Annotated in this window: 45 protein-coding genes (2 of these 45 only partly in view); 26 read left to right on the top strand and 19 right to left on the bottom strand. The window is 50.4% G+C overall.

Features of this window, described 5'->3' with window-relative positions; genetic code table 11:
* Positions 1-212, bottom strand: the 5' end (the start) of a protein-coding gene (locus tag CLC93_RS10600) for a LysR family transcriptional regulator (protein WP_095505935.1). Its footprint begins 721 nt before the window's first position; the window shows 212 of its 933 coding nt (coding positions 1-212); its start codon is at positions 210-212; the stop codon falls past the left edge of the window.
* Positions 213-346: 134 nt separating this feature from the next.
* On the opposite strand from CLC93_RS10600, the gene CLC93_RS10595 reads away from it, so the two are divergent.
* The 5 genes from CLC93_RS10595 (at position 347) to arsB (ending at position 4,304) form a co-directional block, all read left to right on the top strand.
* Positions 347-535, top strand: a complete 189-nt coding sequence (locus CLC93_RS10595) for a hypothetical protein (protein ID WP_095505934.1) — start codon at positions 347-349, stop codon at positions 533-535.
* A 6-nt stretch (positions 536-541) separates the two neighbouring features.
* Positions 542-1,477: a sodium-dependent bicarbonate transport family permease gene (locus CLC93_RS10590; RefSeq protein ID WP_095505933.1), complete on the top strand. Its 936-nt coding sequence runs from the start codon at positions 542-544 to the stop codon at positions 1,475-1,477.
* A 21-nt stretch (positions 1,478-1,498) separates the two neighbouring features.
* Entirely contained in the window at positions 1,499-1,993 is a 495-nt protein-coding gene (purE, locus tag CLC93_RS10585) for a 5-(carboxyamino)imidazole ribonucleotide mutase (protein WP_095505932.1), read from the top strand.
* Positions 1,990-3,102 carry a 5-(carboxyamino)imidazole ribonucleotide synthase gene (locus CLC93_RS10580; RefSeq protein ID WP_095505931.1) on the top strand — a complete coding sequence of 371 codons (1,113 nt, stop codon included), beginning with the start codon at positions 1,990-1,992 and terminating at the stop codon, positions 3,100-3,102. The genes purE and CLC93_RS10580 overlap by 4 nt, the downstream gene beginning before the upstream one ends.
* Before the next feature lie 167 nt (positions 3,103-3,269).
* Positions 3,270-4,304, top strand: a complete 1,035-nt coding sequence (gene arsB / locus CLC93_RS10575; RefSeq protein ID WP_095505930.1) for an ACR3 family arsenite efflux transporter — start codon at positions 3,270-3,272, stop codon at positions 4,302-4,304.
* 58 nt (positions 4,305-4,362) lie between these two features.
* Here arsB and CLC93_RS10570 read toward each other — a convergent pair whose 3' ends face one another.
* A complete protein-coding gene (locus CLC93_RS10570; protein WP_095505929.1) occupies positions 4,363-5,301 on the bottom strand; it encodes an endonuclease/exonuclease/phosphatase family protein in 939 nt (312 codons plus the stop codon).
* 108 nt (positions 5,302-5,409) lie between these two features.
* Entirely contained in the window at positions 5,410-5,979 is a 570-nt protein-coding gene (locus CLC93_RS10565) for a uracil-DNA glycosylase family protein (RefSeq protein ID WP_095505928.1), read from the bottom strand.
* Between the two features lie 268 nt (positions 5,980-6,247).
* Between CLC93_RS10565 and pstS (CLC93_RS10560) the strand changes: the two genes are divergently transcribed.
* From pstS (CLC93_RS10560) to arsJ, 9 genes are all read left to right on the top strand, one after another.
* Entirely contained in the window at positions 6,248-7,297 is a 1,050-nt protein-coding gene (gene pstS / locus CLC93_RS10560; RefSeq protein ID WP_095505927.1) for a phosphate ABC transporter substrate-binding protein PstS, read from the top strand.
* A gap of 91 nt (positions 7,298-7,388) precedes the next feature.
* Positions 7,389-8,363, top strand: a complete 975-nt coding sequence (gene pstC, locus CLC93_RS10555) for a phosphate ABC transporter permease subunit PstC (protein WP_095505926.1) — start codon at positions 7,389-7,391, stop codon at positions 8,361-8,363.
* Position 8,364: 1 nt separating this feature from the next.
* Positions 8,365-9,252 carry a phosphate ABC transporter permease PstA gene (gene pstA / locus CLC93_RS10550; RefSeq protein ID WP_095505925.1) on the top strand — a complete coding sequence of 296 codons (888 nt, stop codon included), beginning with the start codon at positions 8,365-8,367 and terminating at the stop codon, positions 9,250-9,252.
* A 17-nt stretch (positions 9,253-9,269) separates the two neighbouring features.
* On the top strand, positions 9,270-10,073 hold the full coding sequence (gene pstB, locus CLC93_RS10545; protein ID WP_095505924.1) for a phosphate ABC transporter ATP-binding protein PstB: 804 nt from the start codon (positions 9,270-9,272) through the stop codon (positions 10,071-10,073).
* Positions 10,074-10,150: 77 nt separating this feature from the next.
* Entirely contained in the window at positions 10,151-11,188 is a 1,038-nt protein-coding gene (gene pstS, locus CLC93_RS10540; RefSeq protein ID WP_095505923.1) for a phosphate ABC transporter substrate-binding protein PstS, read from the top strand.
* An 84-nt stretch (positions 11,189-11,272) separates the two neighbouring features.
* Positions 11,273-12,214, top strand: coding sequence for a carbon-nitrogen hydrolase family protein (locus CLC93_RS10535; protein WP_095505922.1), 942 nt, complete (start codon positions 11,273-11,275; stop codon positions 12,212-12,214).
* Positions 12,215-12,307: 93 nt separating this feature from the next.
* Positions 12,308-12,667 (top strand): ArsR/SmtB family transcription factor, encoded by a 360-nt coding sequence (locus CLC93_RS10530; RefSeq protein WP_211286858.1) that lies wholly within the window; start codon positions 12,308-12,310, stop codon positions 12,665-12,667.
* Between the two features lie 105 nt (positions 12,668-12,772).
* Entirely contained in the window at positions 12,773-13,780 is a 1,008-nt protein-coding gene (locus tag CLC93_RS10525) for an ArsJ-associated glyceraldehyde-3-phosphate dehydrogenase (protein WP_095505921.1), read from the top strand.
* Between the two features lie 27 nt (positions 13,781-13,807).
* Positions 13,808-15,025, top strand: coding sequence for an organoarsenical effux MFS transporter ArsJ (arsJ, locus tag CLC93_RS10520; protein WP_095505920.1), 1,218 nt, complete (start codon positions 13,808-13,810; stop codon positions 15,023-15,025).
* Between the two features lie 171 nt (positions 15,026-15,196).
* Here the strand turns inward: arsJ and CLC93_RS10515 are convergent, their stop codons facing one another.
* The 4 genes from CLC93_RS10515 to CLC93_RS10500 all read right to left on the bottom strand — a co-directional run bounded on the left by CLC93_RS10515 (position 15,197) and on the right by CLC93_RS10500 (position 18,694).
* Positions 15,197-15,577, bottom strand: a complete 381-nt coding sequence (locus CLC93_RS10515; RefSeq protein ID WP_095506030.1) for a hypothetical protein — start codon at positions 15,575-15,577, stop codon at positions 15,197-15,199.
* Positions 15,578-15,841: 264 nt separating this feature from the next.
* Positions 15,842-16,993 carry an acyl-CoA dehydrogenase family protein gene (locus tag CLC93_RS10510; RefSeq protein WP_095505919.1) on the bottom strand — a complete coding sequence of 384 codons (1,152 nt, stop codon included), beginning with the start codon at positions 16,991-16,993 and terminating at the stop codon, positions 15,842-15,844.
* A 22-nt stretch (positions 16,994-17,015) separates the two neighbouring features.
* Positions 17,016-17,696 (bottom strand): transglutaminase-like domain-containing protein, encoded by a 681-nt coding sequence (locus tag CLC93_RS10505; RefSeq protein ID WP_169902970.1) that lies wholly within the window; start codon positions 17,694-17,696, stop codon positions 17,016-17,018.
* Positions 17,697-17,782: 86 nt separating this feature from the next.
* A complete protein-coding gene (locus CLC93_RS10500) occupies positions 17,783-18,694 on the bottom strand; it encodes a hydrogen peroxide-inducible genes activator (protein ID WP_095505917.1) in 912 nt (303 codons plus the stop codon).
* Positions 18,695-18,879: 185 nt separating this feature from the next.
* Between CLC93_RS10500 and ahpC the strand changes: the two genes are divergently transcribed.
* From ahpC to CLC93_RS10480, 4 genes are all read left to right on the top strand, one after another.
* Complete coding sequence (ahpC, locus tag CLC93_RS10495; RefSeq protein ID WP_095505916.1) at positions 18,880-19,443, top strand: alkyl hydroperoxide reductase subunit C; 564 nt, start codon at positions 18,880-18,882, stop codon at positions 19,441-19,443.
* A 97-nt stretch (positions 19,444-19,540) separates the two neighbouring features.
* Positions 19,541-21,082, top strand: coding sequence for an alkyl hydroperoxide reductase subunit F (ahpF, locus tag CLC93_RS10490; protein ID WP_095505915.1), 1,542 nt, complete (start codon positions 19,541-19,543; stop codon positions 21,080-21,082).
* Between the two features lie 254 nt (positions 21,083-21,336).
* Positions 21,337-22,866 (top strand): DUF3360 family protein, encoded by a 1,530-nt coding sequence (locus CLC93_RS10485; RefSeq protein ID WP_095505914.1) that lies wholly within the window; start codon positions 21,337-21,339, stop codon positions 22,864-22,866.
* Between the two features lie 245 nt (positions 22,867-23,111).
* Entirely contained in the window at positions 23,112-24,089 is a 978-nt protein-coding gene (locus CLC93_RS10480) for a glutathione S-transferase family protein (RefSeq protein ID WP_095505913.1), read from the top strand.
* On the opposite strand, the gene CLC93_RS10475 is transcribed toward CLC93_RS10480, so the two are convergent.
* Positions 24,084-24,656 (bottom strand): DUF3833 domain-containing protein, encoded by a 573-nt coding sequence (locus CLC93_RS10475; protein ID WP_095505912.1) that lies wholly within the window; start codon positions 24,654-24,656, stop codon positions 24,084-24,086. The genes CLC93_RS10480 and CLC93_RS10475 overlap by 6 nt on opposite strands.
* On the bottom strand, positions 24,653-25,150 hold the full coding sequence (locus CLC93_RS10470) for a chalcone isomerase family protein (protein ID WP_211286853.1): 498 nt from the start codon (positions 25,148-25,150) through the stop codon (positions 24,653-24,655). The genes CLC93_RS10475 and CLC93_RS10470 overlap by 4 nt, the downstream gene beginning before the upstream one ends.
* Positions 25,151-25,246: 96 nt before the next feature.
* Between CLC93_RS10470 and trhA the strand changes: the two genes are divergently transcribed.
* Entirely contained in the window at positions 25,247-25,945 is a 699-nt protein-coding gene (trhA, locus tag CLC93_RS10465; RefSeq protein ID WP_211286852.1) for a PAQR family membrane homeostasis protein TrhA, read from the top strand.
* Here the strand turns inward: trhA and CLC93_RS10460 are convergent.
* The 3 genes from CLC93_RS10460 to CLC93_RS10450 form a co-directional block, all read right to left on the bottom strand.
* Positions 25,942-31,389, bottom strand: coding sequence for a transporter substrate-binding domain-containing protein (locus tag CLC93_RS10460; RefSeq protein ID WP_169902968.1), 5,448 nt, complete (start codon positions 31,387-31,389; stop codon positions 25,942-25,944). The two genes, trhA and CLC93_RS10460, sit on opposite strands and share 4 nt — an antisense overlap.
* A 149-nt stretch (positions 31,390-31,538) precedes the next feature.
* Positions 31,539-32,756: an amidohydrolase family protein gene (locus tag CLC93_RS10455; RefSeq protein ID WP_095505910.1), complete on the bottom strand. Its 1,218-nt coding sequence runs from the start codon at positions 32,754-32,756 to the stop codon at positions 31,539-31,541.
* A gap of 10 nt (positions 32,757-32,766) precedes the next feature.
* On the bottom strand, positions 32,767-34,152 hold the full coding sequence (locus CLC93_RS10450) for an amidohydrolase (RefSeq protein ID WP_095505909.1): 1,386 nt from the start codon (positions 34,150-34,152) through the stop codon (positions 32,767-32,769).
* 273 nt (positions 34,153-34,425) lie between these two features.
* Here CLC93_RS10450 and CLC93_RS10445 point away from each other — a divergent pair, with 273 nt between their 5' ends.
* Together CLC93_RS10445 and CLC93_RS10440 are read left to right on the top strand one after the other, a co-directional pair.
* The gene (locus tag CLC93_RS10445) at positions 34,426-34,869 is read left to right on the top strand and encodes a hypothetical protein (protein WP_095505908.1); all 444 of its coding nucleotides are present in this window, start codon (positions 34,426-34,428) and stop codon (positions 34,867-34,869) included.
* A gap of 79 nt (positions 34,870-34,948) precedes the next feature.
* Positions 34,949-35,338, top strand: coding sequence for a YcgJ family protein (locus tag CLC93_RS10440; RefSeq protein ID WP_095505907.1), 390 nt, complete (start codon positions 34,949-34,951; stop codon positions 35,336-35,338).
* A gap of 268 nt (positions 35,339-35,606) precedes the next feature.
* On the opposite strand, the gene CLC93_RS10435 is transcribed toward CLC93_RS10440, so the two are convergent.
* Both CLC93_RS10435 and CLC93_RS10430 read right to left on the bottom strand, forming a co-directional pair.
* On the bottom strand, positions 35,607-38,837 hold the full coding sequence (locus CLC93_RS10435; protein WP_169902966.1) for a TonB-dependent receptor: 3,231 nt from the start codon (positions 38,835-38,837) through the stop codon (positions 35,607-35,609).
* A 216-nt stretch (positions 38,838-39,053) separates the two neighbouring features.
* Positions 39,054-42,212, bottom strand: a complete 3,159-nt coding sequence (locus tag CLC93_RS10430) for a TonB-dependent receptor (RefSeq protein ID WP_095505905.1) — start codon at positions 42,210-42,212, stop codon at positions 39,054-39,056.
* Positions 42,213-43,387: 1,175 nt separating this feature from the next.
* Between CLC93_RS10430 and CLC93_RS10425 the strand changes: the two genes are divergently transcribed.
* The 4 genes from CLC93_RS10425 to CLC93_RS10410 all read left to right on the top strand — a co-directional run bounded on the left by CLC93_RS10425 (position 43,388) and on the right by CLC93_RS10410 (position 51,275).
* On the top strand, positions 43,388-44,440 hold the full coding sequence (locus CLC93_RS10425; RefSeq protein ID WP_095505904.1) for a hypothetical protein: 1,053 nt from the start codon (positions 43,388-43,390) through the stop codon (positions 44,438-44,440).
* A gap of 34 nt (positions 44,441-44,474) precedes the next feature.
* Complete coding sequence (locus CLC93_RS10420) at positions 44,475-47,612, top strand: ExeM/NucH family extracellular endonuclease (protein ID WP_095505903.1); 3,138 nt, start codon at positions 44,475-44,477, stop codon at positions 47,610-47,612.
* Between the two features lie 68 nt (positions 47,613-47,680).
* Positions 47,681-50,242 carry an endonuclease gene (locus tag CLC93_RS10415; RefSeq protein ID WP_095505902.1) on the top strand — a complete coding sequence of 854 codons (2,562 nt, stop codon included), beginning with the start codon at positions 47,681-47,683 and terminating at the stop codon, positions 50,240-50,242.
* Between the two features lie 244 nt (positions 50,243-50,486).
* Positions 50,487-51,275 (top strand): S1/P1 nuclease, encoded by a 789-nt coding sequence (locus CLC93_RS10410; protein WP_095505901.1) that lies wholly within the window; start codon positions 50,487-50,489, stop codon positions 51,273-51,275.
* A 30-nt stretch (positions 51,276-51,305) separates the two neighbouring features.
* Here CLC93_RS10410 and nagA read toward each other — a convergent pair whose 3' ends face one another.
* From nagA to nagK, 3 genes are read right to left on the bottom strand one after another with little or no spacing between them, the layout of a single operon-like run.
* Positions 51,306-52,430 carry an N-acetylglucosamine-6-phosphate deacetylase gene (gene nagA / locus CLC93_RS10405; protein WP_095505900.1) on the bottom strand — a complete coding sequence of 375 codons (1,125 nt, stop codon included), beginning with the start codon at positions 52,428-52,430 and terminating at the stop codon, positions 51,306-51,308.
* Positions 52,427-53,422: a glucosamine-6-phosphate deaminase NagB-II gene (gene nagB-II / locus CLC93_RS10400; protein WP_095505899.1), complete on the bottom strand. Its 996-nt coding sequence runs from the start codon at positions 53,420-53,422 to the stop codon at positions 52,427-52,429. The genes nagA and nagB-II overlap by 4 nt, the downstream gene beginning before the upstream one ends.
* Positions 53,419-54,336, bottom strand: a complete 918-nt coding sequence (gene nagK / locus CLC93_RS10395) for an N-acetylglucosamine kinase (protein ID WP_095505898.1) — start codon at positions 54,334-54,336, stop codon at positions 53,419-53,421. The genes nagB-II and nagK overlap by 4 nt, the downstream gene beginning before the upstream one ends.
* Before the next feature lie 238 nt (positions 54,337-54,574).
* On the opposite strand from nagK, the gene CLC93_RS10390 reads away from it, so the two are divergent.
* A complete protein-coding gene (locus tag CLC93_RS10390; protein ID WP_095505897.1) occupies positions 54,575-55,597 on the top strand; it encodes a DUF2860 family protein in 1,023 nt (340 codons plus the stop codon).
* A 20-nt stretch (positions 55,598-55,617) separates the two neighbouring features.
* Here CLC93_RS10390 and CLC93_RS10385 read toward each other — a convergent pair whose 3' ends face one another.
* A complete protein-coding gene (locus CLC93_RS10385) occupies positions 55,618-56,358 on the bottom strand; it encodes a SapC family protein (protein WP_095505896.1) in 741 nt (246 codons plus the stop codon).
* A gap of 113 nt (positions 56,359-56,471) precedes the next feature.
* Positions 56,472-57,671, bottom strand: the 3' portion of a protein-coding gene (locus tag CLC93_RS10380; protein ID WP_095505895.1) for a TonB-dependent receptor. 1,479 nt of this gene lie beyond the right edge of the window; the window shows 1,200 of its 2,679 coding nt (coding positions 1,480-2,679); its start codon lies beyond the right edge, outside the window — the gene reads right to left on this strand; it ends in the stop codon at positions 56,472-56,474.

The raw sequence follows: 57,671 nt of genomic DNA, 5'->3' as shown, positions 1-57,671 counted from the left end.
TCTAGCCCTGCTTGAGTGAAAACCAACTTGCGCCCAATCGAGTCGTACAGGGGAACTCCCACCACATCGGCCAGTTTTTTCAATTGCATAGAAACGCTTGGCTGAGTCAGGTGCAAACTCTTTGACGCCGCCGTAATCGAGCCACTTTGGTAGACAGCCACTAGAATTTCCAGTTGGCGCAGGGTGCCTATGCGCGCGTGAAGTTGTCTCATCGATTTACAACCCATAAGTATTTATCTATACAAAATATAAGAATTATCGATTTTTATCTATACAAAAAAGCACACATAATGCGCTGCATTGGCTTAGGAGCTGTACCGTCAAACAAATCACAAAAGGAGTAGTTATGAACCGCGCACTTGTTTTTGAGTTGTCATCCATGAGTTTACTGGCCATGGCGGGAGTTTTATTGGTGGCAAACCAACTTCCAGGTTGGGGGCTAATCACCAGTGCCGGTATTCTCGCCTTAGTGTCGATATCGCTACGAGCGCACAAAGCTAAGAGCCAAACCGTCGCAGCAACTGTACAGGGATAAGTCGCAATGCAATTGGATATCGTTGCCGCATTTTTCTTACTTGGCGCCTTGGCTCAATTACTTAAGGCGCCGGTAAAACTGCCCGAAGGGCTGTACAAAAGCCTCACCCTATTTTTGCTTATCGCCATTGGCCTAAAAGGCGGCGTGGCGCTAGCCGAATACGGCAACCCAACTTTGGTATGGCAGAGCGTGCTGGTCATTCTATTCGGGGCGTTACTGCCATTCATCGCCTACCCGCTATTACGTCACGTGGGCGGCTTGTCCAAGCTAGACTCGGCGTCCATATCCGCCCACTACGGCTCGGTCAGCATTGCCACCTTCGCGGTGGCCTTGGCCGTTCTCGAAGCGCAAAACATTGCCTACGAGCCCTACTTCCCGCTGTTCGTGGCGCTGTTGGAAGTGCCCGCAATCGCGGTAGGCTTGTGGCTTGCCCGTGACAAAGGGCAAGCACTCGATGTCAAAAAGACCTTGCACGAAATATTTTTAAACCAAGGCGTGTTATTGCTGTGTGGTGCCCTGCTAATCGGTTGGTGGGCCGGTGCTCAAACCGAAAAAGTGATGCCTTTCTTTGGCAACCTATTCCACGGCGTGTTGGCACTCTTCTTACTAGAGATGGGACGTATTTCCACCGCTCGCTTGAACTTGCTCAAAGACTACGGCTCGTTTATCGCAAGCTTTGGTGTAGTGATGCCGCTAATTGGCGCCGCACTTGCCACTGGCTTTGCCCAAATCCTAGGCCTCTCGATTGGTGGCACCATTTTGATGGCCACCTTAGGTGCTAGCGCCTCGTACATCGCAGTGCCTGCCGCCATGTCGGTAGCGCTGCCAAAAGCCAATCACGGTCTGTCGATAACCTCGTCGCTAACCGTGACCTTCCCCTTCAACGTGCTAGTCGGCATACCGCTGTACTGCGCACTGATACCCCATTTGTTTAATCACTAATTTGCAGTAAGGAATTGAATCATGAGCGATAACGCAACCACCGCCAAAGTTAGCATCATCATGGGTTCTCAGTCGGACTGGCCAACCATGCAACAAGCCACCAAGATGCTCGATGACTTAGGTGTTGAGTACGAAACTCAAGTGGTATCTGCCCATCGAACTCCGGCTCGATTAGTACAGTTTTGCCAACAAGCGCACCAGCGAGGCATTCAAATCATCATCGCCGGCGCTGGCGGTTCAGCTCACCTTGCAGGCATGGCCGCAGCCATGACGCACCTGCCGGTAGTGGCAGTACCTGTGGCCAGTAAGCACTTTCAAGGCATGGACAGCTTAATGTCTATGGTGCAAATGCCACGAGGTGTGGCGGTGGCTTGTCAGGCGGTCGGTGAAGCGGGTGCATACAACGCCGGGCTTATCTCTGCGCAAATGCTGGCGCTAAGCGACAGTAAACTTCGCGACCGCCTGCAAACCTGGCGTCACGCGCAAACCTTTAACACCCCTTTGGAGGTTGAATGATGCATATCGCAATCATGGGCTGCGGCCAACTGGCACGCATGATGGCCTTAGCCGGTTGGCGCTTAGGACACAGATTTACCTTCATCGCCGATCCCGATGAATCCACTCAATGCATCGATGGTCTGGGAAATGTGGTGCGATTGCAGCCCGGACTCAAAGGTGGCGCCTTGTTCGAAGCGCTCGGCGAGCCACAGGTGATCACGGTTGAGCGCGAGCACGTAGATGTGTCTCTCCTTAAATCCTTGCAAGACTACTGTCAGGTATCGCCCTCGCCAAAAGCGATTGCGACCTGCCAAGACCGAGGCTCAGAGAAGCGTTTTCTGGCCAAAAACAAAATTCCGACTTCGCCTTTCTATTTGGCCTACGACGCCGCTGAAATGAGTGAGGCGGTGCAGCGACTTGGCTATCCCTGTGTAATTAAAACCTGTCAGCAAGGCTATGATGGCAAGGGCCAATGGGTTCTGAAAGGCGACACCGACTTAGGCCTGTTCTTGCAGCATCAGCGCTTTGACCAGCGCTATCTGGTAGAAGCCTTTATTCCGTTCGAGCAAGAGGTGTCTATTATCGCGGCGCGCACGGGGATCGGCCAAACCGCCTTTTACCCGCTGACCGAGAACCAGCATCAGCAAGGCATTCTAGTCGCCTCGGTGGCGCCAGCTTTGTTGCCTGATGCCTTGACCGAGCAGGCGCAAACCATCGCCAATCGCATTCTCGAAGAGCTGGATTATATCGGCGTGCTAACCATAGAGTTCTTTGTCACTTCAGAAGGCTTGATGGTGAATGAGCTTGCGCCACGGGTGCACAACAGCGGTCATTGGACTCAGTCGGCCGGAATTTGCTCTCAGTTCGAGAACCATCTGCGTTGTATTGGTTTGCAAGCTCTGGGTAACACAGAACCAGCCTCACACGCGGCTATGGTCAACTTGCTCGGCCGCCAGGCCAGTGAGCAGCTGTTGAACGTGGGCAATGTTGAGCTTCATCAGTACAACAAGACTCCAAAGCCCAACCGCAAACTCGGACACATCAACCTTTGGAGTGTGGATCGTCAACAATTGTTGGCGCAAGTAGCTGATATTCGAGAAAACGTTTATGGCGGCATCGAGCCTTGAGCACCGAGCGTAAGTAACTCGAACCCAATTTTAGGTAAAACAAACAGGGCGCAAGCAAAAAGCTTGCGCCCTTTCTCATTTTGCTTATAAGCCAATAAGCCATGGTTTACATATATGATATTGCGAATATAATGGCAAGCGTATATATAAGTTAATGGAGTAATCACATGGGTCTGTTTGAACGATATCTGTCAGTCTGGGTTGGCGCTGCCATCCTAGTGGGCATCATTTTAGGGAACCTGACCCCATCGGCTTTCGCCGCTATCGCAGATTTTGAGTGGGCCCATGTCAATTTTGTGGTTGCCGCACTCATTTGGGTGATGATTTTCCCCATGATGGTTCAAGTAGACTTTTCGGCAATCAAGGATGTGGGTAGAAAGCCTAAGGGCATAGCCTTGACGCTGGTAATCAACTGGCTGATAAAACCTTTTTCAATGGCTGCACTTGGGTGGCTGTTCTTCAAGGTGATATTCGCCCCTATCGTCGACCCGCAAACCGCGAATGAATACATTGCTGGGATGATCTTATTGGGTGTCGCCCCGTGCACCGCCATGGTGTTTGTTTGGAGCCAGCTCACCAAAGGCGATGCCAACTACACCTTAGTGCAAGTCTCGGTCAATGACATCATTATGGTAGTAGCATTCGCGCCGATTACCGCACTGTTACTAGGTATGAGCGATATAACGGTGCCGTGGGAGACCCTGCTATTAAGCGTGGGCTTGTATGTGGTACTGCCGCTCATCGCCGGTGCCCTCACTCGCTCGGCCTTGCTAAAAAGCGCCAATCCCAATCGCTTGCAAAGTTTTATCGTTAGCACCAAACCCTGGTCTGTCATGGGCTTACTCGGTACTGTGGTTTTGCTGTTTGGCTTTCAAGCGCAAACCATATTGGCTCAGCCGCTGGCAATTGTGCTGATTGCGATACCCCTACTTATTCAGACCTATGGTATTTTTGCCTTGAGTTATGGCGCTGCCAAAGCGCTCCGTCTCCCCCACAACGTCGCCGCTCCAGCCAGCATGATAGGAACATCTAACTTCTTTGAGTTGGCCGTAGCGGTAGCAATATCATTATTTGGACTGCACTCGGGTGCCGCTCTGGCGACCGTGGTAGGTGTCTTGGTGGAAGTGCCTGTGATGCTCTCCTTGGTAGCTTTGGCCAATCGCACACGACACTGGTTTCCCGCGCCAGCGCCTTCGCACTGATTCAACAAGTAGCGCATATAATAACGGCGCCCTGAGGCGCCGCTATTATATGAAACCGTTACCAGCGAATATCGACACTCACCGGGCAGTGGTCGCTTAACATATCTTCTTGTTTTAGATGACCTTGAGCATAACCAAAGCCATGACTGTAGGAAGAGCCCTCAACCACCTGCTCAAGCAAACCGCTGTTGCCTAACACATGATCGATTGGGTGCGGATATTTCGGATGGCAGCCAAGAATGTCGCCGCTTAAATTTGCCAGGCGTTGGCCATTGATGCTCACCGAGCTCAACTGACTCCACAACTGGTTGCCATCGCGGCCTAGGTTGTGGTTGAAGTCGCCCAAAATCACAAACGGCGTGCCTTGGTCTAGGCGTGATTGCATCCAACGCTCCAACACAGGCACTTGCTGTGCCAAAGTCACACAGGCTGGTTTATCGTCTGCGCGATAGTCTTTTACAAAACAGCCGCTTTTCATGTGAACCGACATCAGGTCAATTTGCTGTTGGCCATTGCGCACTGTTAGCACTACGCCGTGACGCAAACCCGGATTACCTATACCCAATTCAGACAGATTGTCATCGGCTTGATAGCTGTAATCCAATCCCTTGCGAACCGCGAAGCCCACTTTCTGTTGGGTCGACATTTGCCCCTCAGCACCACGACATTCGTAGCTTTCGGTATCGGCGCGCTCGGACATTAATACATCCCACTTATCAGCTGGGAACACCCGCGCAACCGCCGCCGCGTTTTCCACCTCTTGCAGCGCCACCACATCGGCATTCAAGCCAGCGGCAAACTCACGCAATTTGGCATAATCACTCTCTTGACGCGGCAAACAGCCCTTGCCGTCAAACTCGGCCAGATGCTCGATATTCCAAGTCACCAAACGCAGGGCGTCGGGGCTTTTGACTGGCGGGTTGGCACTGGGCGCACAGGCGCTCAGCAAACTGGTGGCGGCCATCATGGCCAATAGTGATACGCGCGACGGGGACATACTTACCTCGTATGACAAGTCCTTAATAAAGTGGCGCTTAGTATACCCGTGAATCTTGTGACTTTAATGTCAAATCGTTGCAATAGATTAAATTTGCGACAGTGGGCACTAGCCCAATGCTTGTGCCACTCGTTGCTTTAGCAAAGGCAGAAATTCGGACTGATACCAAGGATTGCGCTTGAGCCAAATGTTATTTCGCGGTGAAGGATGCAACAAAGGAATGGTTGACCTTGGATTAGCCTGCCAATCCTGAATGGCTTGTGTAATGCTGGCATTGGACTGACGCCAATAGGCTTTATGGGCATGACGGCCCAACAACAAGGTCAACTGAATTTCTGGCATTTGCGCGAGTAATTTGGCGTGCCACAGCGGTGCGCACTCAGGTCTTGGCGGCTTATCACCGCGCTCGGCGCTGCCCGGAAAACAAAATCCCATTGGCATTAAGCTAATCAATGACGGGTCGTAAAACACTTGCTCGCTCACCCCGAGCCACTCGCGCAGCCGCACGCCGCTTGGGTCATCAAAGGGGCGACCACGTTGATGCGCCTTAAGCCCAGGGGCTTGGCCAATGATTAATATGCGGCTGCTAACACCCACCTGAAGTATGGGTTTTGGCGGCAAAGGCAAATGGGCTTTGCAGGCGGTACAGGCTGTCACCGCTGTGATTAAGTCTTGCATAGCAACCAACCCCCCCCTCTTTTACAGAGTGTTTTAACACAAACATCATCAAGCTGACATCTTCGCCAAGGAACAATTTGAACAGCTTTTAAGCAAGCATAATAAGCGATGATTTTTTAATCAGTCGCTCGATTAGTTTTGCAAAAATTACACTCTGTAATAAAAGTGAAATCTTCCCTGCCTACTATGCCCCTGTCTTCAATGACAACCTAATTAACAAATCATCAAAGCTGACGTTGAACAAAGCCAACCAGCTCGGAGAAAAAAGATGAAACCTATCGGCATACTGTTAGGGGCCGCACTAAGCGCCGCATTGCTAATCACTCCAGCACAAGCCAGTGCTGAGACTCGCTTGCAAGGTTCGGGCGCAAGCTTCCCGTTCCCTATCTATTCCAAATGGTTCCGCGATTACAGCCGCGCCACTGACGGCGTGCGTGTTGACTACCAATCAAAAGGTAGTGGCGCAGGTATCAGCGACTTTACTAACCAAGTAGTAGACTTCGCTGGCTCTGACGCTGCAATGAACGACAAAGAACTGGCCAACGTAAAAGACGGCGCAGTCATTCTTCCAGTTACCGCTGGTCAAGTTGTACTGACTTACAACCTGCCAGGTGTTAGCGAGCTAAAACTGCCACGTGACGTTTACCCGCTGATCTTCACCGGTGAAATCACTAAGTGGAACGACGAGCGCATCGCTGCGGCTAACCCAGGTGTTAAGCTGCCAAACCGTGACATCACTGTTGTGGTTCGCGCAGACTCTTCTGGTACTACCTACGTATTCACTGGCCACTTGGCCAAAGTAAACGGTGCTTTCGCTGACTCTGTAGGTCAAGGTAAAGCTCCTCAGTGGCCACGTTCTTCGCGCTTTGTTAAGTCGCCAAAGAACGACGGTATCACTGCCACTGTTAAGCAAACTCCTGGTGCCATCGGCTACATCGAGTACGGCTACGCCAAGCTGACCAAGATGCCTACCATCAAGTTGGAAAATGCCAAAGGCAACTTCATTGCCCCTGGTGCAGAATCTGGTGCCCAAGCGCTGGCCACTGCTGACTTCCCAGAAGGCAACTTGCCAAACTCTGACATCAAGGACCTGCGTGCTTGGGTATACGACCCAACCGGTGCTGATGCCTACCCAATCGCTTCTTTCACCTGGGTTATCTTCCCTCAAACTCAAGATGCGGCCAAAGCAAAAGCGGCTCGCGACTTGGTTGAGTACATGATTACCGACGGTCAAAAGAGTGCTGATGCCATGGGTTACATCCCACTACCGAAAAACGTAGTAGAAATGGTTCGCGCCGAAGCGCAAAAAATTCGCTAATCCAAGCATTGATAGAAGCGCGAATTAAAACCAAGGCGATGCAGGCTAAAGCCTGCATCGCATTTTGTCGCATGTAACCAGTTAGAAATTTATGGCAAAGAATCCGTTTAAGAAATTCGCTGATACCAGCGGAATATCAAAACCGCCATCAAAGCAGGAAAAGCGCTTTGATACTGCGGTCCGCCGTGTGGCCTTAACAGCAGCATCCCTTGTGATTGGCCTGCTGATTTTCATTCTTCTCGAAGTGTTCGCCGAGGCACTTCCCTCAATCCAGCGCCACGGCTTTAGCTTTTTCACCGGCACCACCTGGGATAGCGTTAAAGGTGAGTTCGGCGTACTTCCTGAGATTTGGGGTACTCTTTACAGCTCTTTCTTAGCCCTGCTAATTGGTGGCGTGATTGGTATTACGATTGCCATTTTCTTAACTCAGGACTTCATCGGCAGAAAGCTTGCGGGTGTGTTTCGCACTATCGTTGAGCTGCTCGCGGCCATTCCCTCGGTGGTATACGGCCTTTGGGGTATCTATGTATTGATCCCCGCCATTCGCCCGACTGCTAATTGGTTGCACGAGCACTTTAGCTTTATTCCTTTATTCGGCACCGATTTGGCTGGTCCAGGCTTGGCACCAGCGGCATTGGTATTGGCGATTATGATTTTGCCAACGGTTGCAGCCCTTTCGATTGATGCCTTTAAACGCGTGCCTTACAAGGTAAAAGAAGCCGCTTACGGCATGGGCACCACCCGTTGGGAAGCGATTCTTAAAGTGATGACTCCAACCGCCTCATCCGGTTTGTTGGCAGCTTTGGTGCTGGCATTTGGTCGCGCGCTTGGTGAAACCATGGCACTGGCGATGTTGATCGGTAACTCCAACCAAATCAGCATCTCGCTGTTCTCACCAGCTAACACGCTAGCCTCTTTGCTGGCCTCAAGCTTCCCTGAAGCCGGTCAGGTTGAGGTACAAGCACTCTTGTACGCAGCACTGGTGCTGTTGCTTATCACCTTTATCGTCAACGTTATCGGTCAGACCATTCAGACCCTAGCGATGCGCAAGTTTGAGGGCAAATAAGATGAAACAAGAATCTTTGCGCAAACAGGCTCGTCGCATTGGCCCTCAAATTGAGCGCCAGTGGTTTGAAGCTCGCTCGCTCAAGAGCACTATCCTGACGGGTATCACCTGGCTTGTCGCCATCGGTGGCGCCATTCCACTATTTTCGATTATCTACATGCTGGTCACTCAAGGTGGCGAGCGTTTGGACTTTGAAGCGCTTGTAGAGCTGCCACCAGCCGGTTTTGACATGGGTGGCGGTTTTGGTAACGCGATTGTCGGTACTCTTGTGATGGTGGCGATTGCCGCGGCGATCAGTGTGCCCTTTGGTATTTTGGCCGCCATTTATCTGGCGATTATTGGTCCTTACACCAAGATTGCCAAAACCTCGCGCTTTGTCGCCAAAACCCTCACCGGTTTCCCATCGATTCTGGCCGGTCTATTTACCTATATCGTGATGGTGAAGTCCTTTGGTTACTCAGCACTAGCTGGCGGTATCGCGCTGGCGGTACTCATGTTGCCAACCGTATTGCTAGCGGCCGAAGAAGCCATGAAGCAAGTACCGGTGCGCATGACCGATGCCGCTTACGGCATGGGCTGTACCCGCGCTCAGGTGATCACTAAGGTGGTGCTACCTACTGGCTTGCCAGGCATCATGACCGGTGTGATGCTGGCCGTTGCCGGTGCCGCTGGTGAATCTGCACCTCTGCTATTTACCGCTCTGTTTAGCAACTACTACATGGAAGAGCTCATGGAGCCAACTGCTTCGCTGTCTATCTTGATTTACAACTTCTCAGCGATGCCGTTTGACAACCAAATCCAATTGGCCTGGGCGGCCTCACTGGTTCTGGTTCTAATTATTTTAGTTTTCAATATTTTGGCGCGCCTAATTGGGCGCAGCAAACACTAGTTCGGAGTTACCTAACAATGAGTCAAACCCCTAAATACGAAGCACAAGGTGACGTGGTAATTGATTGCCGTCTGGACAAAGTGTTTTACGGCGCCTACCAAGCGGTGCGCGACAGCCATGTACCGATTGAGAAAGGTAAAATCACTGGCTTTATTGGCCCATCGGGCTGCGGTAAGAGTACCGTGCTGCGAAGCTTAAACCGTATGAACGACCTGGTTGACGGTTTTCGCATTGAAGGCAAGGTGCTATACCACGGCAAAAACATCTACGGTAAGAAAATTGACCCTGTATTGGTGCGTCGCTACATCTCTATGGTGTTCCAGCACCCCAATCCATTTGCCATGAGCATTTATGACAACGTGGCCTTCGGTCTGCGTCTAAATCGCTATAAGGGCGACATGGACAAGCAGGTGCAAAAATCACTGGAGCGCGCCGCATTGTGGAGCGAAGTTAAAGACAAGCTGCACAAAAGTGGCTTATCGCTATCCGGCGGTCAGCAGCAGCGTTTGTGTATCGCTCGTGCGATTGCCACCGAGCCTGATGTGTTGCTGATGGACGAGCCTTGTTCAGCGCTTGACCCTATCGCTACCCGACGCATTGAAGAGCTGATGCTTGAGCTTAAAGACCGCTACACGGTTGCCATGGTGACTCACAACATGCAGCAAGCGATCCGTATCGCCGATACCACCGCCTTCTTTGGTGTGGATGTCAGTCAAGGCGAGCGCGTGGGTCATCTCGTAGAGATGGGTGCAACCCAACAAATCTTTGAAGATCCTCGCAACGAGCTGACCAAACAGTACGTCGGCGGTGAGTTCTCTTAATCCTGTTCATTCTCTAAATCGAATGCCTGCCCTGCTTTTCATTAGCAGCGCAGGCTTTTTCTAACGAGATATGTAGTATGCGAACCAAAATTGTCCTTGTGATTATGCTAGCCCTGCTAGTTGTTTTTGGCTGTGGCCAGTCGAATCGAGATTCCAAATTAGTCGGAGCCGGCTCAACCCTGCCCAACCCGATTATCCAAGCCTGGGTCAAAGAGTTTAATCAAAGCCATCCGGACGTTAGCATCAAGTACGTCAGTATTGGCAGTGGCGAAGGCATTCGCCGTTTTCTCGCTGGCGAAGTGGATTTTGCCGGTAGCACCGCTGCCCTGCGCGACGATGAGATTGCCAGTGTTGAGCGCGGCGCCAAGCTCATCCCCATTAGCGCGGGCTTGATTGTGCTGGCATACAATCACGCCGACTTGCCCGATGGGCTTAAGATCCCGCGCAGTGTTTACCCTGAAGTCTTCCTCGGCCAAGCGGTGCGATGGAACGACCCAAGAATCGCTGCAGTGAATCCCGATGTGTCTCTGCCCGATGCTCCCATTCAGCCTGTGGTTCGTCGCGGTAAAAGTGGCACCACCTATGCCTTTACTAATCATCTGAATAGCATGTCGAGCGACTGGCAGGACAGCGGGCTAGGTGTGGCGCGTTTGATTGACTGGCCCAATGCAATGGCGGTGCATCAAAATCCAGGCTCAGCGCAGCGGGTTCGCATCAGCGATGGTGCACTGGGGTACATGGAGTATTCGGTGGCTCGTCGTGCGGGCCTTAAGCTCGCGCAACTGGAGAATCAGGCGGGTAACTTTATCGAGCCCACCAAAGCGGCTGGCGTCATCGCTTTGCAGGAATCTGTGGTGCCCGAGCAGGGGCCGCTGCGGATTTTCATTCCCGATCCGGTTGGCGAGCAAGCATATCCTATCGTGGCCTACTCCTGGTTAATCACCTATCGACAGTATGACTCGAAGGTAAAACTCGCAGCTATAAAAGACTTCATTTCTTGGGGTTTGGGCGAAGGTCAGGCGCAAGCCGAACACATGGGCTTTTTGCCAATGCCAAAAGCGGTGGCCGAGCAGTCGCTAAAACGCGCCGAGTCAGTGTTTGGTCAGATTGAATAAAGCCAGATACTTGCGCTAGGGCTAACATCACTTACCTCGCTACCTATACTTACTTAGTCACAATATCAGGAAGGAGTTCTGATCATGTCCGAGGTAAGTATTGCCATAGTGCAACACCCCCCAAAATTGTTGGACCGCGAGCAAACCCTAGCGCAAGCGGTTCAACACATTCAGCAGGCAGCCGAGCAAGGCGCCAAATTTGTCTTATTTCCCGAAGCTTATATTGCTGGTTACCCATCGTGGATCTGGCGCTTACGTCCCGGTGGTGACTGGGGCGTCAATGAGCGCATACACCAGCGACTGCTAGCCTCAGCAGTCGACTTGAGTGCTGGTCATCTCGCACCACTGTGTGAGGCGGCTAAAGCTACCCAACTATGGGTTCAAGTGGGATTTAACGAGCTAGATTCCAGTGCTAGTCGCGCCAGTTTATACAACTCGTTTGCCGTAATTGACGATAACGGCGAGCTGGTTAACGTCCACCGCAAACTCATGCCAACCAATCCAGAGCGCATGGTCTGGGGTATGGGCGATGCCAGTGGACTGCAGACGCTCGACACGCCAGCAGGCCGATTAGGCGGTCTAATATGCTGGGAAAACTACATGCCACTGGCGCGCTTTGCGCTTTATGCCCAAGGCGTTCAGCTTTACACAGCGCCCACTTATGATTCTGGTGATGGCTGGATTGGCAGTATGCAGCACATAGCACGGGAAGGTCGCTGTTATGTGGCCTGCGCCGGCGTTGCCCTGCGTCATCAGGACATCCCACAAGAGTTTGAAGAAATGGCCGCCCTATTCTCAGCGGATGAAGAATGGATCAACCCGGGAGACTCGGTGATCGTAGCGCCTGGAGGTGAAATCATCGCCGGTCCGATGCGAAACGAAGTCGGCATTTTGACCGCGACAATTGACCCGAAAGTGGCCATACAGTCTAAGCGGGCTTTGGATGTGGCCGGGCATTACGCTCGACCCGATGTGTTGTCGTTGAATTTGCATCAGGAAGTACAAAGCTCATTGAAGCGATCGTGAACTCAGTCTCAAAGACAGTCACAAAAGCTTCATATTGGGTAATTGACATATACGGAAAAGCGCATAAGATTGAAGCCAGATGAGAACACCTCAATGGAGATGCTGGTGAACCCTTTAGCGTTTTTTAAAAGTTTGGCGGATGAAACCCGCCTGAAGGCCCTGCTTTTGATCGAGCGTGAGGGTGAGTTATGCGTATGCGAGCTTACCCAAGCGCTGGATATTTCTCAGCCGAAAATCAGCCGTCACTTGGCTCAGTTACGCCAAGCGGAAGTGGTTACGACCTTGCGTCAAGGACAGTGGATCTACTACCGCATTAACCCTGAACTGCCCTCTTGGTGCTTGAGTACTCTCGGTGCCACTCTGGCGGAAAATCCTGATTATATCTCAGCCAATATTGCGCTGCTTGAAGCCATGGGCGATCGCCCACAGCGCGTTGCACAGTGTTGTAACTAGAAGTGTTGTAACTAAGTGCGTTGTAACCAATAGCATCGTAACTAAGTTCGTAGTAAACAAAGCTCGTAGTAAACAAAGCTCGTAGCAAAAAATACAGGTAATCCTATGACCATCAAAGTTGGAATCAATGGTTTTGGCCGCATGGGCCGTTTGTCTCTTCGCGCCGCATTCGATTGGGACGAGTTAGAGTTTGTCCAAATCAACGACCCTGCCGGTGATGCCGAAACCCTTGCCCACCTACTAACCTTTGACTCGGTGCACGGCACTTGGCACCACGAGGCAACCGCCGAAAACGATGCCATTGTCGTTAACGGTAAAACCATTCCCTGCACTCAAAATACCAAAATCGAAGACACCGACTGGAGTGGCTGTGATGTGGTAATCGAAGCCTCAGGCAAATTCAAAAAGCCAGACGTACTGCAAGCTTACCTAGACCAAGGGGTGAAGCGCGTAGTAGTGACCGCACCGGTAAAAACCGAAGGCGTGCTGGATATGGTTAAAGGGGTGAACGATCACCTATTTGATGCAGACAAGCACCCAATTGTGTCGGCAGCGTCCTGCACCACCAACTGTTTAGCGCCTGTAGTTAAAGTAATTCACGAAGCTATTGGTATTGTGCACGGCTCGATGACCACGATTCATTCAATCACCAATACTCAATCGATTTTGGATCAGCCACACAAAGACTTGCGCCGCGCCCGTGCTGGCAGCATGAGCTTGATTCCAACCACCACAGGCTCAGCAACTCAGATCACCCACATCTTCCCAGAGCTTAAAGGCAAGCTAAACGGTCACGCGGTGCGTGTGCCACTGGCTAACGCCTCGATCACCGACTGTGTATTCGAGCTTAAGCGCGATACCACTGAAGAAGAGGTGAATGCCCTATTCAAACAGGCCGCCGAAGGCGAGCTCAAAGGCATTTTGGGTTACGAAGAACGTCCTTTGGTGTCTCTGGATTACAAAACCGACCCGCGCTCTAGCATTATCGATGCCCTGTCGACCATGGTGATTAACGGCCGACAATTGAAGATTTACGCTTGGTATGACAACGAGTGGGGTTACGCTAACCGCACCGTTGAAATCGCCCGTATGGTTGGCCAAGCCGACCTGTAAGCGTCAACCGATATTGAGAGTAAAATCATGCTGGCTAAGCTATCCCCTGCCGTTCGCCAATACCTAATTGTCACAGGTAACTACTGGGCCTTTACTCTGACCGACGGCGCGCTGCGGATGTTGGTGGTACTGCACTTTCACGGTTTGGGCTATAGCCCGCTAGAAATTGCCATGCTGTTCTTGTTCTACGAGATTTTCGGCGTGGTCACTAACCTAGTTGGCGGTTGGCTTGGTGCCCGCATTGGTCTCAATCGCACCATGAACATAGGCTTGGGGCTGCAAATTGCCGCCCTAGCCATGTTGATGGTGCCCGCGGAGTACCTCACCATACTCTGGGTGATGGCGGCGCAAGCCATCTCTGGCATAGCCAAAGATCTCAACAAAATGAGTGCCAAGAGCTCGATTAAGTTGTTAGTACCACAAGGTGCCGATGACAAGCTTTACTCTTGGGTAGCCCTGCTCACCGGCTCTAAGAATGCGCTTAAGGGGGCTGGCTTTTTCTTAGGCGGCTTGTTACTGGCGACTTTGGGTTTCCAAGGCGCAGTACTCGCTATGGCCAGCGCCTTACTGCTGGTGTGGATCATGAGCTTGCTGACGCTCAAGCAAGAGCTCGGCAAGACCAAGTACAAGCCTAAGTTCAGCCAGATGTTTTCCAAAAGCTCGGCGATCAACTACCTATCGGCAGCACGCATGTTCCTATTTGGTGCCCGTGATGTCTGGTTTGTGATTGCCCTGCCGGTATTTTTGGCAAGCGAGTTTGGCTGGAACCACAGCTATGTGGGCGGCTTTTTGGCCTTGTGGGTGATTGGCTATGGGATCGTTCAAGCCAGCGCACCTAAGTTCACCGGCCGTCAGGCAGCGGAAAACGGTGCTGCCGCGGCGAGCCTGTGGGCGGTATTGTTGGCGATAAGCCCTGTGGCAATTGCGGTTGGCTTGGTGCAATTTGGCGCGTCGGTAGCACTGGTTACCATAGGCTTACTGATTTTCGGTGTGCTGTTTGCGGTTAACTCATCCCTGCACAGTTTTTTGATTGTGCAGTACGCCGACCAAGAAGGCGTGTCCATGGACGTGGGCTTTTACTACATGGCTAACGCTATGGGCCGCTTAATTGGCACCGTCCTATCAGGTTACGTCTACCAGCAACTTGGCCTAACGGCCTGCTTGTGGGTATCGGCCATATTTATCGCGATTGCGGCAGCTTTGTCTTTGAAGCTGCCTAAGCAGCACAAGGTGACCGCGAGCTAACGGCCCTTCCGCTCGTCATTCTCGCGAAAGCGGGAATCTAGCTAACTGCTAACAGCAGCAAACGGCCAATAGCGGTCATCTGACTCCTCCACTAATGGGCGTAAAATACTTGGCTAAAATTAGCCACGAAGGAGCACAAGCTAAGCGTTTTGCGTCCTTTTGAATAACTTGTTAGTTGCCTTTAGCAAACAGGCAATAGTCTCTATTACCGTAAAACACCCAACTCAAGTTTTGGGGTACTAAATAGAAGCAGAGTATGTCCGTAGACCGCTGAAAGTTGTTAAAGCTAGTCCAGTTTAAGTTGAACTCTGAATTGAGCCTTTTAGTTGAACCTGTAGCTTTATAAACTCGCTCAAACGTCTCAAAAGCAAATACATTTACATCGCTTTGGCATTTCCCAATAACTGAAAAGACTTCATGAAACTGTTCTTTCGAGAGCCAGTGCCCACTTTCAGTATTTGGAAATTGTGATACTTTCCAGTTTGGCGATAAAAGAATTAACTCATTTTCATTATCGGTATCTAGTACAGACTTCAGCTCGTCAAATTGCACCAAAGCCTCCTTGGCGACCAACAGCCTATTTATGCGGAATTATCAATAATACTCTTTGAAAGTTTATCTAAACAAGCCTTGGACAAACAGAGATTTCTCAAAACGGTCCCCATCATGCAAACGGCAACTTGGGGCCAACTGAAGCCCGAAGCAACTAGCCGGATTCCCACTCAAGCTGGGAATGACGAGACGACGAATAAAAACAGGACCCGCAGGTCCTGTTTTTACTATCCAATCAGCCATGTTCTGGCTAACCCAACATTCTTAGTCGCGAACAAGCGAACGGCCAACGATCTCTTTCATAATCTCGCTAGTACCGCCATAAATACGCTGTACGCGAGCGTCCACGTAAAAGCGAGCAATCGGGTACTCTTTCATGTAGCCATAGCCACCAAACAGCTGCAGCGCATCATCAATCACCTTGCACTCCATTTCGGTACAAGACAGCTTAGCGATACTCGCCTGCTCAGTGCTTAACGCCTTGTCGAACAAACGGTCTTTGTACTCTTCGATCAACACACGGTGAATTTCAATTTGAGTGGCCATTTCCGCCAACTTGTGGCGAATGGTTTGCAAGTTGCTTAGAGGTGCACCAAAGGCTTGGCGCTCTTTAACGTAATCAACCGCTAGTGCCATGGCACCTTCGGCGTGGGCTACCGCACCACAGGCCAGTGCTAGGCGTTCCCGTGGCAACTCTTTCATCAGGCCAATAAAGCCGTAGTTCAGTTGACCCAGCAATTGGTCTTTGCCCAGTTCGACATTGTCAAAGAATAGCTCAGAGGTATCGCCCGCGGCCTGGCCAATCTTGTCTAGGTTAGTACCGCGTTGGAAGCCGGCTTGATCGCCCTCGACCAAGAAAAGTGAGGTGCCTTTGGCTGGCTTGGCTTGAAGATCGGTGCGCGCGGCCACAATGTACAAAGAGGCATTTTGACCATTGGTGATAAAGGTTTTGGAACCGTTCATCAACCAACCGGACTCGTTGGCAATTGCAGTGGTTTTCATGCCCTGTAGATCCGAGCCACAGCTTGGCTCTGTCATACAAATCGCACCAATGCACTCACCGCTCACCATGGCCGGTAGATACTTCTGCTTTTGCTCTTCGGTACCAAAGTTCAACAGGTAGTGCGCAACGATATCCGCATGCACCGTCACGTTAGTCGCCAGAGCGTAATAGCCCGCTTTGGCCAATTCTTCACCCACCAGCATGTTGAAGTGCACTGGCACACCATAGCCGCCGTACTCTTCAGGAATGTCACAACACAACAAGCCTTCTGCGCCCATTTTCAACCAGAATTCTTTGGGGATCAGCTTGTCCTTCTCCCATTGCTCGTAGTGGGGAGCAATTTCGTTGTCCATGAATCGCACTAGGGTGTCGCGAAACAGGTCTAACTCTTGTTGCAATTCGTTGTCCTTCATGGGTGAATCCTATTTAGTTTTGTTATTGTTTGGCTTGCGGGCTAAAGCTGGTGTCTGAGCCCGCGGTTAAGCGGCTGATATCCATCATTAGCTTGGGGTAGTGTTTTTCAAAGTTCTCGAAAATAAACTCAGTGGGCACATCATCAAAACAACCATGGTCAACCAGGTATTCCATGTGCTGACTGCCATCTTGAGTATAGGCCTGAAACAGGCTGTCATTAACGCCATCAAAGACCAGCGGCTCGATACCGAAGCGCTGACAAAGCGTCGCGTCAAACACCGGCGTGGCTTTGACCCAGCGCTCGTTCAAATACAGGCTGACGTAGCCGTGCATGGTAAAGACATCGCTGCCCAGCAGTTCAATCAGGCGCGGAGAGCTTAAGTGGTTTTTCACATCGGCCAGTCCCAAACGGGCCGGCACGCCGATCGCACGACACATGGCAACCATCAAGGCAGACTTGGGAATACAATAGCCCTCACCCGCTTGCAAACAATAGCTGGCTTTGAAACTTTGCGGCGCTTGCGCCACCGAATAGGGGTTATAAGGATAGTCGTCGCGCACCAGGCGATAGATGGCCAGCACTTGCTCAAGCTTTCCACCATTGGGAAGACCAGCGAGCAGCTCCTGAATGGCGGGGTGCTGATAATCGAAGTACTCAGTGGCTTGGGTTAACGCTTGCTGCTGTGGTAACGACAAGGGCATAGCGGGCATCTGTTAAACACTTGTTTGAAAAACTGTGAACTCCACTATGCCGTTAACGTTAACGTTAATCAACAATAAATCTACTTTCAAGCAACACAGCTGACTCCTTGATTCAGTTGCCCGGTAAAGAGTTTGATGAGTCGTTGAATGTTATCCACACCGGCGTAATTAAGGCGGCAGATAAACGCCAGCTTTCGGTGTGGACCTGGCTCATCGAGCGGGATTGCCGACAAGCCAGGCGCTTGGCGTTGCAGCGCGGGCAGCGACATCTCGGGAATGAGAGTGACTCCAAAATCACCAGCCACCAGCTCTACTAGCGTCGCCAAACTGGTGGCGGCTAGCGAGTGCTGCGGTGCTTGCTCGACCAGATGACACGCAGCAAGGGCATGGTCTTTTAGGCAGTGGCCGTCTTGTAACAATAACAAGGTGTGCTCAGACAGCTGTTTACTCGACACTTGCGCCTGGTTCGCCAAAGGATGCGATGCATGGCTTAGCACCACAAAGTTCTCTTCCCAAAACTCAAAGCAGTGCAAGCCTTGCGTGTCGTATGGCAAGGCCAATACGGCACAGTCTAATAGCCCATCGCGCACTCGCTCTAGTAAGGTAGCGCTCTGCCCTTCCTCAAGTGTGAGCTGTAGTTGAGGGTATTGGGATTGCAGTTCAGCCAGCACTCGCGGCAGTAAATAAGGACCAATGGTCGGAATGACTCCCAGGCTCATAGGCATGGCTAATGGGTCTTTGTGTGCCTTAGCCGTCAGCATCAAGTCATCCACCTGCAAGCGAATGGTTTGCGCTTGCTCGAGTAGACGCTCGCCGATGGGTGTTACCAGCACTTGCTTGTTATCCCGCTCAAACAACTGACAGCCCAATTGGTTTTCCAACTCGGCCACCCCAGTACTCAAGGCCGACTGGGATACGTGGCAGACCTCAGCGGCCTTTTTAAAGTGGCGAGTCTTGGCCACGGCCAAGGCGTAGTTCAATTGCTTCAAGGTGATCACTGGGCGTCTCTCCCTAGGAGTGAATGTACATTCTGTTTTTTAGATTGCTTCGATAAATACTATTAATTTTTTTAAATCAATGCCAGCGCTTAATATTGACTCATCGCTAAGGCTCTAGCGCAAAGCAAAGAGCCGAAAGCAAACGTTAAACCACTTTAATAACAGAACCTGTAAGGAAAATTACCATGGCTATGATTGGCAAAAGCATCCCAGAATTCAGCGCGCAAGCTTTCCACAACGGTGACTTTAAAACCATCACCAGCGAAGACGTAAAAGGCAAGTGGTCCATCTTCTTGTTCTACCCTGCCGACTTCACTTTTGTTTGCCCTACTGAGCTGGAAGACATGGCCAGCCACTACGAAGAGCTACAAAAGCTAGGTGTCGAAGTTTACTCAGTGTCAACCGACACTCACTTTGTTCACAAAGCATGGCACGACACCAGCCCAGCCATTGGCAAAATCAACTACCCAATGATCGGCGACCCAACAGGCAACATCACTCGCGGCTTTGACGTGATGATTGAAGAAGAGCACCTAGCACTGCGCGGCACCTTCTTAGCCGACCCTGAGGGCATCATTAAAGTAGCAGAGATCCACGAGTTAGGTATCGGTCGCTCAGCCAAAGACATGGTTCGCAAAGTCAAAGCTGCCCAATACGTTGCTAACAACGACGGTGAAGTTTGCCCAGCAGCTTGGGAAGAAGGCGAAGAGACACTGACTCCAAGCCTGGACCTAGTTGGCAAAATCTAAGCTAACGCCCCTGCAGGAATAAGGCGGCCTAGCCGCCTTTTTTCTCGAACTTTTTTGACATTGTATGCCCCAGATTGCACGCACTAAGGAATTGATTATGCTATCCAATGCAATACTTGAGTCGCTTCGCGGCTACACCGCTAACCTCGCCTCACCAGTAGACTTGGTGCTGCAATCCGGGCAGCACCCCAAGCGCGAAGAACTGCAGGCTTACCTGCGCGATGTCGCCAGCACCAGCGACAAGCTAAGCGTGCGAGAAGCCGACATTAATCTGCAAAGCCCAATCAGCTTTGCCCTGTACCAAGACAATGAGCCTAGCGGCATTGTGTTCTCGGGTATTCCCGGTGGTCACGAGTTTAGCTCGCTAGTGCTAGCTATCCTGCAAGCTGGCGGTCACCCGATTAAGCTGGACGAAGGCCTTAAAGCTCTGGTGACTAGTATTGACCAGCCCTTGGTGTTTCAGACCTTTGTTAGCTTGAGCTGCCACAACTGCCCAGACGTGGTGCAAACCCTTAACCAGTTTGCGCTACTAAACCCGAACATCAGTAGTGAAATGATCGACGGTGGACTGTTTCAAGATTTAATTGAGAAGCACCAAATTCAAGGTGTGCCTACCGTTTTACTGAACGGCGAGGTATTCGCCAACGGTAAAGTCGAACCGGCCCAGCTTATCGACAAACTTCAGCCCTACAAAGGCGAGGCCAAGCTCGACAACAAACCACTTGAGCAGCAAGACGTCACCGTCATCGGTGGTGGCCCTGCGGGTATTTCTGCCGCGATTTACGCCGCTCGAAAAGGCCTGAAAGTCACCATGATCGCCGATCGCATTGGCGGTCAGGTCAAAGACACTCAAGGCATCGAAAACTTAATTGGTACCCCGAAAACCACGGGCTCCGAGTTAAGTCAGTCGATGACGGCACACTTAAACGACTACCCTATTGAGCTAAAGGAATACGCTCGCGTCACTGATATCGACAATGGCGAGATTAAGACGCTAAACCTAAACACCGGTGAGCAGATCCAAACTCGCAGCCTAATTGTCGCCACGGGTGCCAAATGGCGCGAGCTAGGTGTCCCTGGCGAGAAAGAATACCTAGGCCAAGGGGTGGCTTACTGCCCACATTGCGACGGGCCTTTCTTTAAGGGCAAAGACGTGGCTGTGATTGGTGGTGGTAACTCAGGCATTGAAGCGGCGCTGGATTTGGCTGGTATTGTTGAAAGCGTTACTGTGTTTGAGTTCATGCCCGAGCTCAAGGCCGACCAAGTACTAATTGACCAGGCCAAGGGCCGCGACAACATTCGCATTATCACTAATGCCGCGGTGTCTGAAGTGTTAGGCGATGGCAATAAGGTGACCGGACTACAATATCTGAATCGCGAAAGCGAACAGACGGAATCTGTGGACTTGGCCGGTGTATTTGTGCAAATCGGACTGGTGCCTAACTCTCAACTGTTTGACGGCATACTCGAGCGCACACAGGCCGGTGAGATTGTTATCGACGAGCGCGGCCACACCAGTCAGGCCGGGATATTTGCTTGTGGTGATGTCACCACTGTGCCCTACAAACAAATTGTGGTGGCCATGGGCGAAGGCGCGAAAGCCTCGCTGGCGGCCTTTGAATACTTGCTAACTCACTAATTCCCTTAAGTGCTAACCTGCGTTTGGCTAACCTCAATCATTTGGGGTTAGCCATTTTTTTAACAATTTCCTCACTAATGTTCGAATCCAGCACACACAAGCACTCCGCATAGCAAGGCAAGCTTACGTTTACGTCAACGAAGCGAGAGTTAAGTCACAATGTGTGCTACCTACGTCTACCCTAAACCGGACCTTTGCTACCATTACTCAATACTCGACCTTAAGGCACTCTACCGCCGGACACTGAGGAAACTATGAGCGACACCCCAAACGTTAATGCCAGCTCAGAAGAGAAATCCTACAGCGAGCTACATCGCCCATCTCATGAATTTGCATCGCGCTCGGACTATTTAGACCACGAACTGCAAATCATGAAACCCCGTCGCTGGCGGCTCAATTTACCCGGTCGAGATTTCCGTTTTGAGTGGGAGGATTTAGTTCCAGCCTTAGCCGGTACTATTGGCATTACCGTCATGTATTCAGCGGTAATGACCGCTTGGGCGGCAGGCCTAACCGAACGTTGGGATCACGTTAACCTAGGTGCTGACTTCATCATTGAAAACGTGCGGGTTGAAATGCTAATTCCCGCATTCTTGTTTTGTATTTTAAGCTCGGGTTTTATCAACCCCAGAGCCAATTTGGGCGGCAACCACGGCCCAATGATCCCTTTGATCGGCGCGATTGCACTGGCAGGCGCGCACCCGTTGGCTTTAGCGATTTTGCTGGGAATATTTGGTCTTGCGCTGAGCTTTGTCAAAGGGGGCTCTAGGTTAGTGAACCTCACCGGCAAAGGGGTTGCCGGAGGGCTACTGGTCTACCTTGGCACCATGGGGGCCATCTCGCAGATCACCTCTTTAGTGACTTGGTCAGAAGGACTGCAAGCTAAACACTCGCTCGAGTCAGGCTTGGGCTTTGTGGCTTTTGCCATCCTATTGATTAATATCGGCCTGTATTCTTATTTGGCTAGAATTGGCAAACGTTGGCTGGCGATCCCCTTGTGCTCGCTAGCGGCAATCGGGATTGCCTTGTTATTAGGTGCCGGCATTGACCTGAAATTTACCACAGCACCTGGCTTGCCTAACCTCAATCCCGTGTACTGGTGGGGCTCCACCGAAACCGGCTGGCAACTAGGCTTGCCGACACTGGAACACTTTGTCGCGTCTTTGCCGTTTGCACTGCTCGCAGTGGCCATGTGGTCACCGGATTTCTTGGGCCACCGCATTTTCCAAGAACTCAATTATCCAGAGAAAACCGAACGCGTACTGATGGATGTCGACGACACCATGACCACATGTTCGGTCCGTCAAATCGTCGGTACTGCGGTCGGTGGCGGTAACATCACCTCATCTTGGGGGACCTATATGATCCCGGCAGCCATCGCTAAACGTCCAATCCCAGCCGGTGCAATATTGCTGGGGAGCTTGTGCATAGTGGTGGCGATAGTGGGTTATCCAATGGATGTCGCCATGTGGCGTCCCGTGATGTCAATCGCGCTGCTCGTCGGGGTGTTTTTGCCGTTACTAGAAGCTGGTCTGCTGATGGTTAGAAAGAATGAAGACAGCCAGTCTGCTGGCATCTGTATCTTTGCCTCTATCGTGGTTAACCCTGTGTTTGGTTGGGCTACTACCATGTTGTTGGATAACAATGGCCTGATTGGAGATAAAGACAGACCAAAATCTCTGTCTATCGCGGACCGCTTGTTCATTCCTTTAGCCGCCTTCCTTGTGTGTACCGTGGCCATGTCAGCGGTTGGCATGCTACCTGGAATTCCAGCCTGGCTGTAAGCCTTAGCCGCTGAGCATCAATAACGACCGTTTAGGCAGCCCCTAAACGGTCGCTTTTATAGAGCGATACGTACAACTTTTCGCCATTTTCTTTCGATTCAGTTCCATCTATGCTGAAAACACTCATTGGGGGTGTGCTGCCGAGTTGCTCGAGCAAAACCGACAATTCTGGTCCACACTCTGTGTAGCAAAAATTCATTTTAAATTAATTACCTGCAAAGAGTTCAGGTGCAGAGGAGAGCAGCATGGGACTACTCGTAGACGGCAAGTGGCAAGACAAATGGTACGACACCAAATCCACCGGTGGCGACTTTAAGCGCGAAGAAGCTCAACTGCGCAATTGGATTACCGCCGATGGTGAGGCTGGCCCTAGCGGACGCGCCGGTTTTCCCGCAGAGCTCGGGCGCTACCATCTATATGTATCGCTGGCCTGCCCTTGGGCGCACCGCACCCTAATCTTCCGCAAGTTAAAAGGCCTTGAAGACCATATTAGCGTGTCTGTTGTAAGCCCTGACATGCTGGAAAACGGCTGGACCTTTGACCGCGAAGCACATTCCACTGGTGATCATTTATACCAAAGCGAGTTTTTGCACCAGATATATACCCGCAATCATTCGACCTATACCGGCCGAGTAACAGTGCCGATTCTGTGGGACAAACAACAAGAGTGCATAGTCAGCAACGAATCCTCAGAGATCATTCGCATGCTCAACAGCGCGTTCGATCATCTCACCGGCAATCAATTGGACTTTTACCCAGAGTCGCTGCGCGGCGAAATCGACGCCATCAACCCATTTATCTACGATACGATTAACAATGGCGTCTATCGCTGTGGCTTTGCTACCACTCAGGACAAGTACCAGGAAGCCTATCACAAGCTGTTCGATGCCTTGGACGACGTTGAGCAACGTTTATCTGAGCAAAGGTATTTGGTGGGTGACGCCCCAACTGAAGCCGACTGGCGCTTGTTTACTACTTTGATTCGTTTCGACAACGTATATCACGGCCACTTCAAGTGTAACCGCCAGCGTTTGGAGGACTACCCAAACATCTCAAATTACGTACGTGATTTGTTCCAGTTCAAAGACGTTAACGATACGGTGGATATGTTCCACATCAAGCGTCATTACTACTACAGCCACGCAAATATAAACCCGACTCAGGTTGTCCCGGTCGGGCCTAATATTGACTACCATGCGCCCCATGATAGGGGCTTGCTATAACGAAGTATTTTTGAGTTCATCGGTTTGGCGAATGGCGAGGATAACCTCGCCAAACGTCAGACCAAATTTCTTGATGTAACTGCGGTTGATTAGCTCACCTTCGCGGATTTGATACAACCAGTCGTCGAAGGTCACGCGGTAGGTATCCCCACCGACTTCTAAGTCCATTTCGTACTTCCAACGCAGGGCGTAGCCACCGACTTCACCTGTGGCCTCGCCGATAATATCTGAGGCTTTGCCCGAATAGCTGCCATCCGCGTTTTTGGTGATGTACCAAGTGCGAGTGGTTTTCTCGCCGTCATCCCATTCAAACCACTCCTCGAGTACGCCCTCGTCGTCTTTCCAGGTACCCACCATGGTCACGTAGAAACGGCGCTCTACCTTACCTTGGCGATTGAGCACGACACCAAAGGCCTCTAACGGCCCGTTAAAAAACTGTTTCAAGTCGATGGGCGCTGTCTCTGCCTCTTGGCGATAATCTTCGATGCTCGCTGAGCCACACGCTGACAATCCCAATAGCGAAGCGGCCAGTACCAATATCCTTGTCCATGTCCTTATAAGCGTCATTTATTCAGTCCTATCAATTGTTGTCGTAATTCGGGTTCGCTGCTGCGTTCTGACAGCCAAATGTCCAAAAAAGCACTGGCAAACTGCTGGTCATTAACCGTACCCAGCACTTGCCCGTTGTGGAAAAACTGGTGACTGCCGTCCGACTCCACAAGCAAAGTCAGTTGGTCACCTTCTTGCACGTCAGGCCAAAGTTGCTGAAGCTCTTGCAGCCATTGCTGCCGCTGTTCACGGGACACATCGAGGTGTTCCCACTGCTCATCAGTGGCATCAATTAAATCCTCTGCGGCGATGTCTCTGCTGTAGGTAATCTGCAGTGCCTGGGGCCAGTTGCTCGGTTCAAAGGTACCGCTTTCACTGTACAAGGCGGCATGATAAAGCTCAAAATGCCACCAACGCATCTCGCCACTACCCACTTGTTGTAGGTCCTGAATGGGGGCGGCCCAAGCCAAGGGGGTCATCATCATGCCAATCAAAGCTGCTCGAATTTTCATGTCGCTACTTCCTTACTTACCCTGCTAATACCCAGATAAAACGCAGGGAGAAGCCAAAGCGATCACTAGAGTAATAACTCGATTTTAGGCTTACACATGTACGCTAAGTGTGCCATACTGAGCCGACGCTTGATATTGAGAATCACTATGGCATCCGATTACAGCCCGCTTGAAGAAAGGGCCAACGCATTCAGTCACGGTTTGGGAATACTACTCGCACTCGCGGGCATGGGCTATTTGTGGCAACAGGCGCTGCAGGCTCAACTATCACCGCTACACAGCGCAAGCTTGCTGCTTTACGGCGCGAGTCTGGTGCTGCTATTCAGTTGCTCTACCTTGTATCACACACTTGCTCATACTCAAGCCAAGTCGTTTCTTAAAACCTTAGACCACTGCGCCATCTTTATTCTTATTGCAGGGACCTACACGCCTACCTTGTTGGCACTCAACACTGAACTGGCCTACTGGTTATTGGCCATTATTTGGGGTTTGGCCATCGCAGGCGTACTGTTAAAGCTCAAATTCGTTTACCGCTTCAAACGTCTGTCACTGACCGTATATTTGATCATGGGCTGGTTGGCGTTGGTCGCCGCCTATCAATTGTGGGACCGTATGCCTGCAGAAGTGCTGTTGTGGCTGCTAGCCGGCGGCATTGCCTATAGCATTGGCGCAGTATTCTACGCCGCCAAGCAATTAAAATTTGGCCACGCCGTTTGGCACCTATTCGTGCTTTTAGGCGCGGCTTGCCACTATTTAGCGGTCACTCACTTGGTTCCGCTTTACGGAGCGAGTTAGTCCTGCGCCAGGCTAGCTAGCTCTTGCTGCATGGCTTGGCAATGGCTTAACGCCTCGTCAAAATCAAACGCTTGTAACGCCCCTTGTAAGGCCTGCATTTGCTTGAGTTGTGACCCATTGAGCCCAAGCTTGGCAATCAGCTCTGCCAATTCGCCTGCCGACGCATCATAGTCGTTGAGCATTGCCTCTAACTGGATCAACAGCCCCTGCAGTTGTACCGGATCCGCCTCCGCTTGTGGCACTCGCTCCTCTACCGCTGCTGTCGCTTTCTTCGAGTCGGCAAACAGCGGAGCTAATTCGCTTTCCAGCGCCAGCATGCTTTGCTCGAATTGCTGCCAGAGAGCGCTGTCGCTATTCTGCATGGACGCTTTGAGTTCTGCCTCCAGTGCTCGACTTGCTTTGGCGACGTCCAGCGCACCTAAATTACCGGCCACACCGCTAACCGTATGCACCAGTCGCACTGACAAGCTTTGATCTTGGGCATCCATCGCCTGCTTGATCTCTGCCAAAGTCCCGTTGATTTCACCGCCAAACTTTGTCACAAGCTTGCGATATAACCCAGGATTGTTGGCACAAGTCGCCAAGCCAGCGCGGTAATCCAGCCCCGCGAGCCCCTCTAAGCTGACTTCTTCATGACTAGACGGCGAGCTTTTTACGGCTGCAGTCTGGGTCAATACCGGCTTGTCATCACCCGCTTTTATCCAACGAGCCATAGTGGCAAACATCACTTTGACGTCAATGGGTTTAGCAATGTAGTCATTCATGCCGGCATCGAGGACCTTGTCACTGTCACCGGCCATCGCGTTGGCCGTCATAGCAATCACGGGCAAGTCGCGCCAATGTGGATTTTCACGGATCGCTCGAGTGGCTTGATAGCCATCCATGACTGGCATCTGGCAATCCATCAACACGCCGTCAAAACTTTGCGAGCGCAATAGCGCCAAGGCCTCTTCTCCGTGGTTAGCGACCTCTGCGGTCATGCCGTTTAAGGTCAGCAACTCGAGCGCCAACTCTTGGTTAATCGCGTTATCCTCCACCAGCAAAATATGCGCGCCTTTTAGCACCGCTAAGTCCTCGTTCAGCTTTTGCTGACGATCTTTGCTAGGTGCTTCCCGAGTAATTTCTTTACCTAAGGCACCCATAATGGCTTCGAGCAAAGCAGACGGGGTTACCGGTTTCACCAGGAAGCCGCGAATGTCTACGTTGCTGGCCGCGGCCATGGCTTCTTCACGACCATAAGCGGTTACCATGATCAAGGTCGGAAGGTTGGACAAGGACTGCTGTTCTTGAATGCAGCGACTGGTTTCAATGCCGTCTTTGCCTGGCATTTTCCAGTCCATGATCACAAGTTGATAAGGGTCTGATTTGTCGGCATTGGCAATTGCCTCCAACGCCAAATCACCAGATTCCACTTGGTCGACTCTAAAGCCCAGTGATGCCAACATGCTCGAGAAAATCTCTCGCGCCGTTAAGTTGTCGTCCACTACCAGCACGCGAATCAGCTCGGGCGCCACTTGGCCTAAACGACGAGCGCTTTGCGGGCCAGATTGCTTGCTCAACTGCACTGAGAAGTGGAAGGTTGAACCGCGGCCAGGCTCGCTCTCAGCCCACATTTTACCGCCCATCATAGTGGTCAAATTCTTAGAAATGCTCAGGCCTAATCCGGTTCCGCCGTAATAGCGGGTCGTGGAGCTGTCCGCTTGTTGGAAGGGTTTGAACAACTTGAGCATCTGCTCTTTGCTCATACCAATGCCTGTGTCGGTCACTGAGAACAGCAACTGCACCGCATTTGGGTCGTCTTCTACCGGGGTGTGACTGACGCGCACCACCACTTCGCCCTTGTCGGTAAACTTAACCGCATTATTGCCTAGGTTGGTCAGCACCTGTCCTAGGCGCAGTGGATCGCCCATCAAGGAGGTTGGCATATCGGTAGGTACGTCGAACATCAGCTCTAGGCCTTTCTCTTCGGCGCGCATGCCCACCAAGTTGGCCAGATTATCCAGCACGTCTTCCAGCCTAAAAGGCACTTCCTCCAAACTCAGCTTACCCGCCTCGATTTTCGAGAAGTCCAGAATGTCGTTAATTACCCCAAGCAAGGTCTCCGCCGAACGGTGCGCTTTGTCAACGTAGTTGCGCTGTTTCGGGTCAAGGTCGGTTTGCAACGCCAAATGCGACATGCCAATCACGGCATTAATTGGCGTACGGATTTCGTGGCTCATGTTGGCTAGGAAATCACTTTTGGCCTTGGTCGCCGCTTCGGCCTTTTCTTTGGCCATCCGCAATTCGTTTTGGTAGCGACGGATCTCGGCACGAGGCCCAGTCACATCTTGCACAAATGCCAGTTTTTGGCCGTTAGGCAGCACCGCCAATCGGAACTGACACTCTTTAGTCGTGCCGTCTTTGGCGGTAATGGTGTAAATTGCGTCGCGGTTGACGAAGTTATCCTGCACATCCAGCTCAAAACTCTCGATGACAAACTGGCGGTATTCTGGATCAGGAAACATGGTTTGATACCAGGTATCCGCATCGCCGATCTCTTCCATTTGGTAGCCGGTAATTGCCACCCACATGGCGTTGGCAAACACGTAAGACATGGCTTCATCCGAGTCCACCAACAACACGCCACTCGGCGCATTTTCTAGCAGGCTGCGAAGCTGAGCTTCACTGGCGGCAAGCGCTTGCTCTTGAGCTTTGCGCTCGGTGATATCGCGCACCGAAGCCACCACCAGCGGGCCGGTATCCGACTCCATGGGCGCCAGCTCAATATCCACTGGGATCTGATTGCCGTGCTTGGTTACACAAAATAGCTCGGCGCCTGCTCCCATTGAGCGCACCTCAAACTCCTGCAGGTATTCACGGCGTTGCTGTTGATGGGCCTTGCGATAACCGTGGGGAATCAATAGCTCCACCGGCTGACCGAGTAGCTCCTCTCGAGGGTACTCGAACATCTTTTCCGCCTGGCTATTAATCAGCTCTACAATCCCCTGGGCGTTAACAATGACCATGGCGTCTGGTGCCGACTCTAGTAGGGCTTGGAAACGCGCCTCTTGCGCTTTGCGGTAGCTTATTTCTTTGGCCTGACGGCGAGTCCACACCACAAACCCGATAAAAATAATGCCGATTGGGGTTAATATCCAAAGTAGGAAACTAGTGTCTATGCCCTCTTCGACCTGAACTCTGATCCAGTCCTGATAGATTCGAGTGCGATCCGCTTCGGTCATATTGGCCAGCACCTTGTTTACTATGCTCACCAACTCGGCGTTGTGATTTTTCACCTGAAAGGCAATATTGACTGCCTCGGGTAAAGTGCCCGAGATTTTCAGTTGCTCGCGACCACCGGTACTCAGCCAGTGAGCCACTACTGGAAGCACGTCGATATAGGCGTAAGCCTTGTGCTGCATAACCGCATTCATCCCTTCAACTTCGTTAGGGACGGGTAAGTATTTCAGTCCAGGATAGGTCTGCTGTAATAGCGCCATTGCCGATGAATCGGCATACACAGCAATCACTTCTCCTTGCAGTTGTTCAACACTGCTGATGTAGCTGACTTCACTGCGAGTTGCGATTGCCAAACGGTTTGAGATCAAAGGATCAGAGAACAGTGAATCTCCGCGCTCCAACTCATAGGTTGAAGTGGGTAGTGCCATGATCTCGTCTCGAGCAAAGGCGTCTAACACCTGTCCCCAAGACTCGTATTCTTTAAATCGGAATCTCAAGCCCGTGGCTTCGGCGATGTAATCCAAATAGCTACCGGCAATCCCAGTGAGCTCTCCATTCTCAATGAAGGAAATGGGAGGCCACTCAATTTCGCTGAAGGTCACCACAGGATTAGCTTCAATCCAGGCTTTTTCATCTGGCGTCAGCACGACCGGCTCAAAAGACTCACTCCCGCTAACAAGTCGAATAGCCAACCACTTGTGGTCTATGTCTTTGCGGGTTTGTGGTGAAATGCTGCCAACCATCAGATCCAACAGTTCGGCAAGTTCTGGGCGCTGTTTGGAAACCGCAAACGCCAGGTTATAAGCATACTGAGTCTCGAAGTTCATTTTGAGATTGATCAGCGCTTGTCGATTAACCGACTCGGTCGCCACCTGTACATTGCCTATGTAGGCATAAACCTCGCCTTGGGATACTGCCAACAAGGCCGAATCCACATCCGTGTAGGTTTTTATCTCAATATCAGGGTAATCGCGGCGAACCAGTTCTTCTTGCATGTAGTTCTCAAGAACCGCCATGGTTTTGCCACTAAGTTGATCGAGGTCTGAATATCGCGGAGAGTTGATGGCGGTGAATACCGCAATCGGGATCTCAACGTAGCTACGAGTAAACAAGAAGCGCTCGGCGCGCGCCGGGGTTTTGGTTAACCCCGCAATTACATCTATCTCACCCGCTGCGAGAGCGTCTTCCACTTGCTCCCACGGCAGCTCTACCATGGGCACAAAGTCTTTGCCTAAGCGCTGTTCTAAAATGTGAACGTAATCGGCAACAATGCCGCGATAAGTACCATCTTCATCAATGTATTCAAACGGATACCAAGTTGGGTCCATCCCGAGTTTTAAGTTGCCTAGAGCATCGATCAACGCCTGTTGCTCACTGCTTAACTGAACTTCGCCGCTACGCTTGTCGGCTATCTGTAAATCACCGCTAGGCGCTCGGATCCATGTTTGCTCAATGCGGCTGCGCTGCGCCTCGTCAATTTGCCCCATGGCTTTGTTAATAATACTGGCCAGCAGCGGCAGGTGTTTCGGCACCCCAAAGTGGACCTTATCCATTTCGATGCCGGGGTCGGCGTTGATGCGCAGGTTGATCAGGCGCAGTTGCTCGGCATTCCACAAAGCGGCGATTTGAGAGCCAACATAAGCGTCTGCTTCTTCACGAGCCAATGCTCGCAAAGCTTCTTTGGTGCTGGTTTTTAGAGTGACACTGGCGGTAGGAAAGTTTTGCGAGGTAAAGCGACCGAGCACGTATGTTGAGTCCACCAGCACGCGTTTGTCTTTCAGCTCATCAAACGAGCGGATGGGTTTGGCGTTGCGACGAGTGATGATGGCGTAAGGACCAACAAAATAAGGTTCGCCAAAAATGAAATCGCGCTCACGGGACTTTGACCAGCTCAAGCTCATCATCACATCGATGTCGCCATCGATTGCCATTTCATATGCTTCTTTAAACGGACGCTTTGGCTGAATCTGAAAATCTATTCCTGTTTTTTGTTCAATCAGCTCTAGGTAGGCGCTGGCGATCCCCCTTTGAATGCCCGATTCGTCTTCGAAATCAATGGGCGCCCAATTCGGGTCGGCACTGACTCGAATCACGGGATTATCGACAATCCACTGTCGTTCTTCCTCGGTCAACCGAAGATTCGAATCGGGTTCCGCCGCGTGCACAGCACTCAGCCACGCCAACGCGATCAAGGATAAAAGGGATTTCCAGATCCATCCGCCCATGTTTTGGTCACTCGTTATTGCATTTGTTAACGGCATGTAAGCCATCATACTCTCTCACCCGCACAAGATCACGACCGAGGACATGACCAAGCAAACAAAAAACCCCCTATCCTGTTGAGGAACGGGGGTTTTATTCCAGTTAGATTAGGCTAGTAACGATACGCTCTAGGACGCTCGCTCGCGCCAGTGTAACGTTCCCGTAGTTTGTCTTGTCGGCTCTCAAGAGAAACCGCTTCGCCGTTAATCCACAAGCTTTCCAACTTAGAATCGTACTCAAACGGGTCGGCACTCCAAAGGGCCAAGTCGGCCTTTTGACCAACCGCTACACGACCGGCTTGTAAACCAAATACTTGGGCGACAGAGCTGGTAATCGCTGCCAGAGCCGCTTCTGATGGCAGCCCATTGGCGACAGCGTTGCCGGCGTAGTAGCGAATGCGCTTAAGGTTATGCGCCGAGGGACCCACAAACGCCATTTGAACACCAGCTTGATGCAACTGAGCGGCGCGCTCGAGCGTTGGGGTTAGGCTGTCAAAGCTACCGGGCAGGTTATCCATCGGATTGATAAGCACGGTGACCTTGGCCGCAGCGATTTGCTGCGCGACTTTGGTGGCTTCGGCAACGCCCACTAACACTAGGTTCAACTGAGCGTAGTCGTCCTTCAAACGCAGCAATTGCAGAATATCGGCAGCGCGGTCAACCCTCACCAATAGTGGCATATCGCCGTCCACTAACGCTTTGGCCAAACGCGCTTGCGCCTTTGGCTCTTTGTCTTCTTTGTCGTCGGAAGGCTTTGCGGCGTTATCCAGTAAGTCGACTATCGCTTTGATGTCGCTGACTCGAGAGCCTTTGTCGTGATAACCCACACTGGCCAGCGCGCCTAACTCGGTCACCATCCAACCATCGAATTCGCTGCTCAAATCAACCGCGAAGGTCAATCCTTTAAAGGTACCCTTACCGCCACTTGGCGCAACGATTGCCGAGGTAACACCACCTTGGCGAGCATACGCCTGCAACGCAGACTTTGGATTGAAGGCCGGGCTCGGGTCAAAGCTGATGTCGGCTTTTTCCTCGCGGTCGTCGCGAGTTGCGGCCACCATACCCACCTCGGTTAGACCTAGGTTATTCATGGCGGCGATAAAACCTGGAGTGAGGATTTTGCCCCGGCCATCGACGACCAGCTCAGCGTTGACACTGGCAGGGTTAATCGCGCTAATCACACCGTCTGTGATGACCACAGTGGCGTTTTCAACCGCGGCATTGTCGCCATTTGCGGCGATCATAACGTTTTCAATGGCCATGGACTGAGCCAGAGCGCTGCTACTAATAGCGCCAAGGGCAAGCGCCAAGGCAATAGATGATAACTTCATGGCGTGCTCCTTAATCTCGGCCTAACAGAAAATCACTTTTGGCTTGATAGTCGGCATCGACGCGATCGTAGACCTTGGCCCCATCGATAAAGACTTGCTCAGCCTGAGCGTAGACGCTAAACGGATTGCCGTTCCACAGCACCACATCCGCGGCTTTATTGGCTTCAAGGCTGCCCGTCTTATCGGCAATCCCTAACGACTTAGCGGCGTGGGTGGTGATCCACTTAATAGCGTGTTCTGGGCTGATATTAAAGCCGTTGCGATTGGCGTTAGCCATGATCTTGGCAGTTTCTTGATTCAAACGCTGAATGGTATCCGGTGAGTCCGAGTGAACGATGGCACAGGAATTCTTAACTGCATCAACCAGGGCAACATTCTCGTCAATGCCGTCTAACGCTTCCATTTTAAAGCCCCACCAATCTGGCCACATCGCGGCACAGTTGCCATTCTCGGCCAGCAAATCGGCTATTTTGTAAGCTTCTACGGCGTGGTGGAAAGTCCCCGAGTGATAGTTAAACTCTTTGCCAAGATCGATCATCATTGCCATCTCTTCTGCTTTGTAGCAGTGGTTGTGAATAATGATGTCGCCCTCGATGGCGCCTTTTAGAGTATCTAGTTGCAAGTTGCGCTCTGGCGCTTCTGGGTTCAGTCCCGCTTCATAATCGGCTTCGTACTTATCCCAAGCGCGTTTGTATTCGGTAGCCATCGACCAAGCCATACGATAGCCGGCCATGTTACCCATGCGGGTCTGTGGAGCGATGCTCTTAGAGCCGTAAAGGCGTTTCGGGTTTTCCCCGCAAGCCATTTTTAAGCCGTATGGCGCTTCTGGGAATTTCATGCCCTGCACTGTGGTGGCTGGGATATTTTTCAGCGTGACGCCACGTCCACCAATCAAGTTGGCCGAACCAGGCAAGATTTGCAGGGTTGTGATGCCGCCAGCACGAGCGGTTTGAAAGCCGGGGTCATTCGGCCAAACACTGTGTTCAGCCCAAACTTCTGGCGTCAGTGGGCTGGTCATTTCGTTGCCGTCAGCGTGCACTTTTACACCTGGCGACGGGTACACACCTAAGTGACTGTGAACATCGATAATACCCGGCGTTACCCACTTGCCTTTGGCATCGATAACCTGCACGTCAGACTCGGCCTTCAATCCTTGGCCAACGGCAATGATTTTGCCATCGCCAAACAATACGTCGGCGTTCTCAAGTTTCTCCCCAAGGCCTGTCAATACCGTGGCGTTCTTAATCAGAACGCTAACCGAAGGCAGGACTTGATAGGTGCTTGGATACGGGTTAGGGTCTATCTCGACCTTAGGCTGCGGCGTTGAGTTTGGCTGACAGCCAGCCAATGCCAACGACAGCCCTGCAGCAGCGAGGGACAGGCGTGTTTTCAACATAGGTGTTCCTTTGATTCCCTTGAGGATTTCTTGTTATTCCAGAAGCGCGTGCACTTACCTTACCAGAGTGGCGATCGAAACCTCAACAAAACACCCTTCAGCGCAACAACCAAGCTGTAACAACCAGAACACATACCGCCATCCCCATTAATATTAGCCTTTCACTTTTGAACAGGCATAGTTCAATCCGTTTAAGCGGAACTTTAGATCATTGTTCGTTCAGCTTTGCACCGGCATTATGCGCCAACCTTATTAATTGGCTGAGATGTAACCATGATTAAAGATTTGAAACCTGAAATCATATTTCACTTCGAACCAGGCACAACTGATTTGGTTGAGCCGGACGAGCTGTGCGAAGCTGAACAGGTTGCACTGGAAGTTGAGCTGAGCCAATTCGTGCAGAATGCACTGACAGACAGCCGCCGCGAAGGTGTGCGCTTTGTCACCAACTTAATTCGCGCCAATACCGCCGGAATCATCGAGTTAACTGGCGGCTATATGCTCGAACCGACCGAAGCCCTGGTTGAGCAGTATTTGCAAACCCAGTTCGAAGGTAGCGTGATGGATTCAGAAGACGAAGACATTAACGCCAAGCTGTGGGATGTGGTGGCCGCCTATCAAAACGAAACTCTGCTTAAACGCAAGGCCGAACGCTTTGTTCAGCATATTCAGTTTACCTTTGAAAATATGCGCTTAGGCCAAAAGCAAAGCCATTAAAACCACCCCAAAATAGGTCCAATTGAGCTATGCTTGAGTATAGGAGTTCACTCAAGCCAAGCCACACAAGGAGCGTGCTATGGATCGCCTATTAAAAACCACTTCACTGTGCATCAGTCTCGCCGTCTTGGCCGGTTGCGACACGCCAGATCCCAGCCCTAGCGTCAGCGATATATTTAGCCCGGAACCAGGCATAGTCTGCGATCGCGTCGCTGGTTTTTGCGCCGATAGCTATGGCATATCCATGGAGTTTACTAAGATATTTCTCGGCCAAGCGGCGCAAGATTCCATTCTCAAGTGGGTCAAACAAAACACTCAAGGGGATGCCGCGGATCTCAGCGTATTCACTTTGAGCAATGGCGTTAGCTGCAGTAGCGAGCAGCGCCTGTGTTTCAAAGGTCATTTAAATTCGAGTACCAGTAAGCCTTATACCGCCATGCTGTATCAGTCCGATATCAGCCAGAACTAACCGCTTTCGAACAAAATTCACACAATAGTGACCTGGATCAAAACCCTATAAACCTCTGTTGGCTAGGATAAAAGTAAGCCTTCGCAACGAAGCGCTTTAACTCAGAAAGGGAGCTGGCCATGAAATTGTTGAATCAATATTCCGAGCTAATCGTAATTTTTGGCGCCATCGTAGCCTTAGGCGTTTGGACCTATCTCAGTTAACTCGTAAACAGAGGAAAAAAAACCAGGCAAATCACTGCCTGGTTTTTTGTTGTCTTGCGACAGGGTTAAAAGACGTAACGTATACCGACTTTCATTTGCCAAGTTGAACGTCGAATATCGTACGTACTCCAGTTGTTGAACTCGTTAGCGGGTCGACCAAATGCTGGAGAGTAGGTGTACATACCATCTCCATTTGGTCCGCCGTTTGGATCATAGGTATGATCCACCAAAGTTTTGGAGGCGAAGCGCTCATAGCGAACCCAACCCCAATCCTTATTCAGCAGATTCAATACGTTTTTGATATCAAAGTAGACAACACCTTTGTGATCATCCATAAAGCCCGGCAATTCTTGGGTAAATCGAAAATCTAACTGTCGAGTCCAAGGTTGCTGACTGGTCCCTTTGGGAATAATTTGACCAGCATATTTACTTAATCCGAGCGAATCCAGGGTCTGCTTGAAGTCCTCGTAGGTCAAACCACCAGAGTAGGACACATTAGGATCGTCAGGACCGGTCGGAATGTATGGTAGGTAGGCATTCGACGAATTGAACGACGCCTGGTCTCCATGATCTCCGTCACGGAAGCTACTAAGTACCCAGCTCAAAGGGTGGCCTGCTTTGGCTTCGAAGAACAGGTTAAATCCAGTTTTATACCCATCGAAAAACTCGGTATCGTAGCCTAGCGTTGTCACAAATCGGTGAGGCACTTCATAGACACCAGGGCCTAATGTCGTCCCATTACGGTCAAACTGAGTGAGTGGGAACTGGAAGTTCGACGTTGCAGTTGAAGATGAACCTTGGTTACCTTCAGTTACTTTATTCCAAGCGTAGCTAGTACGGAAGCGAATGCCGTTATCCCAGCTCTTGGCTAAAGTGAATGTTAACGTCTGGCTCTTACCATCTTGTTCGGCGTTGGTCAGGAGCAAGTCATATCGATTGGTCGGTGAGTCCATCCCTTCGGGTAACTTACCGTCGTATGTTTCATAGATTACACGTCCAGCGAAGTTGACATCGACAGGCCTACGCGCCAAATCCACCCAGGTCACGTCGTTTTCTTTCTGAATGTGCAGGTATTCACCACCTACGTACCATTCGTCACCTAGTACAGGGATATCCACCGTCCAGTCAAACCCTAAACTAGCGCGCAGATCCGATGGCATTTTAAAGTTCGGGTCAAGCGCGTTTACGTTACCGTCTCCGCCGACTAGCAGAGCTTGAGCCTCTGGTGGCACGTTAGCAAAGTCTAGGTTCCAGTTTGGATCCCAGTTGGTATCAGGGAAGGCGGGGTTGTCCATCCGCAATACACGGATACCGTCGTTAGAGAAGCTATTAGACATCCATACATTTGGGTAACCGCCACTGAATCGCCCTACCCCACCTTTCAGTGTGAACTCATCAGTGAGGTACCAAGTGAAACCAACTCGAGGAAGAATTAAGTCCTTTCCATCAAAAGTGGCGTTGTTAGCGAATCCATATCGGTCAAAAAAGTTCTGATTGAACGATGGAGAGTCGGACATGCTAAATCGTTCATATCGCAGGCCAAAGGTCAATTCAAAGTCATCTGTTAGCAGCCACTTATCTTCCGCAAACAAGGCTAAGGTTTTTAGATTAAACTTGGCAGCCGCATCATTTGGGTTACCTGATTCAGTGTTCTGATACCCAAATCGCCCGACAGTTTTGTTCCTAAAATCATCGATGGTGTTGAATTCCCAAGTACCGAGGGAATCTTGCATGAACAAGTTGAACACTTCCACGTCGTTATACTGGAAACCAAAACCCAGTTCGTGATCGCCTATCAGGTAATCACCGACGAAACGGATTTCCAGAGTATTGTTGCTCAACACGTTTGAGTGACTTGAGCGTTCGGTACCGAACGTCAGATTGTTCGTATCAGCCGGGTCGCCCAGCGCATCGCGACTGATTTCCACCTGACCAAGGCCGGTATTGGTGACCGGATTTCGATTGGACTTAGTATCCTTGTATGCAATTTTTAATTCGGTGGTGAAGTCAGTGGTCCAATCGGAATAAAAGTTCAACGAGTAAGAATTGAGGATTTCTTCTTTGTCATACCAATAACTGGACAATCGAAGCGAGTTACTGCGTTCAGTGGTAGCGTTAGTGACGTTACCCTTGGTGTTCTGATAGGTAAATGCGGCTCGATGGTCGTCTGTTATATTCCAGTCGATTTTCGCAAGGATTTTTTGGTCTTTTTCCTGAGCACGGCCATCGAATACACCAATATTATCCAGACCATAAACGTCTTTAGCTATGCCCAACACTTCATTGTACTGATCAACGGTGAACGAAGTTGAGTTAGGGAAGCCAGCGCCGGCTGGGCCCCAAATAGTGCGTTGCGGCGAGTCAAAGTTTTCGTAGGAACCGAAGAAAAACAGCTTATCTTTGACAAGTGGAAATCCAATGGTGCCGCCCCATGTCGTTTCCTTGAAATCTTGCTCAATGTCTTTTCGTTCTTCGTCCTGTGAAACACCTTTGCCGGCCAGCTGATCGCCGGTGAACTCGTAAAACAAACTGCCCTTCACTTCATTGGTACCGGACTTGGTCACCGCATTAATCTGAGCACCAGAAAAACCACCGTACTTCACAGAATACGGTGAAGTATTCAACGCAACACTTTCAACCGCGTCAATGGAAATAGGTGAACGTTGGGTAGGATAGCCGTTAGAGTTCAAACCAAAATCATCGTTTTGGGATACCCCGTCGACTACGAAACTGTTAAAGCGAGGGTTAATACCAGCGACACTCAACGAAATACCATCGTTGCCGATCACCGCCATTGGGTTTTGGCGCACCACGTCTTTCAAGTCGCGGTTTAAACCAGGGGCATTATCAATATCCTGGCGACTGAATTCGCTGTTACTGCCACCATTTAGCGCGTAATACTGGGTACTACTGCCGACCACAGTAATCCGCTCAACCGCTTGAACATCGCTCAATTGTCGATTGAACCTGAGGGTCTCACCCAGATTCAAAAATATGTTTTCTGCTAAGTCGTCTTGGAACTCATCCGAGTCCACGACAATTGTGTATGGACCACCAACGCGCAGACCACGAGCAGTAAAGTTACCTTCGTCGTTAACGGTAAGCTCGGTGACAGTGCCGGTTGGACCGTGAATAATAGTGAGTTTGGCGTCGGTTACGGCTTCGCCATTAGGGCCGGTAATAGAACCTCGAATGGTGGACGCCGTTTCAGCGGCCATCACTGGCACGGCTGAACCGATGGCAAGACACGTAGCTAGCGCAATGGCGCTAACCCGATTGAGTTTCGCTTTCATCATCGTATCCCTGTTACATAGTGATTTTGGGTATTCACTTCGAGCTGTGTTGCCCATCCGCTCTTACGGCTAATTTAGTGATAAGCAATACTTTCGCTCAGAGTGATAACACTCAGATAACAGTGTAGTTACATTTTTGTGAAAGGCCTGAAATCTAGACAAAAAAAAGCACCTAAGCTCAGCTTAGGTGCTTTTGAGAAAACTCAATTGGAGTTTGGCTTAGAAGACGTAGCGTACGCCCACTTTTAGCTGCCAAGTCGACTTGTTCAAGTCGTAAGTATTCCAGTTCTGAGTCTCAAGGCCGTCTTGACCATAAGGTACAGAGTAGGTGTAAACGCCTGTTTCTGGATCGTAGTCGTAGTCAACCAACTTCTTCGAACCAAAGCTCTGATACTTCACATGGCCCCAGTCTTTGTTGACCAAATTCAGCACGTTCTTGATGTCGAAGTAAAGAACACCTTTGTGCTCCTTGGTGAAACCAGGAACTTCTTGAGTGAAGCGGAAGTCTAGGCTGTGTACCCAAGGCTGTTCGCTAGTACCTTTTGGAATGATCTGGCCCGCGTACTTGCCAAGACCCAGCTCATTAACCGCAGCCATGAAGTCGTCGTAAGTCAGGCCATAGCCATACTCAACGTTCTTATCATCCGCACCAGTTGGGATGTAAGGCAGGTAGTAGCTTGAACTGTTGAAGCGAGACTGGTCACCCAAGTCGCCATCGCGGTAAGAGCCAAGTACCCAAGTCAAAGGACGACCGCTGCGTGCTTCGTAGAACAGGTTGAAACCAGTGTTGTAGCCGTCAAAGAACTCGCGATCATAGCCCGCGGTCAAGGTGAAACGATGTGGCGTTTCGTAGTTACCTGGACCTAGAGTGGTGCCGTTGCGGTCGTACTGAACTGGAGTGTACTGGAAGTTAGACTCAGCAGTCGACGATGAACCTTGGTTACCTTCTTTGATCTTGTTAAAGGCATAGGTACCGCGAATACGGAAACCGCTATCCCATTCTTTTGAAAGCGCCAAGCTCAAGTTCTGGCTAGAACCATCTTCTAGAGCATTGGTCAGCATTAGATCGTAACGGTCAGTACCTACTTCACCAGTCAGAGGGTCATAAGTTTCGTACACCACGCGACCGGTATCGTCGATGTTCACCACACGGCGAGCTAAGTCTACCCAACGAACGTCGTTTTGACGCTCGATGTATAGTGCTTCACCGCTTAGGCTCCAGTCTTCGCCCATAAAGCCAAGATCCAACGTCGAGTCAAAGCCCAAGCTCATACGCCAATCAGAAGGCATTTTGAAGTTTGGATCGATGGTATTGATGTTACCGTCACCGCCCATTAGCGCATCTTGCGCGCCTTGAGGTGGCTTAGTGAAGTCAGGCAAACCGAACTCTGGCTGCCAGCCACCGTTGTAGGCCAATACGCGCTGACCGTCGTTGGTGAAGCTGTTAGACATCCAAACGTTTGGTGAACCACCGCTGTAGCGACCGATACCGCCTTTGAAGGTTAGGTCATCATTGAAGTAATACTTAAAGCCAACGCGAGGCAAAATCAGGTCTTTGCCATCGAAGGTTGCATTGTTGGCAAAGCCGTAGCGATCAACGAAGTTCTGGTTAACATCTGGTGCAGTCTTTTGACCAATGGTCTCGTAGCGCACACCAAAGTTAACATCCAAGTCTAGCATTGGAGACCAAATGTCTTCGATAAACAAGGCAGTGGTGGTCATGCTCCAGTTGGCACCCACTCGACGCTTGTCACCGGATTCGTGGTTTTGATACTCAAAGTTCTCAACCACGCCATTTTCGAAATCTTCGATTGAGTCAAACGACCAAGTTCCCATAGTGTGGCGACCGTAGACGTTGTACACGTCTAAGTCGTTGTGTTGGAAACCAAATACAATTTCATGATCGCCAACCAAGTAGTTACCCACAAAACGAATTTCTAGGTTTTGGTTGTCCAATTCATTGGCGTGAGTGCTTTCTTCGGTACCGAAAACAATGGTGCCTGTGCCAGTTTTCACCTCAACCTGACCCATATTGTTTGGGGTCACAGGGTTGCGACGAGAGGTCACGTCTTTATAAGCGACTTTGAACTCAGAGGTGAAGTTCTCGTTCCAATCTGAGTACAGGTTGAAGGCGTAGGTCTTGAGAATTTCTTCTTTGTCGTACCAGTTAGTCGACAAGTTCAAGTCACGAGCGTCGTCACTGGTGCCAATGGTCACGTTACCAGTGGTTTGCTGATAGGTCAGCGCTACGCGGTGGTCGTCGTTGACGTTCCAGTCGACTTTGGCAAGAATTTTCTCGTCCTTTTCGACTGGGTTGGCGTTGTAATCACCGATGTTGTTCAAGCCGTAGATACGCTCGGCGATCTCACGAACCTCGTCCAACTGATCTTGGGTGACGTTGCTCTTGTTTGCAAAACCAGAACCATCAGGGCCCCATTCGGCGCTTTTTGGTGCATCGAAGTTCTCGTACGAACCAAAGAAGAACAACTTGTCTTTGATCAGCGGCAAACCTACTGAGCCACCCCAAGTGGTTTCTTCAAATTGCTGCTCTAGCTTGCGTCCGTCATCTGGGTGATAACCGTTACCCGCCAGTTGGTCGCCGGTGAACTCGTAGAACACAGAGCCTTTAACTTCGTTGGTACCCGACTTGGTTACCGCGTTGATTTGCGCGCCGGTAAAGCCACCGTATTTAACAGAGAAAGGCGCAGTGTTAAGAGCCACACTTTCAACCGCTTCAATCGAGATTGGAGAACGCTGAGTTGGATAACCGTTTGAGTTCAAACCAAAGTCATCATTCTGTTGAACACCATCAACCACGAAAGTGTTGAATCTAGGGTTCAGACCAGCAACTGATAGTGAAATACCGTCTTCACCGACTACCGCAAATGGGTTTTGGCGAACCACGTCTTTAAGATCGCGGCTAATGCCTGGGGCATTGGCGATGTCTTTGGCACTGAATTCACTGTTAGAACCGGCGCCTTGAAGTGGAATTCTGCTGCCAACAACGGCAATGCGCTCAATCGCAGTAGCATCGCTCAATTCGCGAGTGAAACGCAGAGTTTCACCCAAGTTTAGGTAGATGTTTTCCGCCATGTCATCTTGGTGACTGTCAGAGTCAACCACGATGGTGTAAGGACCACCAACACGAAGACCACGTGCTACGAAATTACCTTGCTCGTTAACCTTCAGTTCAGTGGTGGTTCCGGTTGGTCCATGAATGATGGTGATTTTGGCGTCGGTTACAGCAACGCCGTCGGTTGAGACAATTTGACCGCGAATGTTGGAAGCTGTTTCGCTGGCAAATGATGGAAGAGCAACACCTAATGCAAGACAGGTAGCTACCGCTAACTGGCTAAGGCGCTTATTTCCCTTAGTCATAGTTCTCTATCCTAACCCTGTAGAAATATTATTGAATTTGTTATTCGCCTGTTACCGACGGTCAACCCCTGTTGCGCTAATTTGGGGTAGCAGTAAAAAGCGCGTGAAATTTAACAGAGCAAAGATTGCGAAACAATGACAGAGATTAAGAAAAGAACACCCTTTTAAAAGGCTTGTTAAGCGCAACTGTAAAGAAGACTATACACTTTCAGGAATACTTCAGTAGCGCAGAGTCACTGGAGTATCCGTCAAGCGCTGTCTTCAGCCTATATATATGATTATTTTTTACACAGCAGATATTTCAACCACTGTCTAGCTTTTGTTCAACCGCACTTTCAATTGTCTTTTCCTACAAGAGAAACCAATCCACAGTTCTGTGAGGCGGTTCAATCTAATAAAAACACTCGAATGAAGAAGGTTTCTTTTTTTTAACACTTGTTACACACGTGTGATCCATTGTAGGCATGTGTTTTATTTGTTAGCTAATAGGTCGATTAATATATCGCCTAACCCTCTTATGCAAATAATCCAACCTGATAGCCAAGATTGCACTAACGCTAATTAATTAATTGGCAATTATCTATTAATAACAGAGGTTTGCGGAGGAACTATTTTTCTCATCAAACTGTCATAACCGTAAACAATTTAGTCAAACCGCCTCGCTTAACCAAAAAACAATAATTCCGATCAATATAGTTAACAAATAGCAAAATAGCTCATTATCTTCTTGTATTTTAAAGACTTTTTTTATCTGTGCTTCTTATGGGATGAAAATCACTTTTTTATTCTTGCCTTAGAAGTGTGACTTATCTAGCCTAGCCTCGTTAATTTAAAGGTGTTTATATAATAAGAAAGTGGGACAGTGTTTTGAAATTGTAGGCTCATAGCGTTTAGCGCGTACTCTATTTTTAGAGTGTTTGTTACCGACTGCTTTTTACGCTTAATTTGATGGCTAAAATATCAACGAATGCCCAACAATTGGCGCAGCATTTTCATTAACACATCTCCAAAGAAACCCTTGTTTATCCTAAGTGATTGCGAAACATCGCTTTTTTTGCAAACCAAGGCACTCTTTTTCTTCCTCTCCTAGCGATTAACCTCACGTAAATCATTAATAAATCAGAACCTTGCCACGCATTCGGTTGGCCAAGGTTTATTAAATGGAAATATCTGCGATGCTAAGAAAAACAGCCGTTGCAATCGCTTTAACTACCTTGTTTTGTGCTAGTTCAGCCAGCGCTGTAACACTTCAAGAGAGTGACAATGGTGATTACCTACGTTTGTATGGCGAAGTTGGAGTTGGCGGACACTTTGGCACCGATCCAAACTACAACTTTAACGAGTTTTACGACACCAAAGGCTACGTAGACGATAGCCGAGCAACCATGGGGATATTGGGACAACGCAGTAACTATATCTACCGTTTGGAATTGGATTATCAGCGCCGCAACTGGCGTGGTGGCGATGGCGAATTTGAATTGGCTATCGACAAAATGTACGTGGGTTATGTATTCAACGATAACCAATGGATACAGCTGGGATTAACCGATACCGCATTCGATAAATACGATCACTATGGTGACCTTACCTTCAACAAAGCCGTTGAAACCGGTGAAGCTGGCGACCAAGAGAACACCATCAAATACGAAGCCGAATTCGATCATTTAGTTTACGGCGTGTCGTATTCCTACGAAGGCAAGCACAAGAGTGGCGAGCCACAAGGCGACATCGTAAACGGTTATGTCGGTTGGATGAGAGACACAGTTTCGCTGGTTGTTGGCCTTGAAGGCCGCGGAGGCTCGCAAGGGCTTTCTAAGTACGGCAAGCAAATGTTGGCAGGCGCAGGCATGCGCTTTGAAGCCACACCCAAACTGACCCTTGGTCTAAACGGTTTCATTGAAGACGAAGATCTCGCCACTCGCAAAAGCGGCGGTGTGTATCTCGCCTATAAAACCTTCCGCAACTTTGGCGTGACCTTTAGCGGTAAATACAGTCTCAACGACTCGTGGGACATCATAGCGTCAGCCAACCATGAGCAATACGCCAGCTGGGACGCAGAGCACCCTGACTACGACTACCGAGAGCTACCTCCTAAATACGGCAAAGAGCGCCGCTGGGCTGGCTTGGGCTTCAAGCACTATCCAGCAGAGGGAATCATTCTGTCGGTTGAAGGACGTGTCGGCGAAGCGCCAGAAATTGCCTACGCCTACGCCCGAATCTTTTTCTAGTCGCATAACCAGCTAACTAACTATCGAGTTTACTATGAAGAAACGTTTTCTCTCAGTGGCAATTGCCAGTATTTTGAGCGCTGGTGTTAATGCCGGCGTTGAAGATCTATTGATCACCGAAATGGTGCAAAAAGATTACGGCGCCGAGTATGGTTCCGTGGAAATCTCCAACACTCACGCCACCGAAGCTTTTACTTTTACCGACGAAACCGCTGTTTACATTCGTGGTAATGGTAAATATCCCAACTTAATGCTGAACGCCGAAGGCCAGCAGTTGTTGACAGGTTTTACGGTCGAACCTGGCGCCTCAATTGTCGTCTTGAACAAAGACGCCAGTGACGAATACAAACAGATCATTACCGACAATGGCGGTGCTTACGTTATTGGTACCGGCCATGAAGCAACTAGCTTTAGCGACTTCTTTTTGAGCGGTAACGACGGTTTTTATATTGAGCATGCCGGCGTGGTTATTGACCGCGTAGGTGATGAGAATGATGGCAGCGTTTGGGCACCCGACACCACCTTACGTCGCCGCTTGGACGCAGAGGGCAACACTCCGGCTCAATCGGCGGACTACGATGCCTCACAATGGGAAGCTATATCTCCTCTGGATATGTCTACCGTCGGCACCGCAAATTTTGCCGAAGCCTATGTGCCCTTTTTCTGTGAAAACCTGACCACCATTAGTCAAATCCAAGGCCCTGGCTCTGAATCGCCATTAAAAGACCAAGACGTTGCGGTCGAGGGTATTGTAACTGCAGTGGTCGAATTGCCTGTTAAAGGCTTCTACATACGTGACATTACGCCAGATGGCGACCCACAAACTTCAGACGGTATATTCGTTAAAAGCGGCAGTGCAGACAGCCATATGGTTGGCCAAACCGTTTGTTTTGGCAGCCAAGTGGCCGAAAGCTATGGTCAAACTCAGCTTGCCACTGAGCGCTGGGAAGTCACCAACAGTGATTTCACTGAAACCGCTGCGACCGACATTCAAGTGCTGGAGTCAGATGGTGGCTCTTTCGCTGCCACTCTTGAGCGCTATGAAGGTATGTTGGTCAACCTGCCACAGGATATTGACCCACTTCGCGAAGGCGACCAAAACATGCGCGTATCGCGCAGCTTTAGCTTCAACTACGACAGCTATCGCAACAACATGACTCTGGCTTATACTCGTCCGAACATGCAGCCTAACCAGCTAAATGTTGCCGGTAGCCCTGAGTCTTTTGCCGCCGCTGCACAAAACGATGACTACCGCTTAGTCATTGAAAGTTCGACTAAAGCGGCCAATGGCGATATTCCTTACTACCCAGATTTCACTGTAGACCCGCATCAAAACTACATTCGTATTGATGACAGTGTCACCGGTATGGAAGGGGTGATCAGCTACAGCTATGGCGACTACGCGCTGACCGTAACCAACACGCTAAAAAGCCATAACTTCACCCACAATCTGCCGAGAACCGACAGCCCGACAATCGACGAAACTGTTGCCGATGATGAGTTCCCAATTCGCATTGCTAGCTTGAACCTGTTCAACTACTTCAACTCGCCGTTTGGTGGTGCTCAGAACCAGTTTGGTCAAAGCCGTGGTGCCGACACTCACGATGAGTTCATTCAGCAGAAAACCAAGTTGGTTGAGGCGATCCGCGCCCTAGACTCAGATGCGGTCGCACTGATGGAAATGGAGAATAATGGCTTCGGTCTAACCGGCGCTATCGCGGATCTAGTTAACGAAGTTAACGTTTACTACAACGACGAGTGGGCGAACAATTACGACAAGCCTTACTCAACCGAGAACCGCTACGTATTCGTGGGCTTCGACCACAACGGCAACGAAATCCTTGATGATCTCGACGCCTTGGGTTCTGACGCGATTGCCACAGGTATTATCTACCGTCCAAGCAAGCTGAGCATCGAGCGCACCCGCGTTATCACCATGCCTCAGCAAAAAGCACCAACCATTGTTAACGACAACAATGAGGTGATTAAAGACGGTCGTGACGAGATCCTTGAAAGTGGTCAAAACTACCACCGCGACGCTCTGGTAACGACTTTCCTAGTTAACCAAACCGGTAAACGCCTGACCCTTGCGGTTAACCACCTCAAATCGAAAGGTTCTACGTGTTGGGAAGACTGGCAAGGCGTTGAGTTTGGTGATGCGACCGTTTGGACCAAAGACGCGCCAGATCCAGACTTCCAAGGTTCTTGTGCCGAGTTCCGTATCTCTGGTGCGGTTGAGTTGGCCGAGCGCATGAAAGAAGTGGTTGGCGACAAAATCATTTTGGGTGACTTGAACGCCTACGCTCAAGAAGATGCCATGCTGGTTTTGACCGACAACCCTCGCAACAAGACCTTAGAAACCGCGAGTCATACCTTTGTTGGACACAAGCCACAATTCAACTCTGATGGTACGCCAGTGACGATTTCCCATAGCTACGGCTATATCAACATCGTCTCTAAAATACTGGCAGAAAAAGGTAAGACACCTTGGAGCTACTCGTACAACGATGAAGTTGGTTCGCTGGACCACATCCTGATCTCACCAAGCCTTGAGAATCGCGTAATCGATGCAGGCGATTGGCACATCAACGCTGCTGAATCCAACTTGTTTGATTACAACATGGAGTACAAGGGCGACTACGACAATCTAGTCAACAAGTTCTACGCCCCGGATCACTTCCGTTCGTCAGACCACGACCCTGCCCTACTGACCTTGAGCTACCTGCCAGGCGAGATGGACGCAGAGCGTCCTATGTACCTGACCAAGCTGGATAAGCTGATGAAAGTGCCATATCAAATCCCTACCACTGTTGAGGTGATTGAGGGTGATGTTGCCAAGATCAAGCTTCGTCAAAGAGACAAGGACCTGAACTTGGATCTGAGCCAATTGGTAGAGCCAAACGTGGTTATCAATCGCGATGGCACCGCTTTGGTTAACTTCGAAGTGTTTGGCGCCCCATCAGCTTACTACTACGCCGACTTCCACCTAGAGCGTGACGGTGTGGTAGTGGCTGGCTCTCAGTCGACAGTTGAGGTTCAGGTGGCTAATCGCGACTCGCTCGTCGCTGAAATGAAGCCTGAAGAACACGATAACACTGGTGGCAGCACCGGCTTTATCAGCCTGTTATCGCTGTTGGGTTTGTCGGCACTTCGTCGCCGTAATCGTAAATAAGTAAGTGACCTAGCGCCTGCCCTTTGATTGGGCAGAGCGCTTCTCATACAAGAATTAAAGATACGACTATGAATAATAAAATCAGTGCGGTTGCCAAGGCAGTAACTCTGCTTCTGGCTACTGGTTCAACGGCTGCGCACGCCGACTTAGTAATTACAGAGTACATGGAGAGCGGTTCTCAAAAAGCCGTAGAAATTTCTAATCTAAGCGGAGCAGATATCGATTTAGATGCGTCCCAATATATTCTTTCCGCATATAACAATGGGGTTACAGGTGATCCTACTGAAACCGAGACCCTAACTGGTACCTTAGCTTCTGGAGAGAGTATTGTTTTCCACAATGGGGATGCCGTTTTTACCTTTGGGACATCAACCAAAGTAGTTAATTTCAATGGCGATGATGCCTTAGTACTTACGAAAGATGGAGAGGTCGTAGACCGCGTAGGTAAATATGGCGAAAGGGTCAAATGGAGCTGGACAGATTCAAGTGGTAATGCCCTCTCAACCGAGGATATGACCTTAAGAAGAGGAGCTGACATTACTCAAGGCGATACCGACAAATCTGCTGATTTTCCGACAAATGTTGACGATTGGGTAGGATTCGAAATTTACACAATTGATGGTTTAGGTTGCCCTGGAATCAATGCTTGTACAAAAGAATCAGGTAGTTTGGTGATTACTGAGTACATTGAAGGTAGCAGCGATAACAAAGCGGTTGAACTTTCAAATGTGGGTGATAGCCCGCTAGATCTCGACGCTGCCGAGTACAAATTGGTTCTCTTTAGCAATGGCGCGACTGAACCAGGTAACACAGAAGTATTGTCAGGAACACTGGCCGCCGGTGAGAGTATTGTATTTCACAACTCAAAAGCTTCGGATGATTTTAAGGTTGGCACTGCGTCAACTGTCACTTGGTTTAATGGCGACGACGCCCTAGTACTTTATAAAGATGATGTTGTTATCGACCGCTTTGGAAAATTGGGTGAAAAACTAGTTTGGACAGATCCAAGCAACCCTGATTTCTCTAGCCAAAATAAAACTCTTCGCCGGAAAAATGGCATCAAGGTTGGAGAGACTGATGCGTCTGCTCCGTTCCCAGGAGATGATAATCAATGGGTAGCCTTTGAAATTAACACTTACGACGGCCTAGGTTGCTCTGGCGAAGACGCTTGCCCTGAAATACCAGTGTGCGAAAACTGCCCAGCGTTGGACCCAATTGCTGACCCAGACGCCTTCAATCGCGAAGAATACTACTCTGACGTGATTAACGGCGAGTTTGAAACCGCAGAAGCCATGAAGGATGCGATTTCAGCAGTAATTGCCAGCGGCCACAAGAAATTGTCTTACAGCGAAGTTTGGACGGTTATCACAAAGTCTGACGAAGACCCAGCTGACAGCATGAACGTCATCGAGCTATACACGGGTAACTCGATTGCCAAAAACAGCAACGCCGGTCGCGGCGGCAGCTGGAACCGCGAACACGTTTGGGCCAAAAGTCACGGCTTCCCTAATGAATCGCAACTAGGTTATACCGATGCCCACCACTTGCGTGCGGCTGATGGTACAGTTAACTCAATCCGTAGCAACTACGATTTCGACATTTGCAGCGATACCGGCGAAGAGGTGAGTAGCGCGCCTGGTAATTTCCGAGATACCGACAAACGCTGTTTCGAGCCTCGTGACTCGGTTAAAGGCGATGTGGCCCGTATGATTCTGTATATGGACACTCGTTACCAAGGTAACGACAGCAACATGCCAGATCTTGTCGCGGTTGATCGCATTACCACCGCTGAAGAGATTTCGGCCAACGAACCGCTACACGGTAAGCTTTGTACCATGTACAACTGGCACCAGCAGGATCCTGTTGACGCTGCGGACATCCAACGCAACAACGCCGTTTACACCTATCAAGGCAACCGCAACCCGTACATTGATAATCCTGAGTGGGTAAAAGAAATTTACGGCGTAGCGTGCGGCGACGTTGAACCAACGCTAGAAGTTGATTTTGTTATCGAGATCCCTGAGCAGGTGTTCGAAGGTGACTCATTCGCCATTGATGCCTCTCAAACTGCTGCCAAGGAAGGTGTTGAACTTAGCTTCCGTTGGGAACAGTTAGCCGGTCCAGAACTGAGCTTTGAGGAGAGCAGCTCAGTATTGAACCTAGTCGCTCCGGAAGTTGATTCCGACACTCAGGTGCAATTTAAGCTAACCGTCAGCGATGGCAGCTTGGAAACTAGCCAATTGGTTGATTTCACCATTGCCAACATCCCGCTGACTTTGGACGTGTCTTTCAGTGGCACCACCGAACTCAACGAAGGTGAGAGCACTGTCATTACCGCGTCTATCGCTGATGAGCCTGAAGGATTAACTTATGCTTGGAAGCAGGTATCTGGCGCAAGCGCTGAATTCTCAGCGGATGGTTTGGTGCTGAACGTGACCGCTCCTGACGTGTCTGTCGACCAAGCGCTTGTGTTCGAGTTGAGCATCAGCGATGGTGTTGAGACCGTGACTTCAGCGGTTAGCATTAACGTTAAAAATGCCGTCGAAACTGGCTGGACTAAACCGAAGGCTGCGGGCAGCTTAGGTTTAGGCTTATTGATGCTACTGCCTTTGGCTTGGCGTCGTCGCTAATCCGATATAGCTAAACAGAAAAATCCAGCGTCGCAAATGGCGAATCCAAAAACAAGTTTTGCGGATTCGAGAATTTGAGGCGTTGGATTTTTTGTTGTTTGTGGCCGCTCAAAATAGGTCACGAAATCTAGCGCTGTTTAATCCTCTCTCCTCGCCCTAAATACTGTTCCCTATGGGCGCGACTTGAACCCGACCTCAAAAACAAGGCTATAATGGTAATCTTTTTAAAACCCTAGGTATTTCCATGAAACACCTGAAGATTTTCATTTTGCTCGGCACTTTGTTTTTCCATGCCAATGGCTTTAGTTGGGGCCAAGACGGTCACCGTATCGTCGCCGAAATCGCCGAAAGCCAACTCAACGACAAGGCCCGTGATGCTATCAGTGAGATTGTTGGGCGACAAAAACTCGCAATATTATCTACCTGGCCCGACGAAATTCGCTCGGACAAGGCCTATGACTACACCCACCCATGGCACTATGTGTCACTCAACGATGATGAGTCGATTTACACCTTAGAGAATCGCAATCCCAAAGGCGATATTCTCGAGGCGCTATACCGCTTTGAAAAGCAGCTCAAAGACCCCGAACTAACCCAAGAACAACAATGGCAAGCGCTGGCTTTTTACATCCATTTTGTCGGTGACATTCACCAGCCACTGCACGTGGGTAACCGCTATGACCGCGGCGCTAATGACGTCAAAGTGAAATGGTTTGGCGAGGACTCGAATCTTCACCGAGTGTGGGATTCACAGCTGATCGACTACTACGGATTGAGCTACACCGAGTACGTCAGCTTTATCGATATCGCGCCTGAGAGCACCATTGCCGAGTGGGTAAAGGCCAGCTACGAGGACTGGGCAAACGAGTCGAAAACCATGCGAAGCCAAGCCTACAAGCTTGAGCAAAACCAGAAAGGCGAAACCGATATGGGCTATAAGTACGCCTATTGGAATCGCAAAGACATGGAGTTGCGCTTAGTGCAAGCGGGACACCGTTTAGGCGCCAAGCTCAACGAAATTTTCGGTCAGTAAATACAAAGCGCCAGTGTCCGCTGGCGCTTATTAAGCCTCTTTACCAGCAATCCAGCTGCGCTTTACCTGCAAGTCATCATCGATAAGCAAAAGGTCCGCATCGGCGCCAGGTTGCAAGTGCCCTTTTGACTCACTAAGTCCCAGCAAACTCGCCGGTGTGCGGCTGGCCATTTGTAGTGCATGCGCTAACGCACACCCCATGTGATCAACGCAATTGCGAACTGCACTAGCCATATCCAGCACACAACCGGCCAGCTCACCGCTTTGGGCGTTCAACCTGTCCCCTTGACGCAATATAGTTCGCCCCTGCAGATCAAAAGATTCGATGTCGGTTCCCACTGGCGACATGGCGTCAGTCACCAACATCAGCCCATCGACACCTTTAAGACGATAGGCTAGCTGCAAAGCGCGATAATCAACATGATGACCATCGACGATGATGCCAGCTATCAGCTCGTTAGTGAGTAAGCTTGCCCCAACCACACCCGGCTCTCTGGAACCAAAGGCCGACATAGCGTTGAATAGGTGAGTGGAGGCTTTGGCGCCCGCTTCAATGGCTTTAATCGCTGTATCGCAGTCCGCATTGGTGTGACCTAGGCTTACCACCACACCCGCCGCCACCAGCTCTTTGATTTGACTGACCGGCACCACTTCAGGCGCCAGGGTTACTATGACTTGGCCTAGATCATCCCGACAAAACTGAGCCATTTCGGCGTCGGACATGGGCCGCAATACATCGGCTCTATGCACGCCGCGCTTAGCCACGGCCAAATGCGGGCCCTCAAAGTGCATACCGACAATACCAGCCACTTGTGAATCGATGGCTTCAGCCACCGCGTCGGCACCGGCGCACAAGGTGTCGTACCTATCGCTAATCAGAGTCGGTGTCATGGCTGTGGTGCCAAAGCGCCGATGTGCAGCCATCATGACTTTTAAACTGTCGACGGATGGCGCTTGGTTAAACAAGACTCCACCACCGCCGTTGACCTGAGTGTCGATAAACCCAGGCACCAAAGCCCCAGACATTCGCTCAATCGCCACACCCTCAACGCGGGAAAGCGACACCACGCCACTGTCATCAAAGAAGATAGGGGTCTCTTCGAGCCAGCGCTCGCCGTTGAACACTCGGTCGGCCAATAAACCAATCATACTCATAGGGTTTGGGTTACCTTTTTAAGGCCAACCGGCGCATCAGGGTCAATACCACGCGCCAATGCCACTTGCTCCACATCCAAATAAAAGCGCTGCAACACTAATAGCGGAGCGATCCTAGGGTGCACGACAATACTGCCTTGATGCAGCTGTACTAACTGGCCACCGCGGCGTTTAAGCTCCTCGATTTGCTCTTGGTGAGACGAGTGCGCCTCATCTCTTACACTGACGTCTAACAGGTGCAGCGACTGTTCAAGTAAAGTCACCGGCCCGTGCAAAAACTCGGCGCTCGAGAAAGCTTCGGCGTGGATCCCGCAGACCTCTTTGAGCTTGAGTGCTATTTCTTTGGTAATGGCGTAGCCTAGCCCGCGTCCTAGCACGACTAGATTAGCAACCCCCTCCACCGACTCCGGCGTTAGTTGAGGCGCTAGCTGCTGGGCCGAATGCAGAGCCTGCGGCAGTGACTCCAACGCTTGGATCAGTTGCTGGTCTTGTTGCCAGTGCGCCACCAACTGCAGCAAAGCTGATAAGGTGGCCAAGTAACTCTTAGTCGCCGCGACTGCTCGCTCTTCACCGACTTTAAGCGGCACCAAGCAATCGACAATATCGGCAATGGGCGCGCTTTCATCGTTAACCAGCGCTATGCACAGAGCACCGGCATCCTTGGCCATTTGCGCTTGAGCTAGAATGTCTGGACTGCGTCCCGACTGACTAATCAACAGCACCAAAGTGCCTTGTAGCTGCAAGCGTTTGCCGTAAACGCTGGCTACCGAAGGGGCCGCCGCAAAAGTGGGAATTCCTGCCTCAATTTCAAACAAGTACTTAGCGAACACCCCGGCGTGATCCGATGAACCGCGGCCAATGATCATCACGCTATGGGGAGCATACTCTCGAATACGCTCAGCTAACTGACTAACCAATGCGGTATTTTGCTGCAGCTGTTGAGCTATTTTATTCGGTGATGACAGTGCTTCTGTCTGCATTACTGTGGTCATGAGGCCATCCCTTGGAACATTTGGTGTTGTGATTGGGCGTACAATAACGCGCCCAACTGGGGTTCCCCTCTGGCGGGAACCAATCGTTGTTTGGCCGATGCGCTTAGCCAAGCTTGATAGCGGCGAGCGAGCCCGCCCAAAATCGAGACTGGCAGCTGTGGCTCGCTGTGAGCAGATAGCTGCTCGATGAGTTGGTTTAGGTATACCGCACCCTCTGTGATGATCTCGATGGCAACAGGGTCTTTCGCCTCGGCGCAGTCAAAGACTAAGTTGGCCAATTTGGCGTACTCGCTGGAGGGCTGTTTGGCTAAACACTCCACTAGTGCAAGGTCGTTGCTCACATCAAAGTGCAGCAACAACGCCTCAGCAAGCTTGGGTGCTGACCCTACCCCGTCAAAATGAAGCAGTACCCGCTTAAATGCTTCCATACCTATCCAGGCGCCGCTGCCTTTGTCACCGTAGGGAAACCCATGACCACCCAGTCGATGACTTTGCTGGCCGACCAGGGCATAGCCACAAGAGCCAGTGCCACATATCACGATCGCGCCATCCTTTTGTTGATGCGCGCCCAAACAAGCGATGTGCAAATCTGTAGTCAAATAGAAATGAGCAAACGGATGCTCCCAAGCTTCCACCTCGGCATACAAGCTCGGCAGATTCACACCGGCTAAACCCGCGCCAACCACAAGATCGCTAAGTTGATACTGACTGAGGCCAGAATTGGCCAACGCTTGCGAGGTGGCGCTAACAATTGATTCCAACGTCCGTTCTAGTCCGTGCAGCGGATTGGCTGGACCGGTTATCGCGCTAGCCAGCAGTGTTCCATTAACGTCATACAAGCTTGCACAGCACTTGGTGCCGCCACCATCAATCCCTACATATAAGGGCGTGTTTTTGCACTGACTAGAGTCCATCTTTCCCTCGAACGTTCAAGCTTTTCACGCAAGCTCTAATTAACAAACTGACAACGAGTGTAACCCAGTCAAACTCAAAATGACAGCGTTGTCATTTGGTTTATTATCAGAAAATTCAATGCGCCCAAAGTGATCGACTTAGTCCCTACCAACGTTGAGACTTTTTGAAACCCTTTTGTTACATTCTTGTGTTAACATCGCCACATCGAACGAACTGAATTTGGATAAGGAAGTTGTTATGGTTCAACGCTCACTAATCGCCTTCGCAGTATTATCCGCACTAGTTGCAACCCCGGCTCTGGCCGAAAAAGACGAAAAAAGAAAACCGCCACCGCTAGCTGAAGAGCCAGGTTGGGACTTCACCATTAACTTAAATGCCGGTGTCGGTCGTTCCACTTCTCAGTTCAATCCAGAAAATGAAAACGCCGTTACCAAAGATTTAAACAACTCAGGAACCACGACCACCAAAGGTGTAGTGTTTCCACTGTTGCGCGCCGCCTACACTCAGCAAGATTTAAAAACTCAGTGGTTTCTAGGTAACAGCTTAGATAACGTCAGCCGTGGTGAATTTCAATTGGAAGCCGGCGTGACTCGCGAATTCGACTCAGGCACCCGCGCCACCTTCGCTTTATTCCCTGACCTGCCCTTCTTTGGTGAAACTTGGGCCGACCCCTATTTGATTGATGAGGCGCGTGAAAAAACCGATGTGAAAAACCAGGGTGGTCGTATCGCGTTGGACTTTATTTGGGGCTTGCCAATTAACCTCAAATACGGTTTTGCTAACACTGAGGTGAAAAAAGAAATCAGTGGCCAGAGCCAAGGGATCACTCGATCGCAGCAAGACCTGCTGGTGCGCGACGGTAATTTTCACCGTGTGACTTTAGAAGGCTTTGTCCCTTTGAGTAAAAACCTAAGACTCACCCCGAGCTTGTTCTACACTCGCGGCGATCTCAAAGGTAAGGCGATGGCCAGCAAAGAATTCGGTGGCCGCTTTGCCATGAACTACAATCGCAATCGACACTTTTTAACCGCCAACATCAGCTATAGCCAAACCAGCTACGACGCCAGCAACCCAGTGTTCATGCAAGAACAAAAGGACAAGAAGCTGGGCGTGTTTGCGCTGTACGCTTACAAAGAGCCCTTTGGCTGGAAAGACTTTAGTATGAATTTGATTGTGGCATGGTCGGATACGCGCTCGAACATAGTGTTCTATGAGAGCGATGTGTTTGCAGGTGCGGTGGGTCTGACTTACCGCTTTTAGCGGCAAGTCAGATACTTGAATTAAGCTTCAGCAGCCTCAGTTTGTGGGGCTTCTGCAGGCTTTAATTCAGCGCGCTTAGTGGCAACGCGGTGGATTTGGTGCAATGACGACAAGTGGGCGTAAATTGGACCTAGCAAGCCGCGCTTGTTCAAGTCTTCCACTTTCTTAGCCGGCAAATCCATCAGCTTCTTCTCGTTGACCATGTGCAAGCCGTTAATAGTCACTTTTTCACCGTTAAGCTCTAGGTTTAGCGACTGAGCTTCAAACAAGTCCAACTCTTGAATTGTCTTGGTGAACGCACGAGTAACATTAGCCATTTCAAACTGCTGCAGCATAGCGTCTTTGCGACGTTCTAATAGCTCAGTGGCTTCGCCTTTATCGTCAAACAAAGGCTGACCTTCTTCTTCAGACAACAAGTCACTGCCTTGCAAAATAGCAACCATTAGCTCGTCTTCGTTTTGAGACGATGGCACCAATGCAAATGGGTGATGAGTGACAGATGCTGGGATGTACAAACCGGTCCAGCGTTGGCCATCGGTGTACAGGTTCTCGCCAGGCTTAAGGCCTAGGATAACCACAGGTTGCAGCTCTTCTTCGTTGCGCTTAACAAACACAATTGGAAATTCGCTGGAGGCACGGGAAAATTCTTGTACTAAAACAGGCGCGATGTGCTCGTCTTTTACGTGTTTAAAACCAGGGTTTGGTAGAAGTTTGGTTTTGGCATGCTGTTGCTTTGTCAGCGGCACTAATTCCAAGGCCATTGGGAAAGACTCCGTTGTTATTATTTAATGGTCGCACACGATAGTAGCGACTTTTGTTCCAATAAAAAAGCCGCGGGAGATACCCGCGGCAAACAGAGAGACCTAAGTCTAGATTAGAAGCGCAAGTTGGCGCCTAGCACAAAACGGCGTCCGTTTTGGTAGATGGACAACAAACGATCTTTGTCTGTGTCGTATTCCACAATTTTTTGGTCGGTCAAATTGGTGGCTTCCAACACGATACTCAGGTAGTCGGTAACTTGATAGGACGAGCTGAAGTCCAGCTGACCATAAGAGTCATTCCACACCTCAGCACCTGTCCAGTTGACTCCCTTGTACCACTCGGTGCGATAGTTATACATCAAACGCGCGCCAAGGATGTCGTTGTCGAAGAAGACTTGAGCGTTGGCCATGTGCTTAGAGGTACCTTCGACCAAGCCACTACCAGGTGCGTTTTCGACACGCTGCTGGTCGTTTTTGGCGTCGGTGTAGGTGTAGTTGGCCAACCAACCAAAGCTGCCAATGGTGTGCTGATAACCCAGCTCAAGACCATTGGTTTGGCCGCCCTTTCCATTTTCAGGAATGGTAATAGTCACATCCACCGGACGGTCGTTCTCTTGGTCGTAGAATTCTTGAACTCGAGTACCCGAGCTGCGATAGCTCTCAATATCTTTAAAGAAGTAAGTCGCTGAAAGCACTGACTCTTCGTTAAAGTACCACTCGTAGGTCAAATCCAACTGATTCGCGATTTGCGGTTTTAGATTTGGGTTACCGCCAATCCCAGTCGGAAAATCAACGTTTAGCGCGCCAGGGGCAACAATTGGCGCCAAATCCGAGTAGTTCGGACGTGCCATTACGCGGGCAATCGCGATACGGGCCAACTGGTCTTCGGTGACGTTGTAGGCAAAGTTAAAGCTAGGCAATACTTCGGTGTAGCTGCGCTTTTGGGTCACCCAATCCAGGCTTGATGGCGTCAACCATTCGCGATCTACGGTCAACAAGCCCCAAGAGTCATTGGAGAACTCATAACTTGACGCGGTTTGGTCGGTTTTTACCACCCGCACACCGAAGTTACCGCGATAGCTATCGCTGGCGAAGTTGGCCTGAGCGTATCCCGCTAGGATTTTCTCATTAATTTCCCAGATCTCACCTAGCACATCGGATACAGCGTAATCCGCTTGTGGGCCAAAGCCCAGCTCCCAGAAAGCACCTTTATTACCGCGCAACTGTTCGACTACGTTGCCGCTAACCACATTGCCTGCCACCGAGTGAACACCGTCGCTCTGGCCGCAATCGGCAAGGGTTGGGCACTGAGC

This window comes from Paraferrimonas sedimenticola (genome assembly GCF_002282855.1).
Taxonomy (GTDB): Bacteria; Pseudomonadota; Gammaproteobacteria; order Enterobacterales; family Shewanellaceae; genus Paraferrimonas; species Paraferrimonas sedimenticola.
This window is presented reverse-complemented; position numbering and strand designations above follow the sequence as displayed.

Bases quoted from the DNA above. Each gene is read 5' to 3' on its own strand.
- arsJ (WP_095505920.1), top strand. From the start codon at position 13,808: ATGCTGGCTAAGCTATCCCCTGCCGTTCGCCAATACCTAATTGTCACA.
- arsB (WP_095505930.1), top strand. From the start codon at position 3,270: ATGGGTCTGTTTGAACGATATCTGTCAGTCTGGGTTGGCGCTGCCATC.
- nagB-II (WP_095505899.1), bottom strand. From the start codon at position 53,422: ATGACCACAGTAATGCAGACAGAAGCACTGTCATCACCGAATAAAATA.
- CLC93_RS10475 (WP_095505912.1), bottom strand. From the start codon at position 24,656: ATGACGCTTATAAGGACATGGACAAGGATATTGGTACTGGCCGCTTCG.
- CLC93_RS10450 (WP_095505909.1), bottom strand. From the start codon at position 34,152: ATGTTGAAAACACGCCTGTCCCTCGCTGCTGCAGGGCTGTCGTTGGCA.
- CLC93_RS10410 (WP_095505901.1), top strand. From the start codon at position 50,487: ATGAAACACCTGAAGATTTTCATTTTGCTCGGCACTTTGTTTTTCCAT.
- CLC93_RS10485 (WP_095505914.1), top strand. From the start codon at position 21,337: ATGAGCGACACCCCAAACGTTAATGCCAGCTCAGAAGAGAAATCCTAC.
- nagK (WP_095505898.1), bottom strand. From the start codon at position 54,336: ATGGACTCTAGTCAGTGCAAAAACACGCCCTTATATGTAGGGATTGAT.
- CLC93_RS10420 (WP_095505903.1), top strand. From the start codon at position 44,475: ATGAAGAAACGTTTTCTCTCAGTGGCAATTGCCAGTATTTTGAGCGCT.
- CLC93_RS10435 (WP_169902966.1), bottom strand. From the start codon at position 38,837: ATGATGAAAGCGAAACTCAATCGGGTTAGCGCCATTGCGCTAGCTACG.
- CLC93_RS10455 (WP_095505910.1), bottom strand. From the start codon at position 32,756: ATGAAGTTATCATCTATTGCCTTGGCGCTTGCCCTTGGCGCTATTAGT.
- pstB (WP_095505924.1), top strand. From the start codon at position 9,270: ATGAGTCAAACCCCTAAATACGAAGCACAAGGTGACGTGGTAATTGAT.
- CLC93_RS10425 (WP_095505904.1), top strand. From the start codon at position 43,388: ATGCTAAGAAAAACAGCCGTTGCAATCGCTTTAACTACCTTGTTTTGT.
- CLC93_RS10530 (WP_211286858.1), top strand. From the start codon at position 12,308: ATGGAGATGCTGGTGAACCCTTTAGCGTTTTTTAAAAGTTTGGCGGAT.
- CLC93_RS10570 (WP_095505929.1), bottom strand. From the start codon at position 5,301: ATGTCCCCGTCGCGCGTATCACTATTGGCCATGATGGCCGCCACCAGT.
- pstS (WP_095505923.1), top strand. From the start codon at position 10,151: ATGCGAACCAAAATTGTCCTTGTGATTATGCTAGCCCTGCTAGTTGTT.
- pstC (WP_095505926.1), top strand. From the start codon at position 7,389: ATGGCAAAGAATCCGTTTAAGAAATTCGCTGATACCAGCGGAATATCA.
- trhA (WP_211286852.1), top strand. From the start codon at position 25,247: ATGTACGCTAAGTGTGCCATACTGAGCCGACGCTTGATATTGAGAATC.
- CLC93_RS10440 (WP_095505907.1), top strand. From the start codon at position 34,949: ATGGATCGCCTATTAAAAACCACTTCACTGTGCATCAGTCTCGCCGTC.
- CLC93_RS10580 (WP_095505931.1), top strand. From the start codon at position 1,990: ATGATGCATATCGCAATCATGGGCTGCGGCCAACTGGCACGCATGATG.
- CLC93_RS10445 (WP_095505908.1), top strand. From the start codon at position 34,426: ATGATTAAAGATTTGAAACCTGAAATCATATTTCACTTCGAACCAGGC.
- CLC93_RS10470 (WP_211286853.1), bottom strand. From the start codon at position 25,150: ATGAAAATTCGAGCAGCTTTGATTGGCATGATGATGACCCCCTTGGCT.
- CLC93_RS10430 (WP_095505905.1), bottom strand. From the start codon at position 42,212: ATGACTAAGGGAAATAAGCGCCTTAGCCAGTTAGCGGTAGCTACCTGT.
- nagA (WP_095505900.1), bottom strand. From the start codon at position 52,430: ATGAGTATGATTGGTTTATTGGCCGACCGAGTGTTCAACGGCGAGCGC.
- CLC93_RS10415 (WP_095505902.1), top strand. From the start codon at position 47,681: ATGAATAATAAAATCAGTGCGGTTGCCAAGGCAGTAACTCTGCTTCTG.
- CLC93_RS10460 (WP_169902968.1), bottom strand. From the start codon at position 31,389: ATGGGCGGATGGATCTGGAAATCCCTTTTATCCTTGATCGCGTTGGCG.
- CLC93_RS10480 (WP_095505913.1), top strand. From the start codon at position 23,112: ATGGGACTACTCGTAGACGGCAAGTGGCAAGACAAATGGTACGACACC.
- ahpC (WP_095505916.1), top strand. From the start codon at position 18,880: ATGGCTATGATTGGCAAAAGCATCCCAGAATTCAGCGCGCAAGCTTTC.
- CLC93_RS10565 (WP_095505928.1), bottom strand. From the start codon at position 5,979: ATGCAAGACTTAATCACAGCGGTGACAGCCTGTACCGCCTGCAAAGCC.
- CLC93_RS10590 (WP_095505933.1), top strand. From the start codon at position 542: ATGCAATTGGATATCGTTGCCGCATTTTTCTTACTTGGCGCCTTGGCT.
- CLC93_RS10535 (WP_095505922.1), top strand. From the start codon at position 11,273: ATGTCCGAGGTAAGTATTGCCATAGTGCAACACCCCCCAAAATTGTTG.
- CLC93_RS10510 (WP_095505919.1), bottom strand. From the start codon at position 16,993: ATGAAGGACAACGAATTGCAACAAGAGTTAGACCTGTTTCGCGACACC.
- ahpF (WP_095505915.1), top strand. From the start codon at position 19,541: ATGCTATCCAATGCAATACTTGAGTCGCTTCGCGGCTACACCGCTAAC.
- pstS (WP_095505927.1), top strand. From the start codon at position 6,248: ATGAAACCTATCGGCATACTGTTAGGGGCCGCACTAAGCGCCGCATTG.
- CLC93_RS10505 (WP_169902970.1), bottom strand. From the start codon at position 17,696: ATGCCCTTGTCGTTACCACAGCAGCAAGCGTTAACCCAAGCCACTGAG.
- CLC93_RS10390 (WP_095505897.1), top strand. From the start codon at position 54,575: ATGGTTCAACGCTCACTAATCGCCTTCGCAGTATTATCCGCACTAGTT.
- CLC93_RS10525 (WP_095505921.1), top strand. From the start codon at position 12,773: ATGACCATCAAAGTTGGAATCAATGGTTTTGGCCGCATGGGCCGTTTG.
- CLC93_RS10595 (WP_095505934.1), top strand. From the start codon at position 347: ATGAACCGCGCACTTGTTTTTGAGTTGTCATCCATGAGTTTACTGGCC.
- purE (WP_095505932.1), top strand. From the start codon at position 1,499: ATGAGCGATAACGCAACCACCGCCAAAGTTAGCATCATCATGGGTTCT.
- pstA (WP_095505925.1), top strand. From the start codon at position 8,365: ATGAAACAAGAATCTTTGCGCAAACAGGCTCGTCGCATTGGCCCTCAA.
- CLC93_RS10385 (WP_095505896.1), bottom strand. From the start codon at position 56,358: ATGGCCTTGGAATTAGTGCCGCTGACAAAGCAACAGCATGCCAAAACC.